Here is a 42,238-nt window from a genome sequence, read left to right as displayed (position 1 = left end):
CCGGGGCTTCGTCGTTGTCATCCGTGAGTTCGGCGCTATGCCGCACGGTCACTGCGCCAGAAGTTGAGCATCCACTGAGCCACCAGCTCGCCGTCGATGGGCGCCTCGAGCGAGGCGAGCCCCTCGGTGACCCGTTCGGCCGGCATCCTGTCTGCTCGCAGCGTCATCAGATCCGACGAGTAGGCCTTGGTGAATTCCGGATGGCCCTGGACGCCGAGAAAGCAGCCACCGACCTCGATCACGTAGAACGGGCAGAAATCGCTTTCGGCGAGCACGCGCGTCTCGGGCGGCAGCGCCTTGACCTGGTCCTGGTGGCTGACCAGCAGATCGAGGCGCTCGCGCGCCGGCACCATCCATGAAGGCCGTTCGATCACGCGGTTGAACGACACCCCGATCCCCCACCCTCGCGGACTCTTTTCCACTTCGCCCCCCAGCGCATGGGCGATGAGCTGGTGGCCGAAACAGACGCCCACCAGTGGGCGCCGTGCGGCGTAGAGCGTGCGCACGAACTCGCTGAGACGCTCGATCCAGGCGTGGCCGTCGTTGACGCCGTGCTTGGAGCCCGTGATCAGCCAGCCATCGATCGTCGCGATATCTTCGGCCGTGGGCAGCTCCTCGTCGAGGCAGCGCCAGGTGCGAAAGCTCAGCGTCGAGTCGACGCGGGTGAGCAGTCGCCGAAACTGTTCGGGGTAGTTGCCGTGAGCGCCTCGAAGCGGCTCGGCAACGTCGTCGCACTGCAGGATGCCGATTCGCATGTCGCCTTTCCTCCCTCGAGCGATTCGTGATCGCGCCATTCTAGCGCGGCTGTCGGGTGGCGAGAACAAACCCGAAGGCGACTGAGATGCGGCTGACAATTCTTCGCGCCCGCTACGTTGGGCAGCAATTGTTTACGCTTCTGGTATGGAGGCGCTGCCGGGGCGTCAGTATTCTGCTCGGAGTCTCGACGCCTTACGCCTCGACGCTTCACGCCCCATCGCCGACGCGGACCACTGCCGCTCGAGTCAGCTAGACGGCCACCCTCGATGGTGCCGCGCCACAACGACGCTTACCCATCGCCGGTAATCGCACACTGCAAGGGACGCCCATGGAAAACTGGCTGAACCCGGTCCAGGAGATGGCGGCGCTCGTCATCGCGCTATGCGCGTTGGCGCCGCTACGACGCCACCTGCGCCACCCCGTCGTGGGCCTGGTCATGATTGGCGGCCTGGCGGCGACGATCGTTTCGGCGCTGCTGCCGGCGTCGGTCGACCTGGCGCTTGCCGTTGCCGTATTCGGCCTGATCGTCGTCGCGAGCCGCCGGCGACGCCTTACGGCGTGGCTGACGCCGGGCCTGTCCAGTGCTTCCACGCCGTCCGGCGAGATCGCGGTGGAAGTCGCGGCGCATCCGGTCACAGGGCGGCTGCAGGTCTTTCACCTGTCGCGCTGGTTCGACGCCATCCTGATCGACCCCGCCAATCCGCCGCTGCGGGAGGGCGAGACGGTCTACTTGATTCGTCAGGATGGTCGGCAGGCCTGGGTCAGCCGAGTGCGAAGCCGGACCCAGCCCACAGCGTCCGCCAGGCGGTGGCGTCTCGATCCCCGCTACACCGAGGCCTAGGCGACGTAGGTAGACAGCCCGGCACGCAGGCCTCGGTGCCTCGTCCCACAGCATGCGCTCGAAAGCCCTGAAAGACCCTCGCTCAGGGTCGAGCGAAGCGGGCGACGAAGCGCGCCATCATCGGACCGACCATGACGACGGTGAACAGACGCAGCGTCTGCAGCGCGACGACGAGGCCGACGTCGGCGTGGGTATCGATGGCAATGATCGTCATCGAATCGAGCCCGCCGGGACTGGTGCCGAGATAGGCAGTGACGAACTCGGTGTGCATGAGCCACGTGATCGCCACCGCCGACAGTGCACAGAGCGCGATCAGCGTGAGCGATGCGATGATCATGGCGCCCAGCGAGCGGGCGATGTTGCGAAGGGTCTCGCGGTCGAAACGCAGCCCCACGTAGATCCCCAGCGCGGCGTAGGCGAGCTCGAGCAGCGGCCCCGGTAGCACGATCGTGATCACGCCCGTGAGGCTCAGCAGACAGCCGAGCATCACGGGCCCCAGCAACGCGCCGGCCGGCAATCGCCGATCGAACAGCCAGACGCCGAGGCCGGCCACCGCCAGCGTTGCCGCCAGCTGTCCCCACCCCGCAACCTCTCCCGGCCAGGGCGTTGCCTGATGCCCGCCACCGCCGCTCGCCCCCAGAACGTGACTCACCAGCGCGCCGATCAGCACCACGGCCACGACGCGCACGTACTGCATGGCAGCGACGATTCGCGGGTCCGCATCGTTCTCTTCGGCCATCGCGACCATCGCCGCTGCCGCTCCGGGCGTCGTGCCCCACGCCGCCGTCGACCCCGGCAGTCCGCCGTAACGCACCAGGCCGATGCCCACCCCCACGCTCAGCACCAGCGTGATCGCGGTTGCCAGCAGCATGACCGGCCACGCGGCGAGAATCTGCATCAGTACGCCTAGCGTGAGCGTCTGAGCGATCAGCACGCCGATCACGCCCTGCCCCAGCTTGAACGCCACGCGAGGCAGGCGCAGCCCGCCGATGCCCACGCCATAGACAATGGAGACGGCCATCGGACCGATGAACCCGCCCGCCGGCATGTGAACCAGCGCCAGCAGCCGATTGGCGAGCAGACAGGCGAGCGCCAGCACCAGCCAGCGCACCCAGCGAGGCGGCGACCATCGCGGTGGCGGCGAGGACGCTGAAGCGGGCGACGGCGATGAAGCCAGTGCAAAAAGTAAAGCGAGACTTGGCACGTCGTCCTCCGAACAAAGACGCGAGCATAGCAGCCGGCCCTGGGGGAGACAGCGTTTGTCGACAATCTTTCGAATGGGGGATCAGGTTCCGCCTGGGGATCGACCTGCTAGAGTCAATCAGACGAGTCGGCCCCGAAGGGCGGTTGCCAACGGGTGAAGGCTCGAGGCCAGAAACCGACATGGATAACAACGAGGAAACGTCATGTTCGACGTCCAGATTCGCCCGCGCGATCGCGTACGCAGCCGTCCCCTTGCCCTGCCAGCCGCCGCCATGCGTACCGCGACGCCGCGGACCTTTCGGCTCCCCTTACGGTGGCTTTCGACGACCGCTCTGGCACTCGCCCTGGGTAGCGAGGCCTTTGCCCAGGCGCAGGTCGATACCGGCCCGCCCAACGCGCCCGATCAGACCCCGGCCTTCGACGGCCAGACCCGGGCGCCATCGCTGGGCGAGCCGCTCGCCACGCGAACCGATCGCGTGGCGACGGGGCTCGAACACCCCTGGGGACTGGCGTTTCTCGATGCCGAATCGGCACTGGTGACCGAGCGTCCCGGCCGACTGCGCGTCGTCGACCTGGAGAGCGGCGAGCTTTCCGCGCCCATCGAGGGGCTACCCGACATCGACGCCCGCGGTCAGGGCGGACTGCTCGACGTCAGCCTCGACCCCGCCTTCGAAACCAATCGGCGCGTCTATTTCAGCTACGCCGAGCCCCGCGGCGACGGCGAGAACGGGACCTCGGTGGCTCGCGCCGTGTTGAGCGAGGATCGCCGACGGCTGGACAGTCTCGAGGTCATCTTCCGCCAGACACCGGCGTGGCAGTCGACCAAGCACTTCGGCTCGGTGCTGGTCTGGGACGACGAGGGGCGGCTCTATGTCACGCTCGGCGAGCGCTCGCTGCCGGCGCCACGGCAGCTCGCGCAGGACACCCAGGCGCACCTGGGCAAGGTGGTGCGTATTCTCGACGACGGCTCGATCCCCGAGGACAACCCCTTCGCCGACGGTGAAGAGGGCCTCCCGGAGATCTGGTCCTACGGTCATCGCAACGTGCAGGGCGCGGCGTGGCAACCCGGTGCGAACCGCCTCTGGACCCTCGAGCACGGCCCCAAGGGCGGTGACGAGCTCAACCTGCCCGAGCCCGGCGAGAACTACGGCTGGCCGGCGATCACCTACGGCGAGGATTACAGCGGCGCGCCGATCGGCGACGGCATCACCGAGCAGTCGGGCATGGAGCAGCCGGTCTACTACTGGGACCCCGTCATCGCGCCCGGCGACATGACGTTCTACCAGGGCGAGCGCTTCCCCGACTGGCAGGGGAGTCTGGTCATTGCCTCCCTCTCCCCCGGCGGGCTGGTGCGCCTGACGCTCGACGGTGATCGCGTCAGCGGCGAACAGCGGCTGCTCGAGTCACTGGGACGGGTTCGCGACGTCGCCGAAGGCCCGGACGGTGCGCTGTGGGTGCTGACCGATCAGCGCGACGGCGCGCTGATCCGCATCACCCCCGAGCAGGAGTGATCCCGCCGCGATCTTTCAAAGCGGCAGATGCAGAATGGCGCCGCGGATCCCCGCGGCGTCGATCCAGAGCTTGCCCAGCGTCAACGGTAACGTGAACCGCCGCTTGCCGGCCGCGCCAGGATTGAACAGCAGCCGGCGCGTCTCTTCCTTTCCCTGCCATGCCCCCTCACGCCACTCGTTACGCGGCTTGTGCGAGTGGCCGTGGAGCACCGCCTCGCAGGCCATCGTCTCGTCGGTATCGGCGATGTCGTGGACGAGCTGGAGCGCTCGACCGTTGATCTCCAGACGGCAATGCAGCGGCAGCGCGGCGCACTCCCCCTCGCGATCGATGTTGCCCCGCACGCTGTAGAGTGGCGCCAGCGCCTCGAGTTGCCGAAGAATGGCCGGATCGCCGACGTCGCCGAGATGGATCAGCGGGTCGCAGTCAGCCAGCAGCGCCAGCGCCTCCTCTCGCAGCAGCCCGTGCGTGTCGGAGATGACACCCACGGGCCTGTCGGTTGCGATGCGTGTCGTCTCGATCGTCAAGGCGTCCCCCCTCGATTCGTTTGGATCGGCGCGTTGTCGCGTCGTCGTCTTCCTCGTCCGATACGCGCCCCGATATCGGTCGCCCCGACACCGGATGCCCTGGTGCAGGACACCTAACGCAAGACGGCCCCGCAGGGCCGTCGATGCTTCAGGGTGTCGAGAGCGGATCAGGCACCGCCGGGATTGGCCTGCGATGAGGAGGACTTCTCGATCTTCTCGAAGGTCACGTTCTCGTCGGCGTCCATCTGGCAAGTGATGTTGTACATCGAGTTACCTTCACCGAGCAGGTCGACGCGCAGCTCGAAAGGTTCGCCGTTCTCGAGCTCGCTGGCATCGAAATCCTTGGCGTTGTTCTCGTAGACTTCCTTGCCCTCGAAGTCGTAGTCGGTGTCGTGCTCGTCCACCGCCAGCTGCTTGCACTCTTCGGCCTTGGGCGGCACGCCTTCGGTCTGGCTCTCGGTCTCGTTGGCGCCCTCTCTGGCCTGCGCCTGCGGCTGATGCTGCACTTCCGCCATGGCGCCCGTGGCCAGCAGCATGGCGCTCAGCGTCAGACCGAAGCCGGCGCCCATCATCTTGTTCAGCGACATTGCACGTCTCCCTGTTGTGCGAGTTCCTCTGGAGTATAGGAGAGCACGGCCAAGGTGCACGCCCCCTTCGAGCGCGCGCGCCCGACGAGGGCGGCTCAGCCCCAGAGGCGCCGGGTAGCGATGGCCGCGCCTTCGCTCAGCGCCTTGAGCTTCGCCCACGCCACGTCCTGGGCGACGAACTCGTAGCTGGCGAAGGTGCCGAAGCCGCAGTCGGTGCCGGCGACGATCCGCTCGCGATCGCCGACGGCCTCGACCGAGGCGCAGATGCGATTGGCGACCACTTCCGGATGCTCGAGATAGTTGGTGGTGACGTCGATCACCCCCGGCAACAGCAGCATGTGATCCGGCAGCGGATGCGTCTTGAACGACACCGTCTCGTGCTCGTGACGCGGGTTGCCCAGCGGAATGCTCAAGGCCCCGACCTTAGCGCGATAGAGGATCGGCAGCAGCTCGGCGACCGGCACGTCGTCCTGGTGCGGCCCCTGCCAGTTGCCCCAGCAGACGTGCAGCCGTACACGGTCCGCCGGAATGTTCTCGAGCGCCAGGTTGATCGCCTCGACGTGGAGTTCGACCCGCTCGAGGAAGGTGCCGAGATCGGCGTCGCCGAACATGATGACCCGCTCCATGGCGAGATCCGGCGCGTCGAGCTGCAGCACATGGCCGGCGGCGACGATCGCTTCGTACTCGCGCTTCATCTCGCGGGCGACGGCCAGCACGTAGTCACGATCGGTGGGATAGTCCGGGTTGTCGTCGGCGCGCAGCATGGTGGTGGTCACCACGCCGGGAGACGCCGCGGTCATGAAGGTCTCTGCCGGCTGGGCGCCGCCGGCCAGCGCGGTCGAGAACGAGGCGAGTTCGGCGTTGACGCCAGCGAGTGTCGGATCGTACTGCACCGCGCGCTGCGCCAGCGGCGTGTTCCAGACCTTGGCCAGATCCTCCGACACGCCGATCTGGCGCGCCATGTGGGCGGCATAGCCGGGGAAGCGCTGCATATCCAGCGCCGGCTTGCGTCGCCCCTCGCCGCCGAAGCCGGTCATCCGCTCGGTCACGTAGGTCGAGAAGCCGACCCGCGGCACCTCACCGTTGTTGATGCTGTCGAGCCCGGCGTCGAGCTGACCGCGAATCACCCCGTCGAGGCACTCGGCGACCTGGCGGTCGAACTCGGCACCGTCGATCGCCCGGCCCTGCTCGCGCTGGACCAGCAGCTTCGACAGCGCCTGCGTGCGCGGCAGGCTGCCGGTGTGCGTGGTGATGATGCGGTCGCGGCTGGTTCTCATGGTGACTCCTGACAGAAAAGAGGCGGCGAAACTCGCCGTTGGATCGACACACAGAATACGGAAATTCCGGGCAGCGCCGCGCTCGCACGAGATGAAAGTTCCGCGACCACTGATGAACGCCACTCATGTAGATCTCTATCTCGGCCTTCATCCTCGCCGACGCCGGCGCGTCTGTCGACAGGCGCGACCCTAGGCGCGTGAGCGCCGGACGGGACGTCGAGCGGTTCAAGATGGCGCGCCCGAAACGACGACGCCCCCGACACGCGAGTGCCGGGGGCGCCGGTCAGCGCATCGTGTCCGAGCTCAGTCGATGCCGTCGTCCAAGGCTTCAGGCAGATCGGTCACCGCGCCCTTCGAGGCGGAGCTCACCGTGCGCGCGTACTTCGCCAGCGTGCCGCGGGTGTAGCGCGGCGCCGGGCGCTTCCACGCCGCGCGGCGGCGCTGCATCTCGGCGTCGTCGATGTGCACGGTCATGACGTCGTTCTCGGCGTCGATGGTGATCTGATCACCGTCCTCGACCAGGCCGATCGGTCCGCCGACGAAGGCCTCCGGCGTGATGTGGCCGACCACGAAGCCGTGGCTGCCGCCGGAGAAGCGCCCGTCGGTGATCAGCGCGACCTGGTCGCCGAGCCCGCGCCCCATGATCGCCGAGGTCGGCGTGAGCATTTCGCGCATGCCGGGGCCGCCCTTCGGGCCTTCGTAACGGATCACCAGCACGTCACCGGCGACCACGGTCAGATCGTTGATGCGCGCCTGGGCTTCCTCTTCGGAGTCGAACACTCGGGCCTTGCCGGTAAAGCGCGTGCCCTCCTTGCCGGTGATCTTGGCTACCGCGCCTTCCGGCGCGAGATTGCCGTAGAGCACGCGCAGGTGGCTGGTCGCTTTCACCGGGGCGTCGAGCGGCTTGATGATCGCCTGATCCACCGGATACGGCGCGACGCCGGCGAGGTTCTCCGCCAGCGTCTTGCCGGTGACGGTCAGGCAGTCACCGTGGAGCAGACCGGCGTCGAGCAGCATCTTCATCATCGGCTGGATACCGCCGACGGCGACCAGCTCGCTCATCATGTAGTGCCCGCTCGGGCGCAGGTCGGCGAGCACCGGTACCCGCTTGCCGATCTCGGTGAAGTCGTCCAGCGACAGCTCGACGCCGATGGTATTGGCGATCGCCAGCAGGTGCAGCACGGCGTTGGTCGACCCGCCGAGGGCGATGACCACGGTGATGGCGTTCTCGAACGCCTCGCGGGTCATGATGTCGGAGGGCTTGATGTCGAGTTCGAGCAGCTCGAGCACGGCCTCGCCGGCGGCGCGGCTGTCGTCCTGCTTGGTCTGCGACACCGCATCCTGGGCCGAGGAGTTGGGCAGGCTCATGCCCATCGCCTCGATGGCGGAAGCCATGGTATTGGCGGTGTACATGCCGCCGCAGGAGCCCGGCCCCGGAATCGCCGTCTCCTCGATCTGCTTGACCTCGATGCGCGACATGTTGCCCTGGGAGTAGGCGCCCATCGCCTCGAACACCGAGACGATGTCGGTGTGGCCGGCGCCGGGCTGGATGGTACCGCCATAGACGAACAGGCTCGGGCGGTTCAAACGCGCCAGCCCGATCATGCAGCCCGGCATGTTCTTGTCGCAGCCGCCGATGGCGACCACGCCGTCGAACCCTTCGCAGCCCGCCACCGCCTCGATGGAGTCGGCGATGATCTCCCGCGAGGCCATCGAATACTTCATGCCTTCGGTGCCGTTGGCGATGCCGTCACTGATGGTGATGGTGTTGAACACCACGCCCTTGCCGCCGGCGGCGTCGGCACCGTCGCTGGCGGCATCCGCCAGCACGTTGATGTGGCTGTTGCACGGCGTGACCCGGCTCCAGGTCGAAGCGATACCGACCTGCGGTTTCTTGAAGTCGTCGTCGTTGAAACCCACCGCGCGCAGCATGGCGCGGCTTGCCGCCTTGCCCGGGCCGTCCACCACCTGAGCGGAGTGGTGGCGGCGGTGATCGGTGTTCTCGCTGAAATCGGGATTCGCGGAAGCCGCGTCTTCGGGACGGTCCTGCTGGCTCATCGAGCGCTCCTGTTGTCGTCTGGTGGCCCGCGGCGAGGCATCGCTCATCGGGTCTTGGGAGGTTCGACGCTCACCGGCCGGGATGACACGGCAGTCAAGAGCGGCGAGCGTCGGCGTCACGATCAAATGACGAGTACGCGGACGTGAGCGCTCTTGTGGAGCCTGCAGCACCCCCGGCACGAAGCGGATACGCCATTGTAGCCACGTTGGCAGGCCGGCGACATCCGCAGCGTCGGGGCTGTGCATGTCGCAGACCGACCTCCCGATTCAATCGATGATTCAGCCGAACCATTGCCGACATCGACGGGCGATCCATGCGATGGCCCCCAGCGGCGGCATGGCGGGCATGTAAAAGCGCGCCAGCGGTGCGACAGATTCGGCAGGTGGTGCGACAGCGACGTCGCTCGACCTGCCGCGCCGTGGCGCTTCGGGCCATGCCTTATCAGCCTTGCCGGCATCGCGATTGCCCTCGTGTTCCCCCGCATGACGCTGCTCGTGGTGACTGTCCTGACGGCGACCTCGATAGCGCACCAGGGCCGTCGCCAGTGCGATCAGCGCAAAAGTGACAAAGCAGACGACGCTCCCCAGACTGCCGATCAGATAGCCCGCCAGCGGCGAGCCGACGATCTGCCCCGCCGCGATCATCAGAAACGGCAGTCCCAGCCCCACCGCGGGGCGGTCGGCGTAGAGGCCGACGCCCCAGACGAGATAGACACCGGTCAGCATGATGTAGGCCGCGCCGAATAGCGCCGCGGACACGCCCACCGCCATCAGGTGGGTCGGCATCAGCACCAGTAGCACCAGTGACAGCGCCATGGCAGCCAGCGACGCCCGGTGCACCCAGTTGACCCCCACGCGCTTGACCAGATCGCCGGCGATGCCACCGAACAGCCCCGCCACGCCGATCAGAATCCAGACGCCGTTGGCCGTGTTCTGGCCAAAATCCCCCAGTGTCATCACCACATCGCTGGAAAAGGTCCAGTAGGCCGAACTCGCCGTGCCCATACCGATGGCCGCCAGCGCGAGGGCGACGATACCGGGGCGCCGGAGCCCGCCGGTACGAGGTGTCGTCGAATCCGCCTCAGACGGCGTGTCCGACGCGTCGAGACGCCGAGGCACACTGAACCAGAGCATTAGCGCATTGATCAGTGCGGCGACGGCAAAGGCGGCGTAGGCGAGCCGCCACTGGCCGGTGGCGATGAAGGCAACGGGGCCGGAAACCGCGACACCGAGGCTGGTACCGGCATTGATCAGCGTATTGGCATGGCCCTGGCGGGCCTCGTCGATCACCCCGGAGACCGCCTGCGCCATCGGCGGCGAGGCGAGCCCGGTGCTCATGCCGGCGAACAGGATGGCGACGGCGAGCAGCAGCGGGTGGGTGCTCGCGGCGATGGCGGCCATGCCCACCGCGGCCACCAGCGCGGCGGTGACGGTGACGAACCGTGCCCCCAGTCGCTCCACCAGCAGGGCGCTCACGACGATCGCGAAACAATACCCGACGTAGGCCCCGCTGCCGATGAGACCCGCGGTGGTGGGACTCAGCCCTACGTCGTCGCGCATGCTGGGGAGAAAGAGCCCGTAGGCGAAACGGGCCAGCCCGTAGCTAATACCGATCAGCAGGGTACCGGCGACGATCAAACGACGTTCGATGCGCTTCACGAGGTCTCTCCTTTCACGAGTGTAAAATGATCGTTTTTATTACTAGCGACAGGCATCCCCGGCGAGATGCCGGTCGAATGATCGATCGCTATTCGGTCGAAATCAGCTCAAGGAACGACTGGCTAGCCGGTCGTCGGCTCGGGGGCTTTCGCCGCCGAGACGAGCGTGCGCACGGCGCGGCGGGCGGCAATGGCCACCGCCTCGCCGCGGTAGGTGTAGGCATGAACCATGCCCTCGAACAGCACCAGGATCTCATCGACGAGATCGTCGTCTCGACGCCCGATCTCTGCCGCGACGAGTTCGCCGATCTTCTCCTGCATGAATCCCTTGTGCCGCGACATCGCCTCGGCGATTTCGGGAACGTCGCCGCCGGTCTCGCGCCAGGTGCGCAGGAAAAGACAGCCTCGCGCCCCCTCCTGAGAGAACCATGTTTCCAGCGCGGCGAAGAGCGCATCGACGCTGGCGACATCGACCCGCCGCCGGAAACGACGATCGCGCGCCTGAAGCACCGCGCCCATCAGGGCGTTCTTGCTGCCGACGTGCTTGTAGAGCGTGCGGCTGGAGATGCCGGCGGCGCTGGTCAGCCGATCCATGCCGGTGGCGGTAAAACCGTGGCGGTCGAAGAGCGCTTCCGCGGTGTCGAGCAGTCGCGCGCGAATGTCGTTGCTGGCCTGCATGTCACGTCCTCGATGTCGTGGCTTCACCACCAATGTAAAACGATCCCTTTACATTAGCAAGGGCTGGCCGAACAATCGGGTCAAACGTCGCTTGACCAAGCCGGGTTACACGCTCCGTAGGCACCACCGAAAACAGCGCGGCGGGGCNNGCCCCGCCGCGCTGTCGGTCTCGCGCGCGGCGTCGAGATCGGCTCTCGACGCCCGGGATCAATCCTGCGGTGTGAACTCCGCTTCGATCTCCAGTTCGACCGCATCGCTGATACCCATGGCGCTGTCGCCTTCCGGAAGCAGGTAATCGAGGCCCCAGTCGCTGCGCATCATTTCCGCTTCGCCGTCGAAGCCGAGACGGTAGTTCTCGTCGAAGGGATAGACCGCGGCCTGGTTGAACTCCGCTTCGATGGTCAGCGGGTGGGTCTGGCCGTTGAAGGTCAGCTCGCCTTCGATGGTCGCCTCGTTGTCGTCGTCCAGCTCGATCTGGGTGGAGCGGAAGGTAGCGGTGGGATTCTGCTCGACGTCGAAGAAGTCGTCGCTTGCCAGATGATCGTCCAGCGAGCTGCCGGTGAGCACCTGGTCGAGCGGAATCTCGATGTTCAGCTCGCTCTGGGCCGGGTCGTCGGCCAGTTTCAACGTGCCGGTGATGCCGGTGAACTGCCCCTGGTAGGTGGAGAAACCGTAATGATCCACGGCCCAGGTGGTCTTGGAGTGGGAACCGTCGAGCTGGTAGGTGCCGGTCGGCACTTCGGAGATGTCGTTCGTCTCAGGCTGCTCGGCGGCCAGGACGGCACCGCTGCTGAGCAAACCGACGAGCGTAGTGATGCCCAGCGCCGAAGCGCCTCGCGTGGTCATCGTGCGAGTCATGAGTTCTCTCCCTTCAACTGATTGAGTCGATAACGACTGCATTCAGCGTAGGAGAAATCTATCGCCGTGTCGGTTCGGCCTGGGCCCGGTCGAGCCGTGCCCCGGTGCGGGGATGCTAAGATGCCGCCCCGCGGGCCGGTCTCGCCACTCGGGAATCGGCGCTTTGCGCCATTCGCGATTTCCATCGCGCCCGTTGCCCCTGCAAAAGCGCCCCCGGCCGGGTGCCCCTGGCCAGAAGCCCACCAAGGAGCCTCTCGTGTCGTCATCGCTGAACCGTTTTGCCCTCCCCGCCTGGCTCTGGCTGCTCGCCTTCGGTCTCGCGGCGATCAATCTGCGTGCGCCGATCGTGGTGATCGGGCCGGTGCTCGAGCCGATCATGTCGACGCTTTCCATCGATGCCGGTACGGCCAGCCTGCTGACCACCGGGATGATTCTCTGCTTCGGACTGCTCTCGCCGCTGGCGCCGGGCTTCGCCGACCGGGTCGGGCTCGACCGGGCGATCGCCTGTGCGCTCACGCTGGTCGCTGCGGGTGGGGCGCTGCGCGGGGTCGAGCTCTTCCCGCTGATGCTCGCCGGCACCCTCTTGGCCGGGCTGGGGATCGCCTTCGGCAACGTCTTCATGCCGGCGCTGGTCAAGCGCGACCGCAGCGAACGGCTGGGGCAGACGATGGGGCTCTACACGGTAATGATGGGTATCGGCGCGACGGTGAGCGCGGGCTCGGCGGTACCGCTGATGCGAGCGAGCGGCAGCTGGTCGACGCCGATCTGGCTGTGGGCGGGGGTGGGGCTTGCTTCGGCACTGCTCTGGTGGGGCGTGGCCCGGCGGCTACGCGTGGCGGGCTCCGATGCGCCCCGGCCGCCGATGTCACGGCTCTTTCGCAGTCCGGTGGCGTGGACGCTGACGCTCTTCATGGGCGCCCAGTCGCTCGGCTTCTACACCCTGCAGACCTGGCTGCCGGCGCTGGCGACGGAGGCCGGCGTCTCCGCCGCTACCGCCGGGCTGATGGTCTCGACGATCAACCTGACCAGCATACCGGCGAGCTATCTGATCGCCCGGCTCGCGGCGCGGCTCAGCCATCACAGCCTGCTGGTACTCGCGCTCTGCGCGCTGATCGGCACTTCGCTACTCGGCCTGCTGCTGGCGCCGACGGCGGCGCCGCTTGTATGGGCCGTTCTGCTCGGCGCCGGCCAGGGCGGCTGCTTCAGCTTTGCGCTGACGATGATCGTGCTGCGGACCCGGGCGCCGCAGCACGCGGCAATGCTTTCGGGGATGTCCCAGAGCCTCGGCTATCTGCTCGCCGCCGGGGGCCCGCTGCTCTTCGGTGCGCTGCAGGGCTCGACCGGCAGCTGGCACGCCTCGCTGCTCTTTCTGCTGTTGCTGCTGGCGGGCCAGAGCGTGGCCGGCGTACTGCTTGGCCGACCCAGAATGGTCGAGTTGAAAGACGCCTGAGGCGCTCAGGCGTCGAGCTGAAACGGATAGACGCTGCCGATCCGCAGCAGCCCGGTGAGCTCATCCAGTGCGGTCAGGGTCTCGCGGGCGAGTGCAGGGTCGGCGAGATCCCCTGGACCGAGCCGGTCGCGGTAGTGCCGCTCGACCCAGGCAATCAGCTCGGCGTAGAGCTTCTCGGTCAGCAGCGCCCGCCCGCTCATGGCGCCGCGCTCGGCGGCGGAGAGCGCCACGCGCAGACGCAAACAGGCGGGGCCACCGCCGTTGCGCATGCTCTGCTTGACGTCTTTCACCACCACCTCGCTGATCGGGTTGTAGCCCGCCAGCAGCAGATCCTGAATCACCCGCCAGACCGACTCGTTCTCCTGACACTCCCCGGGCACTACCAGCGTCATGCTGCCGTCGGGGTTGGAGAGCAGCTGCGAGTTGAACAGATAGGTCGAGACGGCGTCATCGAGTGCGATCGCCTCACTTGGCACCCGCACCGGTATCAGCGGTGATGCCATCCGCTCACGCAGCGCGTCCAGCGTGCCCGCCTCGTTCCGAAACGCCATGTCGTGATAGAGCAGCACGGGGCCGTTGCCCACGGCGATGACGTCGTTGTGAAAGACACCGGCGTCGATGGCGTCCGGATGCTGCTGGGCGAAGACGCACTGGGCATCGCTCAGACCGTGCTGGCGGGCGATGGCCTCGCTCGCCTCCCGCGTCTGGCGGGCCGGATAGCGCACCGGGCCGCGCTCGCCGCCGAAGGCCTGGCGTCCGTAGACGTAGAGATGCACGCCGGCCTCGCCGTGGTCGCCTGCCAGCCGGGTGTGGTTGGCAGCGCCCTCGTCGGAGAACGCCGGCGTCGCCGGCAGCGCCGGGTGGTGCGCGAAGTGGCCGGCGTCGCTGAAGATCGCCGCCAGCACCCGACCGGTGGTCTGCGGCTCCAGATAGCGATGAAAGCTCGACTGCAGGTTGGCCGGGGTGAAATGGACGCGGCCGTCGGGGGCGTCGACGCCCGGCGTCACCGTGGCGGCATTGGCCGTCCACATGCTCGAGGCCGAGCAGACCGCGCGCAGAAGGTGCGGAGCCTGCTCGGCGGCGCGGGCAAGAACCTGGGCATCGCTGCCGCCGAAGCCGAGCGCCCGCAGCGCGCCGAGATCGGGGCGCTGCTGCGGCGGCAGCACGCCCTGGGCGTAGCCGGCATCCATCAGGGACTTCATCTTCTCCAGTCCCTGCAGTGCCGCCTCCCGCGGGTTGGCCTCGAGCCCGCCGTGACGCATCGAGGCGACGTTGCCGTGGGCGAGCCCGGCATAGTTGTGCGTCGGGCCGACCAGACCGTCGAAATTGACCTCCTGGACGTCACTCACGGCGTCATTCATCGCATCGCCGCTCATAACCTGACTCCGGGTGGCAGCTCGCTCGGCATCGCCAGGGTGTCGGCTTCCATCGAGGCGACCGGGTAGGCGCAGTAGTCTGCCGCGTAGTAGGCGCTCGGGCGGTGATTGCCGCTGTCGCCGATGCCGCCGAAGGGCGCATCACTGGAGGCGCCGGTGGTCTGCCGGTTCCAGTTGACGATGCCGGCGCGAATGCGCAGCAGGAACTCGTCCCAGTCGGACTGATCGCCGCCGATGAGGCCGGCGGAGAGGCCGTAACGGGTGTCATTGGCAAGCTCGATCGCCTCGTCCCAGTCGGCGTAGCGACTCACCTTGAGCAGCGGCCCGAAGTGCTCCTCGTCCGGCACGTCGCAGCCGGTGACGTCGATCAGCCCCGGCGAGAGCAGGCTGGTGCCCGCCTCCAGCGAGGCCATGCGCACCAGCACCTCGCCGCCGCGGGACTCGAGATCCGCCTGGGCGGCAAGCAGCCCCTCGGCGGCTTCCGGGCTGACGAGGCCGGAGTAGAACGGCGCAGGTTCGCTGAACGGCGCGGCCACGTGCAGCGCACGCATCGCTTCGACGAGTTTGTCGATCAGCCGATCGCCGCTTTCCCCCTTCGGCACGATGAGCCGTCGGGCGCAGGTACAGCGCTGCCCGCCGGAGAGAAACGCGGACTGCAGCACGGTGAGTACGGCCGCGTCGAGATCGCGCACGTCCTTGATCACCAGCGGGTTGTTGCCGCCAAGCTCCAGCGCCAGAATCTTGTCCAGCTGGCCGGCGAACTGACGGTGCAGCAGCCCGCCGATCCTGGCGCTGCCGGTGAAGAGCAGGCCATCGATATCGGCATTGCCCGCCAGTGCCTGCCCCACCTCGGCGGCGCCCTGAACCAGATTGATCACGCCGGCCGGCAGGCCCGCTCGCTCCCAGCACTGCAGCACCAGGTCGGCGGTCATCGGCGTCTGCTCGCTGGGCTTGAAGACCACGCAGTTACCCGCGAGCAGCGCCGGTACGATATGCCCGTTGGGCAGGTGGCCGGGAAAGTTGTAGGGGCCGAAAACGGCCATCACCCCATGCGGGCGGTGGCGCAGCACCGCCCGCGTGCCGTTGGCGTCGCGGGCGCGCTCGCCGGTTCGCTCGTGGTAGGCGGTGAGCGAGATGGCGACCTTGCCGATCATCGCGCCGATTTCGGTCCGCGCCTCCCAGATCGGCTTGCCCGTCTCCTGGGCGATGCTGATCGCCAGCGGCTCGCGTTGCGCCTCGAGCTGGTCGCGGAAGCGTTCGACGACGGTTTGGCGCTCGTCGAATGCCCGTCGTGCCCAGCCGGGGAAGGCGCGGCGAGCTGCCGCGACCGCCGCATTCACCTGCTCGGGTGAGGCCGCACTCGCCTGCCACAGCGCTTCACCCGAGACGGGATCTCGCTTGTCAAAGACGTCGGCCTGACCCTGCTGCCAGTGACCGTCGATCAGCAGCTGCTGCTTGGCGTGCATATCTCACTCCTGGTTGTTCTGGAACGCGGGTAAGGCGCCACGCACAGCGCGTTCGGCCCCGCCCCTTACCTCGTCGATTCGTCCTGCGTTGTCGCCTGCCCGCGCCACGGCGCGGGTATCGCTGTCTTTACGTTCTTTACGTTTCGAGCAGGCGCAGCCGGCCGCCACTGCCCACGCCGAGGCGCGCGGCCTCCCGCGGTGTGAGCGTGACGACGCCGTCGTCGCTCGGCCCGCGACCGATCCAGCTGCAGCGAAAATCCGCCATGCCGGTGCTCGCCGCCAGCCAGCCCGGCCGCTCGCTCTGTTCGAGCCCGGCATCGCCGATCTCGACGCTCACGCAGTGGGAGTGGCGGATCGCCCGAACATCGTCGATATACGCCTCGACCGTGGGGCCACCGTCGAAGATGTCGATGTAACCCTCCCAGCGCAGACCTTCTTTCTTGAGCATCTCCAGCGCCGGGCGGGTATGTTCGTGCACCTGACCGATGCAGTCGCGGGCCGCCTGCGGCAGGAACGGCGTGTAGATCGGATACTTCGGCATCAGCTCGCCGATGAAGCTCTTCTGCCCGAGGCCGGTGAGCTGATCCGCCCGCTTGAACTCCATGGGGAAGAAGTGGCTGCCAAGACTCTCCCAGAACGGATTGACGCCCTCGGCGCTGAACGCCCCGCGCATCTCGGCGAGCACCTTGTCGGGAAAGCACTCCCGGAACTCCGCCATGAACAGCCAGCGCGCCTTGGAGAGCAGCGTGCCGTTGCGATCGCGCCGGTAGGCCGGGCGCAGAAACAGCGACGCCACCTCGGCGTCCCCGGTGTGATCCGAACTCAGAAAGAGCGTGTCGATGGTGCGGTGCAGATCGAGCTGCACCGACGAGTGCGCAAGCTTGCCCACCCGGTAGTGATAGAACGGCGTCTCCCGGCCGACTTCGGCCTCGATGGCGCAGCAGCCGGCGAGCTCGCCGCTGGTCTCGTCCTCGAGCACGAAGAAGTAGAGGCGCTCCTCCGGCGGAACGCGGGCCTCGAAGGCCGCGACCGCCTTGTCGATCTTGGCGCTCAGAAACTCCTGGCTGTCCGGCAGCGAGGTGAAACCGACCCCGGTCTCCTGCGCCAGCGCCTTGAGCTCGGCAATGTCGTCGTGTGCGATGGGTCTCAGGCGCATCAGAATTCTCCCTCGTCCAGCGCATCCTCGACGTCCGGCAGCGTCAGCGGTGCGGCAAGTACCGCGCGCCCCTCCTCGACACCCAGCAGCTCGGCCTGGGCCTCGGAGAGCAGCAGCTGCCCGGTGGGCGTCAGCGCGTAGCGCGCCACGGTGCAGCGAAAATCCGCCAGCTGCTGATTGGCGACCATCGCCGGCTCGCCGTCCGGCAGCGAGGCGGCCGGGCGAATACGTACCGGATGCCAGCCACAGCGGGTGAGCGTGCGTAGCCGGACGCGCTCGCCGCGCAGTACGGGCCCGGCGTCGAAGATATCGACGTGGCGCGAACGCACGAACCCTTCGGCGAGCATCTCGGTCAATGCCGGCTCGTGGACCGCGTGTTCGCGGCCGATGGCAGCGCGGGCCTGAGGGGTGAGCAGCGGCAGATAGAGCGGAAACTGCGGCATCACCTCGGCGATGAAGCTCTTCGAGCGCACGCCCGCCAGATGATTGATCTCGTGGTAGTCCTGCTGGAAGAAGTGGCGACCGACGCTGTTCCAGAACGGCGACTGGCCGTCGTCGTCGAGATAGCCCGGGAAGGCGACGCCAAGCACCTCGGCGAAGCGCTCCGGATACTGGGCGATGAACATCAGCCGCGCCCGACGCAGCAGCGAGGCCGCGCTGGTATGGCGATAGCGGGCGTCCAGCGACAGCGCGCAGAGTAGTGACACCTCCGACATCTCGTGGGAGAGCGAGAGCGTCTGCACCTCGTGACGCAGATCGAGCTGCTGCGAGGCGTGGATCAGCGTCTCCTGGCGGTAGGTGTAGTAGACGTCCTGGGCCCCGGCCTGAGCGCGGATGCTCGCCGTCCCCACCAGCTCGCCGCGATCCTCGAGCACGAAGGTGTAGGTCTCGTCACCGGGGAAGTCGACATTGTGGGAGAGCGCTCGCGTCGAGCGGGCGATACGCTCCTCGAGCCGGTCGCGATGCAGCGGCAGATTGGTCAGCCGCGGCGTGGCGCTGCTGGCGAGGCGCTCGATCGCTGCCAGATCGTCCGCCCGCGCGGGGCGCACCAGCAGCTGGCCGGTATCGTCCGCCGCCGCAAGAGCGGCGGCGTCAGTGCGCGAATCGCTCATGATTGGCCGACGAGCCGCTCGATGGCGAGCTCCAGCCGCGCCATGCCCTCTTCGATCTCCACCTCCGAAATCACCAGCGACGGCGCCATGCGCAGCACGTTGGGGCCGGCGACCAGCGCCATCAGCCCCTCTTCGAGAGCCAGCGGCAGGATGTCACGTGCCTTGCCCTGGAAGTCGTCGCTCATCTCGGCGCCGATCAGCAGCCCCATGCCGCGAATCTCCTTGAACACGCCGTGCTTGCGGTTGATCACCTCGAGATGCTCGCGGAAGAGCATGTGGCGCCGCTCGACCCCCTCGAGCACGTCGGGCGTGTCGATGGTGGTCACCGCCGCGAGCCCTACCGCACAGGCCAGCGGGTTGCCGCCGTAGGTGGAGCCGTGGGTACCGACGACCAGCGACTTGGCGACCCGATCGGAGGCCAGCATGGCGCCGAGCGGGAAACCGCCGCCGATCGCCTTGGCGCTGGTCAGGATGTCCGGCGTCACGCCGTAGTGCATGTAGGCGTAGAGCTTGCCGCTGCGTCCGACGCCGGACTGGACCTCGTCCATCACCAACAGCGCCTGATGCTGATCACAGAGCTCGCGCAGCCCCTGCAGGAACTCGGGCGTGGCCGGCGTCACGCCGCCCTCGCCCTGGATCGGCTCGACCACCACCGCGCAGGTGTCGTCGTCGATCAGCGCGCGAACGCTATCCAGATCGTTGAAGGTGGCGTGGCTGATGCCGCCGGGTACCGGGCCGAAGCCCTCGGTGTACTTGGGCTGGCCGCCGACGCTGACGGTGAAGAGCGTGCGCCCGTGGAAGGACTGCTTGAACGAGACGATCTTGTGCTTCTTCTCGCCGAAGTTGTCGAAGCCCCAGCGACGAGCCAGCTTGAACGCCGCCTCGTTGGCCTCGCCGCCGGAGGAGCAGAAGAAGACCTTGTCGGCGAAGGTGCGCTCGACCAGCTCGCGACTCAGCGCCAGCGCCGGCTCGTTGGTGTAGACGTTGGAGAGATGCCAGAGCTTGTTGGCCTGCTCGGTGAGCGCGCCGACCAGCGCCGGATGGCAATGACCGAGCGCGTTGACCGCGATGCCGCCGGCGAAATCGATGTACTCGCGCCCTTCCTGATCCCACAGACGGCTGCCTTCGCCGCGGACCGGGATCGCCTGCTGCGGCGAGTAGTTCGGGGCCATGTACTTGTCGAAATCGTCACGCGTCGAGCTGGCGGGCATGTTTCTCTCCCTGAAGGTGGGTCTATCGAACCGAGGTGTTCAAACGAGTATAGGGACCGGGCGGGGCGGCGACTTTCAGCGATGGGACGAGGAGTTGCGAAAAGCGCCCACGCCCGGCACCCGGCGATCGTCCACCTTATTCGCGAAGACGGGTTGTCGTCACGCCCCGCCGCCCCGATGTCAGAGGCGTACCCAGACGTCAGTCGCGATCGACGGGCGAGCGTCGCCGACTTTCGGCTCCCGCCGTCATCGACTGCGTGAACCACTATCAGGGAGTGTCAGCATGAAGATCGACCTTACCGGCAAGACTGCCATCGTCACCGGTTCCACCGCCGGCATCGGCCTCGCCATCGCCAAGGGGCTCGCCGACGCCGGTGCCGCCGTGACCGTGACCGGGCGCACTCAGGCCCGCGTCGACGAGGCGATCGCCACGCTCCAGGCCGAGGTGCCCGGGTCCACCGCCGACGGCGTCGCAGCGGACCTCGGTACGGCCGAGGGTTGCCGCGCGCTGATTCAGGCCAAGCCCGACTGCGATATCCTGATCAACAACGTGGGGATCTTCGGGCCGAAAGACTTCTTCGAGATCCCGGACGAGGAGTGGCAGCAGTTCTTCGACGTCAACGTGATGAGCGCGGTGCGGCTGTCGCGCCACTACGCCCAGGGCATGAAGCAGCGCGACTGGGGTCGGATCCAGTTCCTCTCCAGCGAATCCGCGCTCAACATCCCCGCCGAAATGGTCCACTACGGCATGACCAAGAGCGCGGTGCAGTCGATCTCCCGCGGTCTCGCCAAGGTGCTCGCCGGCACACAGGTCACGGTCAACGCGGTTCTGCCGGGGCCGACCAAGTCCGAAGGCGTGGGCAACATGATCGCCGACATCGCCCGCCAGCAGGGGGTGAGCGAAGCCGAGGCGGAGGCCAACTTCGTCAAGGAGAACCGGCCGTCGTCGATCATCCAGCGCGTGGCCGAGGTCGACGAGGTCGCCAACCTCAGCGTCTACCTCGCCTCCGAGCAGGCCAGCGCTACCACCGGCGCGGCCATGCGGGTCGAGGGCGGCATCGTCGATACGATGGCCTGAAGCTGCGAGCTGAGAGCTGAGAGCTGCGAAGAAGCCTGAAGCCTGCCATCACAAAAAACGCCAGCGACCTTCGTCGCTGGCGTTTTGCATGACGCATCGCCGATGTCGCCGCGTGCGGCCCGTTTCAGCCGGCGTAGCGCTTGAAGATGATGCTGGCGTTCACCCCGCCGAAGCCGAAGCCGTTGCAGATGGCGTGCTCCATCGACATCTCGCGGGATTCGCCGCGGACGATGTCCATGTCGGCAGCCATCGGGTCCGGGTCGTCGAGATTGCGCGTCACCGGGGCGATCTGATCGCGCAGGGCAAGCAGCGTGAAGATCGATTCGACCCCACCGGCAGCGCCCAGCAGGTGACCGGTCGCGGCCTTGGTCGCGCTGATCGCCGGGCGGTGATCGCCGAACACGCGCCGTACCGCCGCCAGTTCGCCGCGATCGCCGACGGGCGTCGAGGTCGCATGGGCGTTGAGATGGCCGATATCCGTCGGCGCCAGGTTCGCCTGACGCAGGGCAACCTGCATCGCGCGGGCCGCCCCTTCGCCATCTTCCGGCCCGGCGGTCAGGTGGTAGGCATCCGAGCTGGTGCCGTAGCCGACGATCTCCGCGATCGGCTTGGCGCCGCGGGCCAGCGCATGCTCGAGCGTTTCGATCACCAACAGTCCCGCGCCCTCGCCCATGACGAAGCCGTCGCGGCCCTGGTCAAAGGGACGCGAGGCGGCTTCCGGGGTGTCGTTGTAGTGCGAGGAGAGCGCTTTCGCCGCGGCAAAGCCGCCGAGGCTGACGCGATCGATACACGCTTCGCTACCGCCGCAGACGGCGACGTCCGCTTCGCCGGCGTGAATCATCCGTGCGGCATCGCCGATCGCCTGCAGGCCGGCGGCGCAGGCGGTCACCGGCGCGCCCAGCGGTCCCTTGAGGCCGTGGCGGATCGATACGTGACCGCAGGCCAGGTTGGCCAGAAACGACGGAATGGTGAACGGCGACAGGCGACGCGGACCGCGGCTGTCGACGGTGCGCACGGCATCGGCGATGGCCGGAAAGCCGCCGATGCCGGAGCCGATCACGGTGGCGGTACGCTCCTTGTCGGCGTCGCTCTCAGGGAACCAGTCGGCCTGAGTCAGCGCCTGCTCGGCGGCGACCACGGCCATCTGGATGAAGCGGTCCATCTTGCGCCGCTCCTTGGGGTCGATGGTGCCGTCGAGATCGAAACCGGCGCTGTCTTCCTCGATCGTCGGCACCGGCCCGCCAACGCCCACGGCGAGCCCCTCGACGGTTTCTGCCGGCAGCTGGCGCAACCCGGAGGCGCCGGACAGCAGTCGCTGCCAGACGGTTTCGAGATTGCAGCCCAGCGGCGAGAGAATGCCCATTCCGGTCACTACGATGCGTCGCATGACGGTGTCCTTATCGGTCGTTGATCGAACGCCTGACCGCGTCGGCCCCCGCTGCGGGGGCCGCCTCGTCGGTCTCGGCGGAATTCGGGGTGGTGCGCGCGCGCATCGCATGCATGCGTTCGGCGCGTCGATGCATGGCCGGCGTGGCGTCCGGCCCGGGAGATAGCGTGAGACATTCCAGCGTGAGCGCCTCGCCCGTCGCCGCGTCGACGACGACCGGCGCGATGGGCGCCCGGGTATCGCGGTCGATCAGGCGAAGCCCCCGTTGAGGAATCGGGCGATGCGACTCGCCCCACTGATAGAGCGTGAGAATCACCGGTAGCAGATCGCGACCGGCCTGGGTGAGTCGATACTCGAAGCGCGCCGGGCGATCCTGATAGCGGAATTTCTCCAGCAGACCGTTGGCGACCATGCGCTCGAGACGCCGCGTCAGCATGTTGGAGGCAATGCCCAGATCACGCTGGAACGTGTCGAAGCGCGTGGCGCCCTGGAAGGCGTCACGCAGGATCAACAGCGTCCAGCTGTCGCCCACGCAGTGTAGCGCGCGGGCGACGGGACAGAGTTCGGGATCGTCACTCACTTTCATAATGAAAGCGACTTTACCGGAATTCGGTTTCGAGGGAAAGTTCGGGCCGATGGCCGCACATCTTCGGCATCGCATCAGCCGGACGCGACACCGTCGCGCCCGGTCTCCGCTCTCGACGGGCCCTGCGTCAGGCTTTCTCGCCCAGCGCGGTGATGTGCTTTGGCAGGCGGTCGTGGGTGCCGTACATGAAGTGGTTCTGCATGCGCTCGGCGAATCGCGCCGCTTCCGGCTCGCGGCCAACGCTCATGGCGACTTCACGAATGTGCATCGGCGCGGCGCCGCAGCAGACACCGAGATAGTTGACGCCGAGATCGAAGGCCTGGCGGGCAAAGGCGCCGAGTTCGTAGCGGTTGCAGAACAGCGGATCGAGCGCAGTGGGGAACGGCCGCCCGTGCGGCGACGGGCAGCTGCAGTTGTGCGTATCGGAGAGGTTGAAGAAGGTCGGCTCCTGCGCGGTGGTGCGAAAGGTCACCGGCAGCGCCGCCACGTGACAGGAAACCGCCTCGCGAACCTGCTGAATCCACGGCAGCATGGTGTCCGGCCCGCGGAAGCAGTTCAGCCCGACCACGCTGGCGCCGTTGCCTTCGAGTGCCACGCAGGTCTCGACGATGCCGGGGCCGTCGATCATCCGATTCTCGGCCATCGGCGCCAGCGTGATGACGGCGGGCAGCCCCTTGGCCTTGATCGCTTCCAGTGCCGCCTGGGCCTCGCCGGCGTAATAGAAGGTTTCGCCGATGATGAAGTCGGCGCCCTCTTCGACCGCCCACTCCACCATCTCGTCGAACATCGCGCGCACACTCTGCTGCGACGCCGGGTCTTCCGGGTCCCAGACGTTACTGTTGGAGATGTTGCCGGCCATCAGGTTGCCCGGCTTGTCGTCGGCGACTTTGCGCGCGATCTTGAGCGCGGCGCGGTTCAGCGGCTCCAGCAGCTCTTCCTTGCCGATCACCCGCATCTTCTCGCGATGGCCGTTGTAGGTGAACGCCTGAACGATGTCCGAACCGGCGTGCTGGAAATCTCGATGCAGGGCTTCCAGCGCGTCGGGGCGCAGCAGTGCCACCTCCGGCACGAACTCACCGGCGGAGAGATAGCCGCGCCGCTCGAGTTCGAAGAGGAAACCTTCGGCGCAGATGAGGGGACCCTGGTCGAGCCGCTGGGTGATCAGATCGTTTGCCATCGATGAATACCTTCAAGTGCGTTGGGATCGGTCTGACGCCATTGTGTCAGCCGTCCTGAAATGAAAACCAATGAAGGATTCGTCGTTTTTCATGAATGGGTTTCATGAATGGCCATCGAGTGCACGACAATGGCGGCGCGGTAACGGTGAAGGCGATGAAAGACGGCCGGCTGGCAGGGGGCGAGTCGGGGCGGGGTCGTTTCGGGCGCCGGGGAGGAAGCGGCCATCGTGGGGCTAGAGCTTGCGAACTGGCTCGCCGGCGCATCAGGTATCGAGCGCGTAGTGCAGCCTGACACGGTCGAGTCGCTGGCCGTGGCGCTCCACCCAGTTCTGGCTCTCGCGAACCCACCCGCTGGCTTCGAGACTGGGCGCGAGTATCAGGCTCGCCTCGATGCCGATTCGCGGCACCCCGGCCAGACGAAACGCCTCCAGCGTGAGTGCGAGCAGTCTGGCACCGATACCCTGACGGGCGACCGAGGGCCAGACATAGAGCGTTTCCACACAGCTGAGTGCCGTATCACGCTCGCAAAAGCCCACGCAGTGGCCGTCGCACTCGGCGATCAGCGTCGGATAGAGCACCTGACGTGCCATCCAGGCCTCGGCAGTGCGCGGCAGTGCCGCTGCCCAGGCTTCGCGCTGAGCGAGGGTGTAGTGTGACGACGCCCCTTCCATCACCGCGTGATGGAACACTTCCGCCTGATCCGCCGCATCCCGCGGCAGGGCCTCTCGAAAACGCGTCCGCGCGATCATGCTCTCTCCTCGCCGTTCGGCCGGCTCGCCGGACACGGCCCCCGCTGACGGAATGTTCGACTGGGTCGCTCGCCGCGACGCCGTCGATCCACTGCCATCCTGGCGACACACAACGCGCTCGGCAACATGATCCCAGGCAAGCCGAATCAGGCAGATGAAGCGATCCGCCTCATCGAATCAATGCTTAGCGAATCAACACTTGGCCAATCAACACCTGGCGAATCGACGTCAGGCGACGGCATCTTCGATCAGTTTTTCGAATCGGGGGAATCGGGTGGCGATATCGCTCGCGGTGGCAATCGAGCTTTGCGACAGCGAGTTGCTCATGGTCAGCAGCAGGAAGTCCGGTTCCGGACCGATGTCGAGCCAGTGCGGCAGCCCCGCCGGCAACGAGATCAGATCGCCTCGCTCACAGCCGACGACATAGACGCGGTTGTTCACGTGCAGATAGAAGATCGCCTGTCCGCGCAGGAACAGGTGCCAGCTCTCCTCCTCGTCGGCGGATTCGGAGAACAGCAGTTCGCGACGCAGCTCGAGATCCGGATATCGCGGGCTCATGCCGCGCAGATCGCAGTGCGCGCGACCGCTCAATCGCAGCACTTCGGCCGCAACGTCGTGGTGGAGCACCATCAGTTCCTGCCGATCGACGCCGACCGGTAGCGGGGTCAGCTCTCGCCGATCGAAATAAACCTCGATCGAACTCATTTCCAGCGAGATGCGGTAGGGATCGTGCGTGCTCAGCAGCGGCTGCTCACCGTCCGCTTCGTGATATACGTGTAAAAAACTCATCCAACACCTCTCCGTGGCATCTGCGAGTCCGTATGATGCGAGTCGATGGATTGCCCGTCTCATCGTGGCTCACGCGTCCCTGCAGTATGGCACCGTTGCCGAATTTCACCTCCAGAAGTCCGATTTTCCATGCAATCTCTGGACACAAGCTTCACGCTCTCGGCGATCGGTCATGTCGCGAGCGACTATCCCGACAAGTTCGGCATTCCCCGCCAGCCGGGCCTGGCGCCGTCGGCACGGGCGATCCTCTATCTCGCTCCCGCGTACGACGATCCGCTCGCCGTTGCCGGCCTCGAGGACTTCGAGCATCTCTGGCTGCAGTTCGTCTTCGACCGCAGCCCCGAGCGCTGGTCGCCGCGGGTACGTCCGCCCCGACTGGGCGGCAATCGCCGCATCGGCGTCTTCGCCAGTCGCGCCACGCACCGCCCCAACCGCCTTGGCCTATCGCTGGTCACGCTCGAGCGCGTCGAGACCAGCACCAAACCGACACCGAGCGAGGCGCCGATCGTGGGCTCGCGGCTGGCCGAGCAGCGAAGTCGCGTCAAGCTTCATCTGCGCAGCCACGATCTCAGCGATGCCACGCCGATTCTCGACATCAAGCCCTACCTGCCATGGGCGGAGGCCCGACACGATGCTCGCGCGGGCTTCGCGCCGGCGCCGCCGACGGCCACATCGGTCCGGTTCACCGCGCCGGCGGAGCGGCAGCTCGCCCATCACCCCTCGGGTGAAGCGCTGCGCCGGCTGATCGAGGAGGTCCTGGCGCAGGACCCGCGCCCGGCCTATCACGCCGGCGACTCGGCGGCGCGCGACTACGGCGTCGGTCTGCGCGACGTCAACGTGCGATTTCGCGCGGTAGCAGGCGCGACACCCACCACGCTCGAGGTGTTCGCGGTCGCCCCCCGGGATCTGGTCACGCCCTGACGATCCGGCTAGGCTTGGCGCTCTTCGCCAACCGTCTGGAGCCTGCCGATGCGAATGCCGACGATCCTGTTCTCCCTCCCTCTTCTGGCGACCCTGTCGCTACCGGCACTCGCCGATACCGACTCGCCCCACGTGCGGTTGGAGACGAGCCAAGGGAACATCGAACTCGAGCTCGACGCCCAGGCGGCGCCGCGTACGGTCGAGAATTTTCTGCGCTACGTCGACGAGGACTTCTACGCCGGAACGGTGTTTCACCGGGTGATTCCCGGCTTCATGATCCAGGGCGGGGGCATGGACGCCGAACTCGAGAGCCAGTCCACGCATGCACCGATCGCGCTGGAGAAGAGCGGCATCCCGAACGGCCGCGGTACCGTTGCCATGGCGCGAACGTCCAATCCGGACTCCGCGACCAGCCAGTTCTTCGTCAATCTGGAAGACAACGACGCGCTCGACTATCGCGACCTCTACAATCCGGGCTACACCGTCTTCGGCCACGTCGTGTCGGGCATGGAAGTGGTCGACGCCATCGCCCAGACCCCGACCGGGCGCCAAGGGCCGCATGCGGACGTTCCCCGCGAGCCGATCACGATCCTGGGTGCCAAACGCCTCGACTGAGTTGTCTTGGTGCACGCCTCGACACGTCAGCGACAAAAAAGCCCGACGGTNNACCGTCGGGCTTTTTGGGATTCTGGCGACTCGAGCGGCGATTGCCGCCAGGGGCGTCTCAGTCGAAAGTCATGCCGATCCGGCGCCCCACCTCTTCGTAGGCTTCGATCACGCCGCCAAGCCCCTGGCGGAAGCGGTCCTTGTCCATCTTCTCGCGGGTGTTGGCGTCCCACAGCCGGCAGCCGTCGGGGGAGAACTCATCACCCAGCACGATCTCGCCGTCGAACACGCCGAACTCGAGCTTGTAGTCCACCAGCAGCATGTCGCCGTCGAGGAAGAGCTGCTTGAGCACGTCGTTGACGCGAAAGGTGAGCGACTTCATGGTCGCCAGCTGCTCGGGCGTGGCCCAGCCGAAGGTCTCGGCGAGCGACTCGTTGATCATCGGGTCGCCCTTCTCATCGTTCTTGAGAAAGAGCTCGAAGGTCGGCGGCGCGAGCGCGATGCCCTCCTCGACCCCCAGACGACGTACCAGGCCGCCCGCGGCGACGTTACGCACCACGCACTCGACCGGAATCATCTCGAGCTTTTTCACTACGCACTCGGTCTCGGAGAGCAGCGTGTCGAAGTGCGTGGGGATGCCCGCTTCCGCCAGCTTTTGCATGACGAAGGCGTTGAAGCGGTTGTTGACCATGCCCTTGCGCTCGAGCGCCTCCTTCTTCTTGCCGTCGAAGGCGCTGGTGTCGTCGCGGAAGTGCAGCACCAGCCGCTGCGGGTCGTCGCTCAGATAGACCGACTTGGCCTTGCCGGCATAGAGAAGATCGCGTTTTTGCATGCAGCTGTCTCCGCGTCGCGCCCGAGAGTCGATGGAAAAGACGGGCGCCTGATTCTTGATAGGGTGAAATGTCGGATATCGCGACGGCCGCGGCCGATCAGGCGACTCGCTGCCAGTCGGTTCCCTGATTCTGCGCTGACATCATCAGCCGCGACGCATCGCCGTCGAGCAGTGGCGTGAGCGCCTCGCGGGCCAGATCGGGGTGATTATTCTGCTCCGAGAGGTGCGAACAGACAATCCGCTGCAGGCGGTCGAGCCCGAGATGCTTGAGCAGCGCCGCCGCCTGGACGTTGGCGAGATGCCCCCAGCGCCCGGCGACCCGACGCTTGAGGTGCGCCGGATAGGGGCCGTCGGCGAGCATTCGCGGATCGTGGTTGCACTCGAGAAAGAGCGCGTCGCAGCCGCGGAACGCCTCGACCACGTGCGCCGTGGGGTGGCCGAGATCGGTGAGCACGCCGAGATGGCGGTCGTGGGCGCGAAAGCGGAACTGGACCGGTTCGCGCGCGTCGTGCGGCACGGTGACGGGATCGATATCGAGTCCGCCAATGGCGAAGCGTGCCTGCGGCGTGATCAGGGTGTGGCTGCCGAGCTCGCCCAGCCGACCGCTGAGCCAGCTGCCGGCGCTGAGATGCACCGGGATGGCATAGCGCCGGGCCATCGGCCCCACGCCGGTGATGTGGTCGCTGTGCTCGTGGGTCACGAGGATCGCCGAGAGCTGACGCGGATGCACGCCGAGCGCGGCCAGACGTCGCTCCGCCTCCTTCAGGCGAAAACCGCAGTCCACCAGCACCAGCGTCTCACCGTCGCTGACCAGGGTCGCGTTGCCCTTGCTGCCGCTGCCCAGCGAGGCGAAGTAGAGCCCGGGTGACGCCTCACCCCCCAATGGAGAACCGAGCCCTTGTGAGGCCCCGGACGCCTGCCGCCGGGCTGCCGACGATGGCTGCATCAGCGCAGCGTTGCCGCAATGGCATCGAGCAGATCGCGTGACGCGGTGGCAGGAACCTGGCCACCCTCCGGATCTTCGACGCGCACCGTGGTCGCCCCGGCCTGGGACTGGAGCTGCAGGCGGTAGCGCGTCGCCGGCGCGGCATCGTCGCCGAACCAGTTCACCGGATTGGCCCAGCCGCCCCAACTACCGCCGCTCTCCCCGCTTTGGCGGTAGTCGACGTAGAACTGACCGGCACTGCGATTCTGGTCGACCAGCGTCAGACGATCGGCATCGAAGGCGTTCTGCAGTTGGTAGAGAAGCTCCGACCAGGCCCGCTCCCCATCCAGCGCCAGCGCCAGCTGCCAGCTGTCACCCCGGTTCTGCAGCTTGATCCGCTCGCTCTGATCGAGCGGCTGGGCGGCGAGCGAGACACCGGTATCGGCATCACCGCTGGCCTCCAGGTACGCCTTCACCGCGCTCAGACACTGGGCGCTGTCGCCGACGCCGCAGCGCACTTCGCTGGTGCCGCTGCGCAGCCCCTGGCGAACGCTCAGGCTTCCCTGTGCGGTATCGATTCGCCCGCTGGCAGGATCGATGGCGGTGGCGGCAACGCCGTGGTCGGCAACGAAACCCTGCAGGCGGGGCCAGACGCTCGCCGGGGCGGCGCTCACCAGCAGCCAGCTCTCGCTTCCCGCCTCGCGAATCTCGGCAAAAGGTTGATCGCTGCTGCCGCTCGCCGCCAGCGGCTCGGGGCGCGGGGCGTCGGGATCGGACTCGGAGACCATGAAGTCGCTGTCGGCCTGGGGTACCGGCATCGAATCCTGATAGCGGGTCGCATTCTGCGAATCCGGCAGCTTCAGCGGCTCGCTCATCTCGGCGTGGCGGTATTCGTCGTTGCGATCGTAGTAGTAACCGCTCTGGAACAGACCGCAGCCGCTCAGTGCGACGGACGAGCACAACATCAGGGGCATCCACTTGAGGATGGGCTTCATGCATCCACCTTTCTTCGATACGGGCGATTCTTCGATACGGAGCGACGCGTCACGGATGACGCGTCTCGATGAGGGCGCGGGTCGCGCTTCGACGACGTCCGAGTGTCAAGTTCGGTCCCACTGGCGCGAGGGCCCGAACGTCTGACCGCTCGGAATCACGTCGGTTCGACACCCGCCAGCTGAAGCGCTTCGCCGACGTTGCCGTGATAGCGCTCGGAGAGCCAGGTCATCGGCAGTCGAATGCCTTCGCCGGCATAGCCCATGCGGTTGAGCGCCCACTTGACGGGAATCGGGTTGGATTCGATACCGAGCGCGGTATGCAGCGAGGCCAGCCGAGCATTGATCTGATGGGCGCGGTCACGCTGGCCGGCGGTCGCGGCGACGCACAGCTCATGCATGGCGCGCGGGACGACGTTGGCCGTCACCGAGATATCGCCGTGCCCGCCCATCAGCATGAAGTCGCAGGCGGTCGGGTCGTCGCCGGAGTAGAGCGCGAAGTCGCTATCCTTGAGCCGGTCGATCAGCTCCTCGGCACGCTCGAGGTTGCCGGTGGCATCCTTGAGACCGACGATGCGATCGAGCTCGGCGAGACGAAAGACCGTCTCGTTGTAGATGTCGGAACAGGTGCGGCCGGGCACGTTGTAGAGAATGATCGGCAGCTCGCTGGCCTCGGCGACCGCCTTGAAGTGGCGATACAGGCCCTCTTGCGTGGGCTTGTTGTAGTAGGGCGCCACCGACAGGCAGTAGTCGGCGCCGACGTCGCTTGCGTAGCGCACCAGCTCTACCGCCTCGGCGGTGTTGTTGGCGCCGGTCCCGGCAATGACGGGGATTCGGCCGTTGACCTCCTCGACCACCGTACGGATCACGTCGAAGTGCTCCGCGAACGACATCGTGGTGGGCTCGCCGGTGGTCCCCGCGGCGACGATAGCGTCGGTGCCTTGCTCGAGATGGAAATTCACCAGCCGCCGCAGCGCTTCCCAATCGATCTCGCCACCGGCGTTCATCGGTGTCGCCAGGGCGACGATGCTGCCTGTGATCATCTTGCCGTTCTCTCCCTAAAAACCGATTCGGCTCGGCGCGGCGTATCGCGTCCGACGCTGACTGTATGGCCCGTTCGAAGCCGATTTCCGCAAACCCCAGATGGTACTCAGGCAACTGTGGCGTGTACAGCCGAGCCCGGGCGCGGCTCAAACCTGCCTCTCGCGCCGCATCGCATGGCGGGATCGGTTATCGTGCCCCGAGGGCGTCGACGTCGCTTACGTCGAACGCCCGTTTTTCCTTTGATCGTTTCGGAGAGTCAGCATGACAGTCAGCGTTGGAGAACCGGTCGAGAACTTCACCGCCGAGGCGACCGGCGGTGCGCCCTTTCGTCTCGAGGATTACCGCGGCCAACAGGTCGTGATCTACTTCTATCCCAAGGACAGCACGCCCGGATGCACCACCGAGGGCGGTGACTTTCGCGACAATATCGACGCCTTCGCCGCGGCCAACACCGTCGTGGTCGGCGTCTCCCGCGACGGCATCAAGTCCCACGAGAACTTCAAGGCCAAGCAAGGCTATCCGTTCGAGCTGATCTCGGACCGTGACGAGGCCATTTGCCGCCAGTTCGACGTGATCAAGCTCAAGAAGCTCTACGGCAAGGAGCACCTAGGCATCGAGCGCAGCACTTTCTTGATCGACAAGGAGGGCCGGCTCGCCCGCGAGTGGCGTGGTGTGAAGGTACCGGGGCACGTCGACGAAGTGCTCGCCGCCGCGCGTGACCTCAACGACTGAACCACCGCCCGGGTGCCGCGCTCGAGGTGCCGTGATCGTCACGGCGCCTCGAGACGCTCGACCGCGCTATCGTTCAACCGTTCTCTCGCTCAACCGTTCTTTCACTCAGCCGCTCGACCGCTCGCTCGCCCCGCGGCCAGGCGGTCACCAGCGCCTTCATCAATGTCGCCAGTGGAATGGCGAAGAAGATCCCCCAGAAGCCCCAGATCCCGCCGAAGAACAGCACCGCCAGGATGATCGATACCGGATGCAGATTGACCGCCTCCGAGAACAGGATCGGTACCAGCACGTTGCCATCCAGCGCCTGGAGAATGGCGTAGGCGACCAGCACGTAGAAGAACTGCTCGCTCATGCCGAAGTGGAACCCCGCCACCGCGGCGACGGGCAGCGTCGCCACCGCCGCGCCGATGTAGGGCACGAGCACCGACAGCCCGACGATCAGCGCCAGCAGCGCCGCATAGGGCAGACCGAACGCCCAGAACGTCGTGAAGGCGACGCCGCCGACGATGGTGATCTCGATCGCCTTGCCGCGGACGTAGTTGGCGATCTGGTCGTCCATTTCCAGCCAGATTCGCGTCATCAGCGAGCGCTTTCGCGGCAGCAGCGAGAGCAGAAAGCCGACCAGCCGCTCGCGATCCTTGAGCAGAAAGAAGACCAGGATCGGCACCAGCACCAGATAGATGATCACCGCCATCACGCTGCCGAGGGAGGCGAGCGAGAGGGTCAGCGCCCGCTGGCCGAGCTGCGACGCCTGGCGGCCCGCGGTGGCGATCCAGCCCTGGATCTGGTCCGGCGTGACGATGGTGGGATACTGTTTCTGCATCTCGCCGAGCCAGCGCTGGGAGCTGTCGAACATGCTCGGCGCCTCGCGCACCAGCTCGACGAGCTGGTTCCACACCAGCGGCAACACGACCAGACACAGCGCCAGCAGCGCACCGACGAAGAGCAGAAAGACCAGACCGACGGCGAGCAATCGTGGCAACCCTCGGCGTTCGAGCCAGCTCACCACCCCCTGAAGCAGGAAGGCGACCACCAGGGCCGTGAAAAACGGTGCCAATGCCTGACCGAGCCAGATCACCAGCAGACAGCCGCCCACCAGTAGCGCCAGCAGCACGATCGCCTCTTCGTCCGACAGATAGCGTTCGAACCAGCGCTGAACGGCACGCTTCAAGCTCATGAACTCTCCCCTTTGGTGGCCTTGCGCAGTCGATAGCGGTAGCGCCCTTCTTCCGCGATGCGCTCGATCAGCTCGTGACGGCTGTGGGCGGCGAAGCTCTCGAAGTCACGCCACGAGCCGGGGTCGGTGGCAACCACCTCCAGAATACCGCCGTCGGGCAGACCGGTGAGGGCCTGCTTCGCCTTGAGCAGCGGCAGCGGACAGGCGAGACCGCTGGTATCGAGACGGCTATCCGGCGCGACGGCGTCACGCTCGGTAGACGATACCGATGGGAAAGAGCGTTCGTTGGGCTCGTGAGGCATGGCGCTTCCTGATTCGCGTGGCGATCTTGATCATCGAAAGTCGAACGTCGAACCTCCAGCACCGCAGCCAACGACCGTCTCGATCGAGGCGTCGACTCCCGAGGGCGACTGCGGCAGACTGCGATCGAAAGCATGATAACGCAAACCCAATAATGGCTTGCGGCGCTTTCATCCGTTCGGAGACGAGAACGTTCATGATGCAACGATCCCCGAGTTTCCCCCGGCGCGCCGTTCGCCTCTCGCGTCGCTGGCTGACGAACGCGGCGCTCGCCGTGACGCTCGGCACCGGCGTGCCGACTGCCGGGGCGCAGTCGACCTATCAGCTACCGGATCTCGGCAGTACCAGCGCCTCGGTCACTACCGGCGACGAGTACCGCCTCGGTCGCGCCTGGCTGCGCCAGTTTCGCGCCCAGACGGATCAGTGGCAGGACCCGATCGCGGAAACCTATGTGCGCTCGATGCTCGCTCGCCTGCAGCCCTACAGCGGGGCCAACGAACGGCTGGTGGTGACACTGGTGGAGAGTCGCCTGCTCAACGCCTTCGCGGTGCCCGGCGGCGTCGTTGGTGTCAACGCCGGACTCTTCGCCTCGGCACCGCAGGAAGGCGAGTTCGCCTCCGTGCTGGCCCACGAGCTCGGCCACCTCGCCCAGCGCCACTACGCTCGGCGCATGGAGCGGGTCGAGCAGACCCAGCTGCCGACCATGGCCGCCATGCTCGCGGGCATGGTGATCGCCGCCGGCGGCGGTGGCAGCGCCGGTATCGCCGCGATGATGGGATCCCAGGCCGCCTTCGTCCAGGATCAGCTCGCCTACTCCCGGCGCTTCGAACAGGAGGCCGACCGCGTGGGCCTCGAGGCCATGGCCAAGGCCGGCTACGACCCGCAGGCGATGCCGGAGATGTTTCGCTCGCTGCAGAAGCTCGCCGCGCTGCAGGGCGGCAACCCGCCGGAGTTCCTGCTCACCCACCCGGTGACGGAGTCGCGGATCAGCGATACCCAGGCACGGGCCAACCAGCTCCCCTCGCCGGCGGGCGTGATCGACCCCACCTACGCCATGATTCGCGCCCGCGCGCTGCTGATGCTCAATCAGGACACCCCGGCCCAAGCGATGACCGTGCTCACCCAGGAGGACCCGCCGGCTGCGGCGGTACGCTACCTGCAGGCGCTGACCGATGCCGAGAAGACGCGCTATGACACCGCGCTTTCCACCCTCGACGCCCTGGCGCAGGACTATCCGGATCTCTCGCTGATTCCCACGACGGCCGCCGAGATCGCCTATGCCGCGAACCGTCGAGAAGTCGCCCTGGAGCGCGCCCGGCGCGTACTCAGACTGTCGCCGAACTACTACCCCGCCCAGTGGGTTCAGGCCGAAGCGCTGCTGCAGATGGCCCCTGAGCGCGCCTTTGGCGTGCTGCGCGACATGAGCGAAAGCTACCCCGAAGACCCCAATGTCTTCGGCCTGCTCGCCGAGGCGGCCGGGCGCAGCGGTCGCGACGCCTGGGGTCAGCTTGCCCGCGCCGAGCAGCTTCAGCTCGAGGGCAGCATCGATACCGCCATCCGTCAGCTGGACTCGGCCGGCGACGCCGCCAAGCGTGACGGCGACTACGCCATGGCAGGTCGCATCGAACGACGACGACAGGATTTTCTCGGCTATCGAGAGACGATGCGGAATTTCTGAGCAGGATGGCTATAGCCGCCAATAGTTCAGGCCGGCCACCGCATGACGCGTGAGTGAGGTCATTTTTCGATAGGCCAGGCGTGCCAGGCGCCCGCAAACATTGGCGCTATACAAGAACCGAACGGCGCTTAGGGAGGCGAAGAGCAGTAATGGTGGGTCGTGTAGGATTCGAACCTACGACCAATTGGTTAAAAGCCAACTGCTCTACCAACTGAGCTAACGACCCGGAAAGTGCGATCGGCGGGGATGCCGAATCGATGCCATGACGGCGAGAGGTGGAGTCGATGGTGGGTCGTGTAGGATTCGAACCTACGACCAATTGGTTAAAAGCCAACTGCTCTACCAACTGAGCTAACGACCCATCGAGCGACCCGTCGGAAAGTGGTGGGTCGTGTAGGATTCGAACCTACGACCAATTGGTTAAAAGCCAACTGCTCTACCAACTGAGCTAACGACCCCTTCCGACTGCGCGCACATACTACTGGTAACCCCCGGGGCAGGCAAGCGTTTTTTACTGTCCCGGGGAATCCCACGCTACATGGAATCAGTCGTCATTGCGACGCGGACGACGGGCTTTCTTCATCGCCGTGACCGGGCGCCGCTTGTTCTTGTCACGGTTCCAGCGGTTTTTCTCGTCCGGCGTGAGCTCCGGCACCTTGCGCGCCTCGAGACCCGCCAGAGTGGAGAGTTCGTCGATCTCGTCCTGAGAGAGCTCGAGCCACTCGCCGGCCTTGGCCCGCTTGTCGAGAAAGATGCTGCCGTAGCGCACACGCTTGAGGCGGCTGACGGTGAGTCCCTGGGACTCCCACAGTCGGCGCACTTCGCGGTTGCGCCCTTCCATGATGACCACGTGGAACCAGGTGTTGATGCCCTCGCCGCCGAACTCCTGCACGTCGGTGAAGCGTGCCGGGCCGTCCTCGAGCATCACGCCATCGACCATGTTGACCACGTGCTCGCGCTGCACGTCACCCATGACGCGCACGGCGTACTCGCGCTCGATCTGGTGCGACGGGTGCATCAGACGGTTGGCAAGCTCGCCGTCGGTGGTGAAGAGCAGCAAACCGCTGGTGTTGATGTCGAGGCGGCCGATCGCGATCCAGCGCTCGCCCTTGAGCCGCGGGAGCCGCTCGAAGACGGTACGCCGCCCTTCCGGGTCCTTGCGCGTGCAGAGCTCGCCTTCGGGCTTGTTGTACATGATCACCCGGCGTGGCACTTCCTCGACCGCCCGCAGGCTGAGCGGACGATCGTCGAGGGCGACCCGATCGCGGGCCTCGACGCGATCACCCAGCTTGGCGACCTTGCCGTTGACCTTCACTCGGCCGGCGCCGATCGCGGTCTCCATCTCACGGCGGGAGCCGTAGCCGGCCCGCGCCAGCACCTTCTGCAGTTTTTCGGTGGACGTATCGGTCATGAGTCTTTCTTGGCCTCATCGGCTGCGGGAAGCGTCGCGGGCGATTCATCGCCGTCCTCGATCGCTTCCGGAGTGTCCGCCCCCGCGCCGCGCTGCTCGTTGGCATCGCGTTGGCGGGCGCGTTCGACCAGGCGCGCTTCGAGCTCGGCAAAACTCAGCGACTGGTCGGGGGACGCCGTCTCGGCGTGTTCGTCTGTGTCATCCGCCGCCGGCTCGACGTGCGGCGGGGCGGCATCCGCCGATGCGTTCTCTTCGCCTGACCCGCCCATATCGGCGAACGACTCGTGCATGAACGGCTCGTGCAGGGCGGTCTCGAAGGTCTCCATCTGCTTGAGCGTCTGCATCGGCGGCAGGGACTCCAGGCTCTTCAGCCCCAGATCGTCGAGAAACGCCCGCGTCGTGGCATAGACCGCGGGTCTGCCGGGCACGTCACGGTGGCCGACGACGCGAATCCAGTCGCGATCGAGCAGCGTGCGCACGATCGAGCTCGACACCGCCACGCCGCGCACCTCTTCGATGTCGCCGCGGGTCACGGGCTGACGGTAGGCGATCAGCGCCAGCGTTTCCAGCAGCGCTCGCGAGTAGCGCTGCGGGCGCTCCTCCCAGAGCCGCGAGACCCACGGCGAGTAGCGCTGGCGAATGCGCACCCGGTAGCCCGATGCCGTCTCGCTGAGCTCCAGCGCCCCGCCCTGAGACAGCCGCGCCGAGAGCTTGGAGAGCGATTCGCGAATCGCTGCCCGCGACGGCGGCTGGCTCTCGAACAGCGACTCGATCCGCTCAAGTGTTACGGGTTCGCCGGCGGCCAGCAGTACCGCTTCGAGTATCTCGTCGAGGGCTGGCGTCACGTAGGGGTCGGTCAGGCGGTTCATCGCGTCGAAGAGTCGTCGCTGGGCGGCGTCAAAGCATCGGGCGCATCGACGAATGCCGCCTCGAGAGCGACGGGTGACGCCTCGTCGGCCGGCGCTTCGACGCCGGATTCCAGTGCCAGGCGCGCCCGCAGATGGATCGGAGAAAGCGGCGCATTTTGCACGATTTCGATCATCGACTCACGCGCTAATTCGAGAATCGCCACGAAGCTGACGATGACGCCGGCTCGCCCCTCCTCGACTTCGAACAGCGCTTCGAACGGCGTATAACGATCCGCCTCGAGCCGACTCATGATCGCGAGCATGCGTTCGCGGGTCGAGAGTGTCTCGCGGCTGATGCGGTGGGACTGGCGCAGGTCGGCGCGCTTGAGCATATGGCCGAGCGCGCCGAGCAGGTCATCGAGGCCGACGTCGGGGTGCTGGATTCGCACCTCGAGCTGCGGCAGTGCCGCCTGCGCGGCCACCCAGTCGCGCCCCTGCCGCGGGATCTCGTCGAGCGCTTCGGCGGCGACCTTGAGCTGTTCGTACTCCTGCAGTCGGCGAATCAGCTCGGCACGCGGGTCGTCCTCGTCGTCCTCGTCGTCGCCCTTGGGCGGGCGCGGCAGCAGCGTGCGCGATTTGATCTCCGCGAGCATCGCCGCCATCACCAGGTATTCCCCGGCAAGATCGATCTCGAGCGCCTGCATCAGCTCGACGTACTCGACGTACTGGTGGGTGATCACCGCGACGTTGACGGCGAGAATGTCGAGATTGTGACGGCGGATCAGGTAGAGCAGCAGATCGAGCGGGCCCTCGAAGGTCTCGAGAAAGACCTTGAGCGCCTCCGGCGGGATATACAGATCCTCCGGCAGCTCGGTCATGCCCTCGCCGTTGACGGTGGCGACGAACGCCTCGGGTATCGGCGAATCGATATCGACGCGCTCGGATTCGGTCACGCTCATCTCGCCTCCCATCGCCCGCGAATGCCGTCAGCGCAGTCTATCAAGCACGGCGCCGCAAGCCCACGCGGGCTTGCAGCGCTAAAGAGAGCGGCTTACGGGTTCGGAAGGGCTCAGGCGTTCTGGCGGGCGAATCGGCGGTAGGCGAAGTCGTCGTCTTTCCGGGCGTCGCGAATCGCCAGCGTCTGCACCTCTTCGTGATAGGGCGAGAATTCGCAGACCGGATCCATCTGGGCGGCGTCGCCGGTGAGCGCCAGCGCCTGGCAACGGCAGCCGCCCCAGTCGATCTCGCGGCGGTCGCAGCTCTGGCACGCATCGGGCATCCAGTCGGTGCCGCGATAGGCGTTGAACGCCGGGTTGTCGCGCCAGATCTCGCCGAGGGCGTGTTCGCGCACGTTCCAGAACTCGAGCCCGGGGATCGTCTCCGCCGCATGGCACGGTAGCACCCGCCCGTTGGGCGTGACGTTCAGCGACTGGCGCCCCCAGCCGTTCATGCACGGCTTGGGCAGGCGCGCGTAGTAGTCCGGCACCACCGCATCGATGACCAGCTTGCCCTTCAGCCGCTCGCGAGCAGCCTCGACCAGCGCCAGCGCCTCCATCACCTGCTCGCGGGGCGGCATCAGTGCACCGCGGTTGGCCAGCGCCCACCCGTAGTACTGGGCGTGGGCGATCTCCAGACGACGCGCCCCGAGCTCCAGTGCCAGCTCCACCAGATCGGGAATCTGATGCAAGTTGTGGCGATGGATCACGCTATTGAGCGTCAGCGGCAGGCCGACGTCGGTGACATCGCGAGCGAAGGCGCGCTTCTTGTCGAAGGCGCCCGGGAGATTGGCGATGCGGTCATTGACCTCCGCCGTCGCCCCCTGGATCGAGAGCTGGACGTGGTCGAGCCCGGCATCCGCCAGCGCCTCGAGGCGGGTCCGCGAGATATTGACGCCGGCGGTGATCAGATTGGAGTAGAGGCCCGAATCGACACAGCCCGCGATCAGCGCTTCCAGATCGGGGCGCGCCGCCGGTTCGCCGCCGGAGAGATGCACCTGCAGCACGCCGAGCTCGGCGGCCTCGGCGAAGACCCGCTGCCAGGTCTCGGTATCGAGCTCGTCGCGCTTGCGCGTCAGTTCGACCGGGTTGGAGCAGTAGGGGCACTGCAGCGGGCAGCGGTGCGTCAGCTCCGCCAGCATGCCAATGGGCGGCTGGGGAGCGGGCGGCTGAGAAACGGGGGCGTTGGTGCCGGGGGTCATACCATTCCTTGGGTCATACCACTTCCAGTACGTTCTTGGTGAGCAGGTCGACGAGCATCGCGCGAACGTCGACGAGAATACGCTCGCGAGGGGCCGCGAAAGTCGCCGCCAGATCGTCGACGATCGCCGAGATATCGCGCTCGCCGTCGAGGCGGGAGAGTACCTCGCGGGCGACCGGGTCGAGCTGAAAGACCCGCTCCGGCGCCAGCAGCACCCAGCCGCCACGGGCCTTGTCCTCGCGCAGTCGCACGCCGCGCGGGATCTTCACCACGTCCGTTTCTGCCAGCGGCGGCACGCCGCCGACCTCCGGATCGACATACCCATCGGTCTGGGCATCTGTCATGACAGTCTCCCTTCGCCGCCGAGGCCGTCGCCGTCGACGCCGCTGCCCCAGGCGCCAGGCGGCACCTGTCCGGGCGTGACGTAGGCGTGCTGCAGGGCATCGAGCATCGCCCACAGCACGCTGCACTTGAAGCGCAGCGCGTCGATCACCGCCTGCTGCTGGTCGGCACGTACGGCGTGACGTTTGACGTAGTCCAGCGCCATTTCGGCATCCCGCGGCGCCTGCGTCAGGCGCGGCTCGAAATAGGCGAGCGTCTCGCTCGAGACGAAATCGTAGTGCTCGAGCATCCCACGCACCCGCTGGCCGATCACCATCGGCGAGAAGAGCTCGGTGAGCGAGGAGGCAATCGCCTCCAGCGGCGTGCGATCGCGAACGAAGTGGGTATAGGCCTCCACCGCGAAGCGCGTCGCCGGCAGGATGCCACGGGTGGAGGTCACAAGCGGCCGCGGCAGATCGAGGCCGTCGGTGAGCTTCAGCCAGCGCTCGATACCGCCCTCGCCCTCGACTTCGCCGTCATGATCGACCAGCCGTGAACGCCACTCGCGGCGCAGTGCCGGGTCGCTCATCCGCGCCATCAAGGAGGCGTCCTTGATGGGGATCATCGCCTGGTAGTAGTAGCGATTGAGCGCCCACGCCTGCACCTGACGCTTGTCGAGCTCGCCGTTCTGCAGCATCAGCTGGAACGGGTGACGATGATGGTAGCGGCTCTCGCCGACCTCGCGCAGACGCGCCTCCAGCCCTTCGACGTCGAGAGGCTCGGTCAGGTCGCTGCGATTTTCGAATGTCGCGCTCAACAGTCAAGCTCCATACCGTCGAAGGCGATTTCCCAGCCGGCGTTTTCCGCCGCCAGGCGCGCCTTCGAGCCTTCGATCAACACCGGGTTGGTGTTGTTGATGTGCACGAACACCCGCCGCGCGACGTCGAGGTCGGCGAAGGCAGCGATGCTGCCGTCGTCACCGGACATCGACATGTGGCCCATGCGGGCGCCGGTCTTGACGCCGACGCCGGCCTCGATCATCTCGTCGTCGCGCCAGAGCGTGCCGTCGAACAGCACCAGATCGGCGCCGTCGAGGCGTGATGCCAGCGCCGGCGTCATCGCCGCACAGCCGGGAATGTAGTAGGCGCGCTGGTCGCCGTGAACGAACTCTACCCCCACCGTGCTCTCGCTCTCGCCGCCGATCTCCACCGTATCGCCCTCGAGGTAGAGCGCGGTCTTGCCCGGCACGGCGAACAGCCGCGCCTCGAGTCCCTCGAGCAGCGTGAACGTCTCGCCCAGCGCGATCGGCTCACGTTCGACAAACTCGGGGTTCAGCACGTCGAAGATCGGGTTCTGCGCCAGGACGTCCTGGATCAGCGGCGTCGCCAACAGCCGAAACGGCGAGCTTTCGCGCAGGTTCAACAGCCCGCCGATATGATCGACGTCGGCGTTGGTGACCAGCACCGAGCGGATCGGCGTGTGCCGATCACCCCAGCTCGGCTGTAGCGCCGGCGTTTTCTGAATCTGATTCAGCACTTCTGGAGCGCAGTTGATCAGCGCCCAGTTCTCACCGTCGACGCTCGCCGCGATCGAGGACTGGGTGCGGGGTGTGACGCGAGGGTCGTTCGTCCACAGCAGGCGACAGACCTCGCATCGGCAATTCCATTGAGGAGAGCCGCCGCCAGCGGCGGCTCCGAGTACGCGAAGCTGCAGGGAACCTGCAGTGCGTACGCTTTCGGCGAGACTCAAAATTCCGCGGGCATGTAATCGTTGATTTCCATGCCGACGCAGATCTCTTTCACTTCCGGGGTCGTCCAGCTCATGATGAGCTCCTTGAGTTCGGTGGCAATGACGCTCGAACGAGCGCCCATTCATTTTAGTCCTTCGTCGGCTCTTCACCCAAGGTTTTGTTAGCCGTTGAACGGCCGTCGTGGACCGGGCTCAATTCGCCGCCTCCGCAGTGCGGTATCGCCCCTGGTAATCGAACAACTTGTCGCCGATGCGCCAGTGGCGCCCGGTCTTGCGGGCGATGACGAAATCCGGTGCGCGCAGTCGCTCGGCCTCGCGCTCGGCCTCCTCCGCCGACGCCGGCCGCCAGCCCGTACCGGGCGCGCGCAGGTGCTGACGCAGAAAGACGCGCTCGAAGACGTGCTGCTGTGCTGGCGTCTCCAGGCCGAACCACTCCTCCAGCGTCTCGCCGTCCTCGTCGTGATAGATCACCTTGAGCCTGGGAACACCGCGGCCATTGGTGGTCGCTTTCAGCTCCATCCCGCTGACCCGCAGCACCTTGGCGTGACGCAGCTTCAGCGCATCGCGCAGCTTGTCGTCGGGGTCGACCAGGCGCTCGCCGCAGTGGCCGCAGGCACGGGCGGCGATGTCGTTCTCGCCGCCGCACTGCTCGCACACCTTGAAGCGAAAGCGAAAGGTGCACTGTTGCCGCCGCTCGTGTGCGCCGGCGGCGTCATCGACGACGTCTCCCGGTCTTGAACTTTCGTTTTGCGCGCGGCTTGGGGCGCGTGTAGATAGAAGCCCCTGGCAACGGCGGCCGTGATGCTCGATCACCAGCTCGCCGTCGCGCTTGCCCCAGAAGGTGTTGGCGAAACCGCACTCCGGGCACTCGACCTGCACCGGCTCGCTGTCGCTGTCCGGCCGCGCCTGATGGATCTCGGGGGCGTAGAGATCCCAGGGGTTGCCGGCGTAGTCGAGGATCAGACAGTCGCTCTTGCCCGACGAGAGCCGTAAGCCCCGACCGACGATCTGCTGAT

At 66.7% G+C, this 42,238-nt stretch carries 42 protein-coding genes and 3 tRNA genes (1 of these 45 running past the window's edge); 8 read left to right on the top strand and 37 right to left on the bottom strand.

Annotation, left to right across the window (positions count from 1 at the left end; genetic code table 11):
• Positions 1 to 35 precede the first annotated feature (35 nt).
• On the bottom strand, positions 36 to 755 hold the full coding sequence (locus DOM33_RS15480) for a type 1 glutamine amidotransferase (RefSeq protein ID WP_110670600.1): 720 nt from the start codon (positions 753 to 755) through the stop codon (positions 36 to 38).
• A gap of 329 nt (positions 756 to 1,084) precedes the next feature.
• Here DOM33_RS15480 and DOM33_RS15475 point away from each other — a divergent pair, with 329 nt between their 5' ends.
• Complete coding sequence (locus DOM33_RS15475; RefSeq protein ID WP_110670598.1) at positions 1,085 to 1,597, top strand: hypothetical protein; 513 nt, start codon at positions 1,085 to 1,087, stop codon at positions 1,595 to 1,597.
• 82 nt (positions 1,598 to 1,679) lie between these two features.
• On the opposite strand, the gene DOM33_RS15470 is transcribed toward DOM33_RS15475, so the two are convergent.
• On the bottom strand, positions 1,680 to 2,801 hold the full coding sequence (locus DOM33_RS15470; protein ID WP_239495395.1) for an AbrB family transcriptional regulator: 1,122 nt from the start codon (positions 2,799 to 2,801) through the stop codon (positions 1,680 to 1,682).
• A gap of 202 nt (positions 2,802 to 3,003) precedes the next feature.
• Between DOM33_RS15470 and DOM33_RS15465 the strand changes: the two genes are divergently transcribed.
• Entirely contained in the window at positions 3,004 to 4,311 is a 1,308-nt protein-coding gene (locus DOM33_RS15465; RefSeq protein WP_239495394.1) for a PQQ-dependent sugar dehydrogenase, read from the top strand.
• Positions 4,312 to 4,326: 15 nt separating this feature from the next.
• Here DOM33_RS15465 and DOM33_RS15460 read toward each other — a convergent pair whose 3' ends face one another.
• The 7 genes from DOM33_RS15460 to DOM33_RS15430 form a co-directional block, all read right to left on the bottom strand.
• Positions 4,327 to 4,836 carry a metallophosphoesterase family protein gene (locus tag DOM33_RS15460; RefSeq protein ID WP_338053865.1) on the bottom strand — a complete coding sequence of 170 codons (510 nt, stop codon included), beginning with the start codon at positions 4,834 to 4,836 and terminating at the stop codon, positions 4,327 to 4,329.
• A 167-nt stretch (positions 4,837 to 5,003) separates the two neighbouring features.
• A complete protein-coding gene (locus tag DOM33_RS15455; RefSeq protein ID WP_110670596.1) occupies positions 5,004 to 5,423 on the bottom strand; it encodes a hypothetical protein in 420 nt (139 codons plus the stop codon).
• A 95-nt stretch (positions 5,424 to 5,518) separates the two neighbouring features.
• Positions 5,519 to 6,700 carry a cobalamin-independent methionine synthase II family protein gene (locus DOM33_RS15450; RefSeq protein WP_110670594.1) on the bottom strand — a complete coding sequence of 394 codons (1,182 nt, stop codon included), beginning with the start codon at positions 6,698 to 6,700 and terminating at the stop codon, positions 5,519 to 5,521.
• A 303-nt stretch (positions 6,701 to 7,003) separates the two neighbouring features.
• The gene (gene ilvD / locus DOM33_RS15445; protein ID WP_110670592.1) at positions 7,004 to 8,758 is read right to left on the bottom strand and encodes a dihydroxy-acid dehydratase; all 1,755 of its coding nucleotides are present in this window, start codon (positions 8,756 to 8,758) and stop codon (positions 7,004 to 7,006) included.
• A 279-nt stretch (positions 8,759 to 9,037) separates the two neighbouring features.
• Positions 9,038 to 10,417 carry an MFS transporter gene (locus tag DOM33_RS15440; RefSeq protein WP_110670590.1) on the bottom strand — a complete coding sequence of 460 codons (1,380 nt, stop codon included), beginning with the start codon at positions 10,415 to 10,417 and terminating at the stop codon, positions 9,038 to 9,040.
• 122 nt (positions 10,418 to 10,539) lie between these two features.
• The gene (locus DOM33_RS15435) at positions 10,540 to 11,094 is read right to left on the bottom strand and encodes a TetR/AcrR family transcriptional regulator (RefSeq protein ID WP_110670588.1); all 555 of its coding nucleotides are present in this window, start codon (positions 11,092 to 11,094) and stop codon (positions 10,540 to 10,542) included.
• 207 nt (positions 11,095 to 11,301) lie between these two features.
• A complete protein-coding gene (locus DOM33_RS15430; protein WP_204352718.1) occupies positions 11,302 to 11,952 on the bottom strand; it encodes a YceI family protein in 651 nt (216 codons plus the stop codon).
• Between the two features lie 256 nt (positions 11,953 to 12,208).
• Here DOM33_RS15430 and DOM33_RS15425 point away from each other — a divergent pair, with 256 nt between their 5' ends.
• Positions 12,209 to 13,402 carry a CynX/NimT family MFS transporter gene (locus tag DOM33_RS15425; protein ID WP_239495393.1) on the top strand — a complete coding sequence of 398 codons (1,194 nt, stop codon included), beginning with the start codon at positions 12,209 to 12,211 and terminating at the stop codon, positions 13,400 to 13,402.
• 5 nt (positions 13,403 to 13,407) lie between these two features.
• On the opposite strand, the gene astB is transcribed toward DOM33_RS15425, so the two are convergent.
• The 5 genes from astB to DOM33_RS15400 form a co-directional block, all read right to left on the bottom strand.
• Complete coding sequence (gene astB / locus DOM33_RS15420) at positions 13,408 to 14,778, bottom strand: N-succinylarginine dihydrolase (protein ID WP_239495392.1); 1,371 nt, start codon at positions 14,776 to 14,778, stop codon at positions 13,408 to 13,410.
• Complete coding sequence (gene astD / locus DOM33_RS15415) at positions 14,775 to 16,244, bottom strand: succinylglutamate-semialdehyde dehydrogenase (RefSeq protein WP_110670584.1); 1,470 nt, start codon at positions 16,242 to 16,244, stop codon at positions 14,775 to 14,777. Before astD ends, astB begins: the two co-directional genes overlap by 4 nt.
• Positions 16,245 to 16,380: 136 nt before the next feature.
• A complete protein-coding gene (astA, locus tag DOM33_RS15410; protein WP_110670582.1) occupies positions 16,381 to 17,400 on the bottom strand; it encodes an arginine N-succinyltransferase in 1,020 nt (339 codons plus the stop codon).
• Positions 17,400 to 18,512 (bottom strand): arginine N-succinyltransferase, encoded by a 1,113-nt coding sequence (locus DOM33_RS15405; RefSeq protein ID WP_110670580.1) that lies wholly within the window; start codon positions 18,510 to 18,512, stop codon positions 17,400 to 17,402. The genes astA and DOM33_RS15405 overlap by 1 nt, the downstream gene beginning before the upstream one ends.
• On the bottom strand, positions 18,509 to 19,723 hold the full coding sequence (locus DOM33_RS15400) for an aspartate aminotransferase family protein (protein ID WP_110670579.1): 1,215 nt from the start codon (positions 19,721 to 19,723) through the stop codon (positions 18,509 to 18,511). The genes DOM33_RS15405 and DOM33_RS15400 overlap by 4 nt, the downstream gene beginning before the upstream one ends.
• Positions 19,724 to 20,006: 283 nt before the next feature.
• Here DOM33_RS15400 and DOM33_RS15395 point away from each other — a divergent pair, with 283 nt between their 5' ends.
• On the top strand, positions 20,007 to 20,801 hold the full coding sequence (locus DOM33_RS15395) for an SDR family NAD(P)-dependent oxidoreductase (RefSeq protein ID WP_110670577.1): 795 nt from the start codon (positions 20,007 to 20,009) through the stop codon (positions 20,799 to 20,801).
• A gap of 124 nt (positions 20,802 to 20,925) precedes the next feature.
• Here DOM33_RS15395 and fabF read toward each other — a convergent pair whose 3' ends face one another.
• The 5 genes from fabF to DOM33_RS15370 form a co-directional block, all read right to left on the bottom strand.
• Positions 20,926 to 22,188 (bottom strand): beta-ketoacyl-ACP synthase II, encoded by a 1,263-nt coding sequence (gene fabF, locus DOM33_RS15390; RefSeq protein WP_110670575.1) that lies wholly within the window; start codon positions 22,186 to 22,188, stop codon positions 20,926 to 20,928.
• Between the two features lie 10 nt (positions 22,189 to 22,198).
• Entirely contained in the window at positions 22,199 to 22,774 is a 576-nt protein-coding gene (locus DOM33_RS15385; protein ID WP_110670573.1) for a winged helix-turn-helix transcriptional regulator, read from the bottom strand.
• A 127-nt stretch (positions 22,775 to 22,901) separates the two neighbouring features.
• Positions 22,902 to 23,951 (bottom strand): homocysteine S-methyltransferase family protein, encoded by a 1,050-nt coding sequence (locus DOM33_RS15380; RefSeq protein ID WP_110670570.1) that lies wholly within the window; start codon positions 23,949 to 23,951, stop codon positions 22,902 to 22,904.
• Between the two features lie 264 nt (positions 23,952 to 24,215).
• Complete coding sequence (locus tag DOM33_RS15375) at positions 24,216 to 24,701, bottom strand: GNAT family N-acetyltransferase (protein WP_110670568.1); 486 nt, start codon at positions 24,699 to 24,701, stop codon at positions 24,216 to 24,218.
• 228 nt (positions 24,702 to 24,929) lie between these two features.
• Entirely contained in the window at positions 24,930 to 25,490 is a 561-nt protein-coding gene (locus DOM33_RS15370) for a cupin (RefSeq protein ID WP_162617997.1), read from the bottom strand.
• A 129-nt stretch (positions 25,491 to 25,619) separates the two neighbouring features.
• On the opposite strand from DOM33_RS15370, the gene tsaA reads away from it, so the two are divergent.
• Both tsaA and DOM33_RS15360 read left to right on the top strand, forming a co-directional pair.
• Positions 25,620 to 26,411, top strand: a complete 792-nt coding sequence (gene tsaA, locus DOM33_RS15365; protein WP_110670564.1) for a tRNA (N6-threonylcarbamoyladenosine(37)-N6)-methyltransferase TrmO — start codon at positions 25,620 to 25,622, stop codon at positions 26,409 to 26,411.
• A 48-nt stretch (positions 26,412 to 26,459) separates the two neighbouring features.
• The gene (locus DOM33_RS15360; RefSeq protein WP_110670562.1) at positions 26,460 to 27,026 is read left to right on the top strand and encodes a peptidylprolyl isomerase; all 567 of its coding nucleotides are present in this window, start codon (positions 26,460 to 26,462) and stop codon (positions 27,024 to 27,026) included.
• Between the two features lie 109 nt (positions 27,027 to 27,135).
• Here the strand turns inward: DOM33_RS15360 and purC are convergent, their stop codons facing one another.
• The 4 genes from purC to dapA all read right to left on the bottom strand — a co-directional run bounded on the left by purC (position 27,136) and on the right by dapA (position 30,809).
• Positions 27,136 to 27,849, bottom strand: coding sequence for a phosphoribosylaminoimidazolesuccinocarboxamide synthase (gene purC / locus DOM33_RS15355; RefSeq protein WP_110670560.1), 714 nt, complete (start codon positions 27,847 to 27,849; stop codon positions 27,136 to 27,138).
• Positions 27,850 to 27,946: 97 nt separating this feature from the next.
• Positions 27,947 to 28,795: an MBL fold metallo-hydrolase gene (locus DOM33_RS15350; RefSeq protein WP_110670558.1), complete on the bottom strand. Its 849-nt coding sequence runs from the start codon at positions 28,793 to 28,795 to the stop codon at positions 27,947 to 27,949.
• Positions 28,795 to 29,739, bottom strand: a complete 945-nt coding sequence (locus tag DOM33_RS15345; protein ID WP_239495391.1) for an outer membrane protein assembly factor BamC — start codon at positions 29,737 to 29,739, stop codon at positions 28,795 to 28,797. The genes DOM33_RS15350 and DOM33_RS15345 overlap by 1 nt, the downstream gene beginning before the upstream one ends.
• Positions 29,740 to 29,924: 185 nt before the next feature.
• Positions 29,925 to 30,809 (bottom strand): 4-hydroxy-tetrahydrodipicolinate synthase, encoded by an 885-nt coding sequence (gene dapA, locus DOM33_RS15340; RefSeq protein ID WP_110670554.1) that lies wholly within the window; start codon positions 30,807 to 30,809, stop codon positions 29,925 to 29,927.
• A 262-nt stretch (positions 30,810 to 31,071) separates the two neighbouring features.
• Here dapA and DOM33_RS15335 point away from each other — a divergent pair, with 262 nt between their 5' ends.
• On the top strand, positions 31,072 to 31,542 hold the full coding sequence (locus tag DOM33_RS15335) for a peroxiredoxin (protein ID WP_110670552.1): 471 nt from the start codon (positions 31,072 to 31,074) through the stop codon (positions 31,540 to 31,542).
• 73 nt (positions 31,543 to 31,615) lie between these two features.
• Here the strand turns inward: DOM33_RS15335 and DOM33_RS15330 are convergent, their stop codons facing one another.
• Both DOM33_RS15330 and DOM33_RS15325 read right to left on the bottom strand, forming a co-directional pair.
• The gene (locus tag DOM33_RS15330; protein WP_110670550.1) at positions 31,616 to 32,719 is read right to left on the bottom strand and encodes an AI-2E family transporter; all 1,104 of its coding nucleotides are present in this window, start codon (positions 32,717 to 32,719) and stop codon (positions 31,616 to 31,618) included.
• Entirely contained in the window at positions 32,716 to 33,021 is a 306-nt protein-coding gene (locus tag DOM33_RS15325) for a sulfurtransferase TusA family protein (RefSeq protein WP_110670548.1), read from the bottom strand. The genes DOM33_RS15330 and DOM33_RS15325 overlap by 4 nt, the downstream gene beginning before the upstream one ends.
• 194 nt (positions 33,022 to 33,215) lie before the next feature.
• Here DOM33_RS15325 and DOM33_RS15320 point away from each other — a divergent pair, with 194 nt between their 5' ends.
• Positions 33,216 to 34,697, top strand: a complete 1,482-nt coding sequence (locus DOM33_RS15320) for a M48 family metalloprotease (RefSeq protein ID WP_239495390.1) — start codon at positions 33,216 to 33,218, stop codon at positions 34,695 to 34,697.
• A 150-nt stretch (positions 34,698 to 34,847) separates the two neighbouring features.
• On the opposite strand, the gene DOM33_RS15315 is transcribed toward DOM33_RS15320, so the two are convergent.
• From DOM33_RS15315 to DOM33_RS15260, 12 genes are all read right to left on the bottom strand, one after another.
• Positions 34,848 to 34,923, bottom strand: a tRNA-Lys gene (locus DOM33_RS15315).
• A gap of 59 nt (positions 34,924 to 34,982) precedes the next feature.
• Positions 34,983 to 35,058, bottom strand: a tRNA-Lys gene (locus tag DOM33_RS15310).
• 21 nt (positions 35,059 to 35,079) lie between these two features.
• Positions 35,080 to 35,155 (bottom strand) — tRNA-Lys (locus tag DOM33_RS15305).
• A gap of 86 nt (positions 35,156 to 35,241) precedes the next feature.
• On the bottom strand, positions 35,242 to 36,108 hold the full coding sequence (rluB, locus tag DOM33_RS15300; RefSeq protein WP_110670546.1) for a 23S rRNA pseudouridine(2605) synthase RluB: 867 nt from the start codon (positions 36,106 to 36,108) through the stop codon (positions 35,242 to 35,244).
• Positions 36,105 to 36,977 (bottom strand): SMC-Scp complex subunit ScpB, encoded by an 873-nt coding sequence (scpB, locus tag DOM33_RS15295; protein WP_110670544.1) that lies wholly within the window; start codon positions 36,975 to 36,977, stop codon positions 36,105 to 36,107. The genes rluB and scpB overlap by 4 nt, the downstream gene beginning before the upstream one ends.
• On the bottom strand, positions 36,974 to 37,915 hold the full coding sequence (locus tag DOM33_RS15290) for a segregation and condensation protein A (RefSeq protein WP_110670542.1): 942 nt from the start codon (positions 37,913 to 37,915) through the stop codon (positions 36,974 to 36,976). Before DOM33_RS15290 ends, scpB begins: the two co-directional genes overlap by 4 nt.
• Positions 37,916 to 38,025: 110 nt before the next feature.
• Positions 38,026 to 39,153, bottom strand: a complete 1,128-nt coding sequence (gene pqqE, locus DOM33_RS15285; protein ID WP_110670540.1) for a pyrroloquinoline quinone biosynthesis protein PqqE — start codon at positions 39,151 to 39,153, stop codon at positions 38,026 to 38,028.
• 13 nt (positions 39,154 to 39,166) lie between these two features.
• The gene (pqqD, locus tag DOM33_RS15280) at positions 39,167 to 39,496 is read right to left on the bottom strand and encodes a pyrroloquinoline quinone biosynthesis peptide chaperone PqqD (protein WP_110670538.1); all 330 of its coding nucleotides are present in this window, start codon (positions 39,494 to 39,496) and stop codon (positions 39,167 to 39,169) included.
• Complete coding sequence (pqqC, locus tag DOM33_RS15275; RefSeq protein WP_204352717.1) at positions 39,493 to 40,290, bottom strand: pyrroloquinoline-quinone synthase PqqC; 798 nt, start codon at positions 40,288 to 40,290, stop codon at positions 39,493 to 39,495. Before pqqC ends, pqqD begins: the two co-directional genes overlap by 4 nt.
• Positions 40,287 to 41,222, bottom strand: a complete 936-nt coding sequence (gene pqqB, locus DOM33_RS15270; RefSeq protein WP_239495389.1) for a pyrroloquinoline quinone biosynthesis protein PqqB — start codon at positions 41,220 to 41,222, stop codon at positions 40,287 to 40,289. The genes pqqC and pqqB overlap by 4 nt, the downstream gene beginning before the upstream one ends.
• Complete coding sequence (gene pqqA / locus DOM33_RS16310) at positions 41,219 to 41,344, bottom strand: pyrroloquinoline quinone precursor peptide PqqA (protein WP_204352716.1); 126 nt, start codon at positions 41,342 to 41,344, stop codon at positions 41,219 to 41,221. The genes pqqB and pqqA overlap by 4 nt, the downstream gene beginning before the upstream one ends.
• Positions 41,345 to 41,414: 70 nt before the next feature.
• On the bottom strand, positions 41,415 to 42,238 hold the final stretch of the coding sequence (locus tag DOM33_RS15260) for a DEAD/DEAH box helicase (RefSeq protein ID WP_110670536.1). It continues 1,075 nt past the right edge of the window; only the last 824 of its 1,899 coding nucleotides appear in the window; its start codon lies off the right edge, out of view; the stop codon is at positions 41,415 to 41,417.

It is taken from the genome of Salinicola halophilus, assembly GCF_003206155.1.
Taxonomy (GTDB): domain Bacteria; phylum Pseudomonadota; class Gammaproteobacteria; order Pseudomonadales; family Halomonadaceae; genus Salinicola; species Salinicola halophilus.
The sequence above is the reverse complement of the archived record's forward strand: the minus strand, read 5'-3'. Positions and strand labels throughout refer to the sequence as shown.

Coding starts and splice junctions, on each gene's coding strand:
- pqqD (WP_110670538.1), bottom strand. CDS start 39,496: ATGACAGATGCCCAGACCGATGGGTATGTCGATCCGGAGGTCGGCGGC.
- DOM33_RS15455 (WP_110670596.1), bottom strand. CDS start 5,423: ATGTCGCTGAACAAGATGATGGGCGCCGGCTTCGGTCTGACGCTGAGC.
- DOM33_RS15450 (WP_110670594.1), bottom strand. CDS start 6,700: ATGAGAACCAGCCGCGACCGCATCATCACCACGCACACCGGCAGCCTG.
- DOM33_RS15335 (WP_110670552.1), top strand. CDS start 31,072: ATGACAGTCAGCGTTGGAGAACCGGTCGAGAACTTCACCGCCGAGGCG.
- fabF (WP_110670575.1), bottom strand. CDS start 22,188: ATGCGACGCATCGTAGTGACCGGAATGGGCATTCTCTCGCCGCTGGGC.
- DOM33_RS15330 (WP_110670550.1), bottom strand. CDS start 32,719: ATGAGCTTGAAGCGTGCCGTTCAGCGCTGGTTCGAACGCTATCTGTCG.
- astA (WP_110670582.1), bottom strand. CDS start 17,400: ATGCGCCTGAGACCCATCGCACACGACGACATTGCCGAGCTCAAGGCG.
- DOM33_RS15475 (WP_110670598.1), top strand. CDS start 1,085: ATGGAAAACTGGCTGAACCCGGTCCAGGAGATGGCGGCGCTCGTCATC.
- DOM33_RS15290 (WP_110670542.1), bottom strand. CDS start 37,915: ATGAGCGTGACCGAATCCGAGCGCGTCGATATCGATTCGCCGATACCC.
- DOM33_RS15430 (WP_204352718.1), bottom strand. CDS start 11,952: ATGACTCGCACGATGACCACGCGAGGCGCTTCGGCGCTGGGCATCACT.
- DOM33_RS15350 (WP_110670558.1), bottom strand. CDS start 28,795: ATGCAGCCATCGTCGGCAGCCCGGCGGCAGGCGTCCGGGGCCTCACAA.
- DOM33_RS15375 (WP_110670568.1), bottom strand. CDS start 24,701: ATGATCGCGCGGACGCGTTTTCGAGAGGCCCTGCCGCGGGATGCGGCG.
- DOM33_RS15325 (WP_110670548.1), bottom strand. CDS start 33,021: ATGCCTCACGAGCCCAACGAACGCTCTTTCCCATCGGTATCGTCTACC.
- DOM33_RS15465 (WP_239495394.1), top strand. CDS start 3,004: ATGTTCGACGTCCAGATTCGCCCGCGCGATCGCGTACGCAGCCGTCCC.
- rluB (WP_110670546.1), bottom strand. CDS start 36,108: ATGACCGATACGTCCACCGAAAAACTGCAGAAGGTGCTGGCGCGGGCC.
- DOM33_RS15345 (WP_239495391.1), bottom strand. CDS start 29,739: ATGTTGTGCTCGTCCGTCGCACTGAGCGGCTGCGGTCTGTTCCAGAGC.
- DOM33_RS15405 (WP_110670580.1), bottom strand. CDS start 18,512: ATGAGCGATTCGCGCACTGACGCCGCCGCTCTTGCGGCGGCGGACGAT.
- pqqA (WP_204352716.1), bottom strand. CDS start 41,344: ATGGGCGCTCGTTCGAGCGTCATTGCCACCGAACTCAAGGAGCTCATC.
- tsaA (WP_110670564.1), top strand. CDS start 25,620: ATGCAATCTCTGGACACAAGCTTCACGCTCTCGGCGATCGGTCATGTC.
- DOM33_RS15360 (WP_110670562.1), top strand. CDS start 26,460: ATGCGAATGCCGACGATCCTGTTCTCCCTCCCTCTTCTGGCGACCCTG.
- pqqE (WP_110670540.1), bottom strand. CDS start 39,153: ATGACCCCCGGCACCAACGCCCCCGTTTCTCAGCCGCCCGCTCCCCAG.
- astB (WP_239495392.1), bottom strand. CDS start 14,778: ATGAGCGGCGATGCGATGAATGACGCCGTGAGTGACGTCCAGGAGGTC.
- DOM33_RS15385 (WP_110670573.1), bottom strand. CDS start 22,774: ATGAAAGTGAGTGACGATCCCGAACTCTGTCCCGTCGCCCGCGCGCTA.
- ilvD (WP_110670592.1), bottom strand. CDS start 8,758: ATGAGCCAGCAGGACCGTCCCGAAGACGCGGCTTCCGCGAATCCCGAT.
- astD (WP_110670584.1), bottom strand. CDS start 16,244: ATGCACGCCAAGCAGCAGCTGCTGATCGACGGTCACTGGCAGCAGGGT.
- DOM33_RS15370 (WP_162617997.1), bottom strand. CDS start 25,490: ATGAGTTTTTTACACGTATATCACGAAGCGGACGGTGAGCAGCCGCTG.
- DOM33_RS15480 (WP_110670600.1), bottom strand. CDS start 755: ATGCGAATCGGCATCCTGCAGTGCGACGACGTTGCCGAGCCGCTTCGA.
- dapA (WP_110670554.1), bottom strand. CDS start 30,809: ATGATCACAGGCAGCATCGTCGCCCTGGCGACACCGATGAACGCCGGT.
- scpB (WP_110670544.1), bottom strand. CDS start 36,977: ATGAACCGCCTGACCGACCCCTACGTGACGCCAGCCCTCGACGAGATA.
- DOM33_RS15435 (WP_110670588.1), bottom strand. CDS start 11,094: ATGCAGGCCAGCAACGACATTCGCGCGCGACTGCTCGACACCGCGGAA.
- DOM33_RS15320 (WP_239495390.1), top strand. CDS start 33,216: ATGATGCAACGATCCCCGAGTTTCCCCCGGCGCGCCGTTCGCCTCTCG.
- DOM33_RS15380 (WP_110670570.1), bottom strand. CDS start 23,951: ATGGCAAACGATCTGATCACCCAGCGGCTCGACCAGGGTCCCCTCATC.
- DOM33_RS15395 (WP_110670577.1), top strand. CDS start 20,007: ATGAAGATCGACCTTACCGGCAAGACTGCCATCGTCACCGGTTCCACC.
- DOM33_RS15400 (WP_110670579.1), bottom strand. CDS start 19,723: ATGCCCGCCAGCTCGACGCGTGACGATTTCGACAAGTACATGGCCCCG.
- purC (WP_110670560.1), bottom strand. CDS start 27,849: ATGCAAAAACGCGATCTTCTCTATGCCGGCAAGGCCAAGTCGGTCTAT.